41 protein-coding genes (1 of these 41 running past the window's edge) are annotated in these 47,627 nt (G+C 39.0%); 29 read left to right on the forward strand and 12 right to left on the reverse strand.

Annotated features, from left to right (window positions below):
• From J4N46_RS05755 to J4N46_RS05820, 14 genes are all read left to right on the forward strand, one after another.
• Positions 1-1,144: the 3' portion of a hypothetical protein gene (locus J4N46_RS05755; RefSeq protein WP_236013757.1), read on the forward strand. The gene continues 14 nt to the left of window position 1, outside the view; the window shows 1,144 of its 1,158 coding nt (coding positions 15-1,158); the start codon falls outside the window, past its left edge; it ends in the stop codon at positions 1,142-1,144.
• A complete protein-coding gene (locus J4N46_RS05760) occupies positions 1,119-2,171 on the forward strand; it encodes a glycosyltransferase family 4 protein (protein WP_208058500.1) in 1,053 nt (350 codons plus the stop codon). Before J4N46_RS05755 ends, J4N46_RS05760 begins: the two co-directional genes overlap by 26 nt.
• Positions 2,161-2,910 carry a glycosyltransferase family 2 protein gene (locus J4N46_RS05765; protein ID WP_208058501.1) on the forward strand — a complete coding sequence of 250 codons (750 nt, stop codon included), beginning with the start codon at positions 2,161-2,163 and terminating at the stop codon, positions 2,908-2,910. The genes J4N46_RS05760 and J4N46_RS05765 overlap by 11 nt, the downstream gene beginning before the upstream one ends.
• 329 nt (positions 2,911-3,239) lie before the next feature.
• Positions 3,240-4,397, forward strand: a complete 1,158-nt coding sequence (gene gmd / locus J4N46_RS05770; RefSeq protein WP_208058502.1) for a GDP-mannose 4,6-dehydratase — start codon at positions 3,240-3,242, stop codon at positions 4,395-4,397.
• Positions 4,397-5,473, forward strand: coding sequence for a GDP-L-fucose synthase family protein (locus J4N46_RS05775; protein ID WP_208058503.1), 1,077 nt, complete (start codon positions 4,397-4,399; stop codon positions 5,471-5,473). Before gmd ends, J4N46_RS05775 begins: the two co-directional genes overlap by 1 nt.
• 129 nt (positions 5,474-5,602) lie before the next feature.
• Positions 5,603-6,811, forward strand: a complete 1,209-nt coding sequence (locus J4N46_RS05780) for a UDP-N-acetylglucosamine 4,6-dehydratase (RefSeq protein WP_208058504.1) — start codon at positions 5,603-5,605, stop codon at positions 6,809-6,811.
• 97 nt (positions 6,812-6,908) lie between these two features.
• Positions 6,909-7,358 (forward strand): DUF6934 family protein, encoded by a 450-nt coding sequence (locus J4N46_RS05785; RefSeq protein ID WP_009416954.1) that lies wholly within the window; start codon positions 6,909-6,911, stop codon positions 7,356-7,358.
• Between the two features lie 2 nt (positions 7,359-7,360).
• Complete coding sequence (locus J4N46_RS05790) at positions 7,361-7,558, forward strand: hypothetical protein (RefSeq protein WP_009416955.1); 198 nt, start codon at positions 7,361-7,363, stop codon at positions 7,556-7,558.
• A gap of 8 nt (positions 7,559-7,566) precedes the next feature.
• The gene (locus J4N46_RS05795; protein ID WP_208058505.1) at positions 7,567-8,712 is read left to right on the forward strand and encodes a LegC family aminotransferase; all 1,146 of its coding nucleotides are present in this window, start codon (positions 7,567-7,569) and stop codon (positions 8,710-8,712) included.
• A 67-nt stretch (positions 8,713-8,779) separates the two neighbouring features.
• Complete coding sequence (locus J4N46_RS05800) at positions 8,780-9,187, forward strand: hypothetical protein (protein ID WP_208058506.1); 408 nt, start codon at positions 8,780-8,782, stop codon at positions 9,185-9,187.
• A 58-nt stretch (positions 9,188-9,245) separates the two neighbouring features.
• Positions 9,246-10,214, forward strand: a complete 969-nt coding sequence (locus J4N46_RS05805; protein ID WP_208058507.1) for a glycoside hydrolase family 130 protein — start codon at positions 9,246-9,248, stop codon at positions 10,212-10,214.
• 409 nt (positions 10,215-10,623) lie between these two features.
• A complete protein-coding gene (locus tag J4N46_RS05810) occupies positions 10,624-11,601 on the forward strand; it encodes a pyruvate dehydrogenase complex E1 component subunit beta (RefSeq protein WP_208058508.1) in 978 nt (325 codons plus the stop codon).
• A 325-nt stretch (positions 11,602-11,926) separates the two neighbouring features.
• The gene (locus J4N46_RS05815; protein WP_208058509.1) at positions 11,927-12,541 is read left to right on the forward strand and encodes a 4'-phosphopantetheinyl transferase family protein; all 615 of its coding nucleotides are present in this window, start codon (positions 11,927-11,929) and stop codon (positions 12,539-12,541) included.
• 187 nt (positions 12,542-12,728) lie between these two features.
• Complete coding sequence (locus tag J4N46_RS05820) at positions 12,729-15,017, forward strand: TonB-dependent receptor (RefSeq protein WP_208058510.1); 2,289 nt, start codon at positions 12,729-12,731, stop codon at positions 15,015-15,017.
• A gap of 6 nt (positions 15,018-15,023) precedes the next feature.
• Here the strand turns inward: J4N46_RS05820 and J4N46_RS05825 are convergent, their stop codons facing one another.
• Positions 15,024-16,268, reverse strand: coding sequence for a 3-deoxy-D-manno-octulosonic acid transferase (locus J4N46_RS05825; RefSeq protein ID WP_208058511.1), 1,245 nt, complete (start codon positions 16,266-16,268; stop codon positions 15,024-15,026).
• Positions 16,269-16,488: 220 nt separating this feature from the next.
• On the opposite strand from J4N46_RS05825, the gene J4N46_RS05830 reads away from it, so the two are divergent.
• On the forward strand, positions 16,489-17,613 hold the full coding sequence (locus J4N46_RS05830; RefSeq protein ID WP_208058512.1) for a DegT/DnrJ/EryC1/StrS family aminotransferase: 1,125 nt from the start codon (positions 16,489-16,491) through the stop codon (positions 17,611-17,613).
• A 647-nt stretch (positions 17,614-18,260) separates the two neighbouring features.
• Here the strand turns inward: J4N46_RS05830 and J4N46_RS05835 are convergent.
• The 10 genes from J4N46_RS05835 to J4N46_RS05880 form a co-directional block, all read right to left on the reverse strand.
• Positions 18,261-19,874, reverse strand: coding sequence for an L-lactate permease (locus tag J4N46_RS05835; protein ID WP_208058513.1), 1,614 nt, complete (start codon positions 19,872-19,874; stop codon positions 18,261-18,263).
• Positions 19,875-19,971: 97 nt separating this feature from the next.
• Positions 19,972-20,853 carry a hypothetical protein gene (locus J4N46_RS05840; protein WP_208058514.1) on the reverse strand — a complete coding sequence of 294 codons (882 nt, stop codon included), beginning with the start codon at positions 20,851-20,853 and terminating at the stop codon, positions 19,972-19,974.
• Positions 20,854-20,877: 24 nt separating this feature from the next.
• Positions 20,878-23,142: an NADP-dependent malic enzyme gene (locus tag J4N46_RS05845; RefSeq protein WP_208058515.1), complete on the reverse strand. Its 2,265-nt coding sequence runs from the start codon at positions 23,140-23,142 to the stop codon at positions 20,878-20,880.
• Positions 23,143-23,296: 154 nt separating this feature from the next.
• Positions 23,297-24,805, reverse strand: coding sequence for a GH3 auxin-responsive promoter family protein (locus J4N46_RS05850; protein WP_208058516.1), 1,509 nt, complete (start codon positions 24,803-24,805; stop codon positions 23,297-23,299).
• 124 nt (positions 24,806-24,929) lie between these two features.
• Positions 24,930-25,736, reverse strand: coding sequence for a DUF5689 domain-containing protein (locus J4N46_RS05855; protein ID WP_208058517.1), 807 nt, complete (start codon positions 25,734-25,736; stop codon positions 24,930-24,932).
• Between the two features lie 11 nt (positions 25,737-25,747).
• On the reverse strand, positions 25,748-28,465 hold the full coding sequence (locus J4N46_RS05860; protein WP_208058518.1) for a carboxypeptidase-like regulatory domain-containing protein: 2,718 nt from the start codon (positions 28,463-28,465) through the stop codon (positions 25,748-25,750).
• A 179-nt stretch (positions 28,466-28,644) separates the two neighbouring features.
• A complete protein-coding gene (locus J4N46_RS05865; RefSeq protein ID WP_208058519.1) occupies positions 28,645-30,015 on the reverse strand; it encodes a DUF4302 domain-containing protein in 1,371 nt (456 codons plus the stop codon).
• A gap of 38 nt (positions 30,016-30,053) precedes the next feature.
• Entirely contained in the window at positions 30,054-30,899 is an 846-nt protein-coding gene (locus J4N46_RS05870; RefSeq protein ID WP_208058520.1) for a zinc-binding metallopeptidase, read from the reverse strand.
• 15 nt (positions 30,900-30,914) lie between these two features.
• Positions 30,915-32,423: a RagB/SusD family nutrient uptake outer membrane protein gene (locus J4N46_RS05875; protein ID WP_208058521.1), complete on the reverse strand. Its 1,509-nt coding sequence runs from the start codon at positions 32,421-32,423 to the stop codon at positions 30,915-30,917.
• Between the two features lie 13 nt (positions 32,424-32,436).
• Complete coding sequence (locus J4N46_RS05880) at positions 32,437-35,808, reverse strand: SusC/RagA family TonB-linked outer membrane protein (protein WP_208058522.1); 3,372 nt, start codon at positions 35,806-35,808, stop codon at positions 32,437-32,439.
• Positions 35,809-36,432: 624 nt separating this feature from the next.
• Between J4N46_RS05880 and rnpA the strand changes: the two genes are divergently transcribed.
• From rnpA to tsf, 13 genes are all read left to right on the forward strand, one after another.
• Positions 36,433-36,807, forward strand: a complete 375-nt coding sequence (gene rnpA, locus J4N46_RS05885) for a ribonuclease P protein component (RefSeq protein WP_208058523.1) — start codon at positions 36,433-36,435, stop codon at positions 36,805-36,807.
• Entirely contained in the window at positions 36,804-37,877 is a 1,074-nt protein-coding gene (locus J4N46_RS05890) for a Fic family protein (RefSeq protein WP_208058524.1), read from the forward strand. The genes rnpA and J4N46_RS05890 overlap by 4 nt, the downstream gene beginning before the upstream one ends.
• A gap of 140 nt (positions 37,878-38,017) precedes the next feature.
• On the forward strand, positions 38,018-38,581 hold the full coding sequence (purN, locus tag J4N46_RS05895) for a phosphoribosylglycinamide formyltransferase (RefSeq protein WP_208058525.1): 564 nt from the start codon (positions 38,018-38,020) through the stop codon (positions 38,579-38,581).
• A 54-nt stretch (positions 38,582-38,635) separates the two neighbouring features.
• Positions 38,636-38,950 carry a DUF6922 domain-containing protein gene (locus J4N46_RS05900; RefSeq protein WP_208058526.1) on the forward strand — a complete coding sequence of 105 codons (315 nt, stop codon included), beginning with the start codon at positions 38,636-38,638 and terminating at the stop codon, positions 38,948-38,950.
• 95 nt (positions 38,951-39,045) lie between these two features.
• Complete coding sequence (locus J4N46_RS05905) at positions 39,046-39,462, forward strand: hypothetical protein (protein WP_236013765.1); 417 nt, start codon at positions 39,046-39,048, stop codon at positions 39,460-39,462.
• Positions 39,459-39,710: a hypothetical protein gene (locus J4N46_RS05910; protein WP_107782578.1), complete on the forward strand. Its 252-nt coding sequence runs from the start codon at positions 39,459-39,461 to the stop codon at positions 39,708-39,710. The genes J4N46_RS05905 and J4N46_RS05910 overlap by 4 nt, the downstream gene beginning before the upstream one ends.
• Before the next feature lies 1 nt (position 39,711).
• Positions 39,712-40,437: an SMI1/KNR4 family protein gene (locus tag J4N46_RS05915; RefSeq protein WP_208058527.1), complete on the forward strand. Its 726-nt coding sequence runs from the start codon at positions 39,712-39,714 to the stop codon at positions 40,435-40,437.
• A 467-nt stretch (positions 40,438-40,904) separates the two neighbouring features.
• On the forward strand, positions 40,905-41,498 hold the full coding sequence (locus tag J4N46_RS05920) for an HmuY family protein (RefSeq protein WP_009751356.1): 594 nt from the start codon (positions 40,905-40,907) through the stop codon (positions 41,496-41,498).
• Positions 41,485-42,222: a hypothetical protein gene (locus J4N46_RS05925; RefSeq protein WP_208058528.1), complete on the forward strand. Its 738-nt coding sequence runs from the start codon at positions 41,485-41,487 to the stop codon at positions 42,220-42,222. The genes J4N46_RS05920 and J4N46_RS05925 overlap by 14 nt, the downstream gene beginning before the upstream one ends.
• Positions 42,223-42,386: 164 nt before the next feature.
• On the forward strand, positions 42,387-42,842 hold the full coding sequence (gene rplM / locus J4N46_RS05930; RefSeq protein ID WP_034556855.1) for a 50S ribosomal protein L13: 456 nt from the start codon (positions 42,387-42,389) through the stop codon (positions 42,840-42,842).
• The gene (gene rpsI, locus J4N46_RS05935) at positions 42,842-43,228 is read left to right on the forward strand and encodes a 30S ribosomal protein S9 (RefSeq protein WP_208058529.1); all 387 of its coding nucleotides are present in this window, start codon (positions 42,842-42,844) and stop codon (positions 43,226-43,228) included. Before rplM ends, rpsI begins: the two co-directional genes overlap by 1 nt.
• A gap of 145 nt (positions 43,229-43,373) precedes the next feature.
• A complete protein-coding gene (rpsB, locus tag J4N46_RS05940; protein WP_009415308.1) occupies positions 43,374-44,099 on the forward strand; it encodes a 30S ribosomal protein S2 in 726 nt (241 codons plus the stop codon).
• 91 nt (positions 44,100-44,190) lie between these two features.
• Positions 44,191-45,153 (forward strand): translation elongation factor Ts, encoded by a 963-nt coding sequence (tsf, locus tag J4N46_RS05945; RefSeq protein WP_208058530.1) that lies wholly within the window; start codon positions 44,191-44,193, stop codon positions 45,151-45,153.
• A gap of 92 nt (positions 45,154-45,245) precedes the next feature.
• Here tsf and J4N46_RS05950 read toward each other — a convergent pair whose 3' ends face one another.
• Positions 45,246-45,776 carry a hypothetical protein gene (locus J4N46_RS05950; RefSeq protein ID WP_208058531.1) on the reverse strand — a complete coding sequence of 177 codons (531 nt, stop codon included), beginning with the start codon at positions 45,774-45,776 and terminating at the stop codon, positions 45,246-45,248.
• Positions 45,777-45,995: 219 nt separating this feature from the next.
• Between J4N46_RS05950 and gdhA the strand changes: the two genes are divergently transcribed.
• Complete coding sequence (gdhA, locus tag J4N46_RS05955) at positions 45,996-47,336, forward strand: NADP-specific glutamate dehydrogenase (protein ID WP_208058532.1); 1,341 nt, start codon at positions 45,996-45,998, stop codon at positions 47,334-47,336.
• Positions 47,337-47,627 lie beyond the last annotated feature (291 nt).

Here is a 47,627-nt window from a genome sequence, read left to right on the forward strand (position 1 = left end):
GATGTTTTTGTTTTTTCTTACTTATATAGTAAATGTCATCCCATTTTTTTTCATGGGAGAATATATATTTGCTTATCATCCTACAAAAGGTTTTTATGAAACACTACAAATACATACTATTTTTTTATGTACTTTAGACACTTTTTTGCAACCTATAAAAAAGAACATATATATCAATGAAAAAATACCTCAAGCAAAGAATGTACTTTTATATTTATTTTTAACTGCATTTTTTGTGTTTTTTCTTCTATTTGCAATAAGAGGAGATACAATTTTAGACACAGGAGGATATGGGCAGCAAGGAAATACAACAAGTCTAGGAGGGGTAGGGGAATATTTTCTTTTACTTATTCCTTTATTATATATATATAGTGGAAAAAGCTATATAATGAAAAAAATACTTCATATTCTAATGCTCTTGATGAGTGTAAAGTTATTGTTATATGGAGGACGTATTGGAGTATTGATGATGGGGTTGTTATACTTTACATTGTATTATGATACTCAAAAAAATCATATATCATTATTTAAGATTTTTTGTTATGTAACTCCCATATTATATATTTTTGTATTAATGGGAGCTATCAGAGGGAATATTACTTTGGCATCAACTTCTTCTTGGTATGAACTTTTTCTTTTGCCTTTTAGAGGAGATTTTTTAAAAACTTTTAAAGAATTTTTTGGGAACCAGAATGATATTTTTTACTCTTCTACCATACTTAATCAAACAGCTCTGTCAGACACCTTAAATGTATATACACGTTTAGAAATATTTTTCTATAATATACTTTCTTTATTTCTACCCTATTCTTGGCTTCCTGAAAAAGCATCTGTAATAACTTATATTCAGAAAAATATTGCACATACAGGAGGAGGGGCTCTTATTAGTGCTTATTCATACTTTTACCTTTCTTATCCAGGAGTGATTCTTATAGGTTATTATATAGCTTCTCTAATAAATAAATTACAAAAAAGTAAAAATATTTATTTTATATTGTATAGTATTGTAGTCTTAGCGACCTATCCACGCTGGTTTGGGTATAATGCAATTGGATTATTTAAAATATCATTTTATATAATTCCTTTATATTTAGCAACAACATTACTTCTGAAAAAAAATGAAAAACATACTATTCGTGGGTGAATTGCCTCCTAAAACTATTCACGGAGTAAGTAACTCTAGTGCTATGAATATTAAAATACTTTCACAGTGTTTTAATCTATTTCCTATTGAAGAATACATTCCTTTGTCTAATCACAATCAATTTACTCTATCAAAAATAAAGCAAATATACTATATTGTAAGACAAATTAGAAAAAAGGTTAGGCAAACAAGTTTTGATTTTTTTTATGCTAATATGGCAATATCATATTTGGGGATGCTTAAGAATATTCTTTACTTAATGGCTTTTAAACAAAAAAGTAAGGGTAAGGCGATTTTTCATATTCATCGCGGCGACTTTGAATCTTTTTATAATCATTCTATTATTTCTAAATTGCTTATTAATTTTTTTGTAAAAAGAGCAGATAAACTTATTTTTTTGAGTGAAACTTTAGTTCCTAAACATTTAGAAGGGAATACAAAGGTATGTTGTTTAGCCAATACTATTATTCCTGAGAGGGAATATCTTATAAGAGAAAATAATAAGAACAACTTACTATATTTATCAAACTATATAGCTGAAAAAGGAATTATAGATTTGTTAAATGTTTTCAAAACGATAGAAGATAATAATTTGACACTAAATTGCTATGGGAGCTTTACTGATAAAAAGTTAGAAAAACAAATAAGAACTTATCAAAGTAATTCAGTACGTATAAATAGTGTTTTAATAGAAGAAAAGTTTAATACAATTCATAATGCCGATGCTCTTGTGTTACCTTCTTATAATGAAGGACAACCCTTAATTATCTTAGAAGCTATGATGTGTGGTACTATAGTAATAGCTTCTGACGTTGGTGATATTAGAAATATGTTAGGAGATGATTACCCGTTTTTGTTTCAAGCTAAGGATTTGGAAGGGCTAAAAAAAACAATTTATTTATATCTAAAAACAGATAAAGAAACATTAACAAATCTATCAGAACACTTACAAAAACGATATTTTAAGTTTTATTCAAATAAAATCCATAAAGAAAGAATATTAAAGATATTTGATTATGAAAGTTAGTATTGTTACACCTACCTATAATAGTGCAAAAACAATTGTTGATACAATTTTATCAGTCAATAAACAAGATTACGCTAATATAGAACATATTATCATAGATGGAGGGTCTAAAGATAATACACTTGAGCTTATAAGAAACACTCCCAATAGAGTAAAAAAAATAATTTCAGAGCCTGATAAAGGGATTTATGATGCAATGAATAAAGGAGTTGCGCTTGCTACAGGTGATATTGTTGGCATTCTCAATTCAGATGATTTTTATAATTCAAATGATGTAATAGCGAAAGTCGTAAAAACTTTTCAAGAAGGAGAATATGAAGGAGTGTATGGAGATTTAGAATATGTAGACGCAAGGAACACCAATAGAGTTCTTCGTTATTGGGAATCTAAAGCTTATAAAGAAGGTTTGTTTAAAAAAGGGTGGCACCCTGCCCATCCAACTTTTTTTGTGAAAAAAGAAGTATATGATAAGTATGGCAACTTTAATCTGAAGTATAAAATAGGAGCAGATTATGAAATAATGCTACGTTTTATAGAAAAAAATAGAATTAAAGTCGCATATATACCTGAAACCTTGGTAAAAATGCGAGTAGGAGGAGCTAGTAACCAAAGTATAAAAAACATTATTAAAGCTAATATAGAATGCTATAATGCCTGGAAAGATAATGGTTTATCTATTTTGCCATTTGTATTTATCTTAAAACCACTCTCAAAAACTCTACAATATTTAAGAAAATGAATACTTATCTTAGTAATAAACTAAAAATTTTATCACTAATAGCAATGGTATTAGTGGTGTTTATTCATTCCTACATTGAAACTACTACAAATAATACTCTAATGTCTGAATCCATAGCTTTTTTGCAGTATTTCATTAGTCAAGGGGAGGCTCGTGTACCAATCCCCATTTTTTTAATGTCATTATTACAATAATTTTATGTATTATTATAGCTAAAGGACTGCAAAAATATATGCCTAACTTGTATAGTATCATTATCAGAGGAAGATAAATGAAAATGTATCAAGGAAAATAAAATAAATTTTGTACCTTTGCAAAAAATATTGGAAATGAATAAAAAAGCACTTATCACAGGAATTACAGGGCAAGACGGAGCGTATCTCGCAGAGTACCTGCTTAAAAAAGGTTATGAAGTACATGGTATGAAACGCCGTTCGTCTTTGTTTAATACTGATCGTATTGATCACCTTTACCAAGACCCTCATCTTGAAAATAGAAATCTTATACTTCATTACGGCGACCTGACCGATAGTATGAATATCACGCGTCTTATCCAAGAGGTACAACCCGATGAAATCTATAACCTTGCAGCGATGAGCCACGTACACGTGAGTTTCCAAACTCCAGAATATGTGGGTAATGCAGATGGCTTGGGCACCCTTCGTATCCTTGAAGCGGTACGCTTGTTGGGACTTACTGAAAAAACTCGCATCTACCAAGCTTCTACTTCTGAGCTTTACGGTTTGGTACAGCAAGTCCCTCAGAGCGAAAAAACACCTTTCTACCCTCGCTCACCCTATGCAGTTGCAAAACTCTATGCCTATTGGATTACCGTGAATTATCGTGAAGCTTATAAAATGCACGCTTCTAATGGTATATTGTTTAACCACGAATCGCCTATACGAGGGGAAACTTTCGTAACTCGTAAGGTAACCCGTGCGCTTAGTAGAGTCGCCCTAGGTATGCAAGAAAAATTTTATATGGGCAACCTTAGTTCGCAACGCGACTGGGGGCACGCTAAAGACTATATCAAGGCGATGTACCTCATCTTGCAGCAAGATACTCCAAGCGACTATGTAATTGCTACTGGTATTACCACAGCTATTCGTGATTTTATTAGCTTAGCAGCACAAGAAATAGGACTTACCATAGAATTTAAAGGCGAAGGAGTTAATGAAAAAGGCTATATAACAGCTGTAAACAAAGCTGTTTTTAGTGAAAAAGTAGGTGAAAAGTACCTTGCACATATAGAAGATAAAATAGCTAAAAATGAAGCTGTAGTACTAGTTGACCCTCAGTATTTCCGACCAACAGAGGTAGATTTGCTTATTGGAGACCCTACAAAATCACAGACAGTTTTAGGATGGAAACCACAATATGACCTTAAAGGATTGATAGAAGATATGATGCGTTCGGACATTAAACTTTTCAAACGCGATGCTTACCTCAAAGAAGGTGGTTTTACAATAATGAATTACTTTGAATAATGGATAAAAACGCTAAAATATACATTGCAGGACATAATGGCTTAGTAGGTTCAGCAATTTGGAAAAATCTTACAGAGAAAGGCTACACTAATCTTGTAGGCAGAAACAGTACAGAATTAGACTTGCGCGATAACCAAGCTGTGATTGATTTTTTTGCACAAGAACAACCAGAATATGTATTCTTAGCAGCAGCTAAAGTGGGAGGTATTATGGCTAATAATACGTATCGTGCCGACTTTATCTACGACAACTTGATGATTCAGAATAACGTAATTCACGCAGCGTTTCAATATAAGGTAAAAAAATTACTTTTCTTGGGCAGTACTTGTATTTATCCTAAAGAGGCTCCGCAGCCAATGTCAGAGAATTGTTTGCTTACTTCGCCCTTAGAATATACAAACGAACCGTATGCTATTGCTAAAATAGCGGGAATCAAACTTTGCGAAAGTTACAATTTGCAGTATGGCACCAATTTCATAGCAGTAATGCCAACCAATCTTTATGGGCCTAATGATAATTTTCACCTTGAAAATTCGCACGTATTACCTGCTATGGTTCGCAAAATACATTTATCAAACTTATTGCGACATAATGATTGGGAAGGCGTACGAAAAGACCTTGATAAACGACCTGTAGAAGGCGTTTTAGGGCAAAATACAGACAATGAAATAGCCGCTATATTAGCTAAATATGGCATTACAGCGCAAAAAGTAACTTTGTGGGGTACAGGAACTCCCTATCGTGAGTTTTTATGGAGTGAAGATATGGCAGATGCGTGTGTTTTTGTGATGGAGCGTGTCGATTTCAAAGATACTTATCCCGTAGGAGCTAAAGAGGTTCGCAATACTCATATCAATATAGGAACAGGTAAGGAAGTTACAATTAAAGAGCTTGCCTACTATATAAAGCAAACCATTGGTTATGAAGGCGAAATAGAATTTGACACCACCAAACCCGATGGTACAATGCGTAAACTTACCGACCCAAGCAAGCTACACAATTTAGGTTGGAAACATAAGATTGAACTGCAAGAGGGAATTAAACTGATGTATCAAAATTATTTACAAACCATTTAATTTTTTTCCTCAATCTCACCCAAAACTTTGCCAATGCTTACCACAGTATTGGCAAAGTTTTTTTATGCTTATACACAGCAAATTACCTATAATTGATAATTATTTACTACCTTTGCAAAAAATATCCAGATGATACACCTCCACGAGTTTATAGATAAATACGTTACCAAGCGTCCTGAAAGTATGTTTAGGGCAGATTTGCACGCCCATCAATCAGCATTAGCAAAAGCCATCGAAGGCAAAAGCGTATTAGTTATTGGTGGAGCAGGTTCTATTGGCAGTTCGTTTATAAAAGCTCTTTTGCCTTTCAGTCCTAAATCATTAGTAGTCGTAGATATCAATGAAAACGCACTTACCGAGCTTACGCGCGAGTTGCGTAGCACTTCAGCCTTTACCGTGCCTACCGACTATGTAACTTACCCGATGAGCTATGCCGATGAAGTTTTTGTAAAGATGTTCAAGGCACGCGCAGGTTTTGATATTGTAGCCAATTTTTCGGCACATAAGCACGTACGAAGCGAAAAAGATAAATATTCAGTAGAAGCATTGCTCAAAAACAACGTAGTAAATGCCAAAAAACTATTAGATTTATTGTGCGATTACCCCCCACAACACTTCTTTTGCGTCTCTACCGACAAGGCTGCCAACCCCGTAAATATAATGGGCGGCAGCAAAAAAATTATGGAAGATATGATAATGGCTTATGCCAAACACTTCCCTGTAACTACCGCTCGCTTTGCCAATGTAGCCTTTTCCAACGGTTCGCTGCCCGCAGGATTCTTAGAGCGCATTGCCAAAAACCAACCCCTATCAGCTCCTTGCGATGTAACCCGCTATTTTGTGTCGCCCGAAGAAAGCGGACAAATATGCCTAATGGCTTGTATATTAGGCAGTAGCGGACAGATATACTTCCCAAAGCTAAAGAAAGAACAAGTACTTACCTTCTCAGAAATAGCCACCCAGTTGCTCAAAGAATTAGGTTATACGCCACTTGAGTGCCAAAGCGAAGCCGAAGCAATCGCCAAAGCCGAAAGCAGAAAAGAAACCGACAAATGGTACCCCGTTTATTTCTCAAAAAGCGACACCACAGGCGAAAAACCCTATGAAGAGTTTTATACTGAAGGCGAAAAGGTAGATTTAAACAACTATACATCTTTAGGCGTTATCAGTTTGCAATCGTTTAAAGAAGTTTCTGAAATAGAAAGTTTTATAAATAAGTTAACCCAACTATTCAACAACCCTGCTACCGAGAAGAGCGATATTACCGCACTGATGAAAGAATTTTTGGTAAATTTCGACCATCACGAAACAGGACGCTATTTAGATAGTAAGATGTAAAAGCCGAGCGAAGGTTGAGCGAAGAAAACTCACCAATTGCCGAATATGTAACAAAAATTATCTGAACTACAGATAATACTTAAAGAGATTAATCAATATGGAACTACCACGTTATGAAATACTTCCTAATAAGGAAGTGAATAGTTTTACTTTCATTAGTGAAGGGAAAAAAGGAAAGATACAAAAGGGAATATTTTATGAGCAAACAACCATAAAGGGTGTTTTCAATTTAGTATTGGGTGATAGAGACCCACTAACAGGTAAGTTAGATGATAAAGTAGTTACCGATAATGGTGATACCGAAAAAGTATTAGCTACTGTTGCTGCTACAGTTTATTCATTTACAGATAGTAATCCTACAGCTTATATATTTGCAAGAGGCAGCACACATTCACGAAATAGACTATATCGGAGAGGGATTACTAAGTACTTATCGCAAGCTCTTGAAGATTTTATAATCTATGGAATGTTACCAAATGAAGAATTTGAAATTTTTACCCCAACTACTGATTATATAGGATTTTTAATTCAACGAAAAATGAAATAGTTATGAATAAAGAAGAACAAAAAGCATTTGAAAAAAAAATGTGGGATAAATACCAAATAAAACTAAAGTTTAGAGAGGACGAAGATGATTTTATCTCTAATTACAGAAATAGTGAGGAGTTTAAGCAAAAAATGAATGAAGTAAATAAACTCCTTAGCAGAGTTCGTTTTCCTGAGAAACTTTCTAACCAAATAAACTAATAACCACAATGAATATACCTGAAACCATAGCCTTTATACGAGATCTTTACGGCGAAAAAGATGCATTTATACCTCTACACGCACCCACTTTTGCAGGTAACGAAAAAAAATATTTAGAAGAATGCATCGATACAACTTTCGTATCGAGTGTAGGTAAATTTGTCGACCTCTTCGAGCAAAAAGTGGCAGAATATACAGCTGCCAAACACGCCGTAGTGTGTGTAAATGGTACCAATGCACTCCATATTGCCTTGAAAATTAGTGGGGTAGAGGAGGGGGATATGGTAATTACCCAACCTCTTACTTTTATTGCAACTACCAATGCTATCGTCTATGCAGGTGCAGTTCCCGCCTTTGTAGATGTTGATAAAGATACTATGGGGCTTTCGCCTACATCATTGGAACGATTTTTGCAGGACAATGCCCAGCTACGCAACGGAGCGTGTTATCACAAACAAACAGGTAGGCGTATCAAAGCCTGCTTGCCAATGCACACCTTCGGACACGCCTGCCGTATAGAAGAAATTATAGCCATTTGTGAACACTATCACATCGCTGTAGTGGAAGACGCTGCCGAGGCAATGGGTAGCTACTACAAGGGCAAACACTTAGGCACCTTTGCCCCCATAGGAGCTATTTCCTTCAACGGTAATAAAACCATTACCACAGGTGGTGGCGGAATGATACTCACCAATGATGAAACCATAGCACATAGGGCAAAGCACCTTACCACACAAGCCAAACTGCCCCACGCTTGGGAGTTTGTGCACGATGAAATAGGCTATAATTACCGAATGCCTAATATTAATGCCGCTTTAGGAGTCGCTCAATTAGAACAGTTAGACGGCTTTTTAGCCAATAAGCGGGCTACAGCCGAAGCCTATAAAGCCTATTTTGAAAAACAAGGCATTGCGTTTTTTGCCGAACGAGAAAACGAAAAATGCAACTACTGGCTTAATGCTATTATTTTAAAAGATAAAGAAGAGCGCAACGCCTTTCTTACTGAGGCAAATGCACAAGGAGTAATGAGTCGCCCCATATGGCAACTGATGAACCGTTTGCCAATGTTTGTAAATTGTGAGCGGGGCAACCTTAGCAACGCCGAATGGCTTGAAGCAAGAGTTGTAAATATCCCAAGCGGAGTAAGAAAATAAACCAAGTAAAAAAGAGAATGTAATAAATAAAAAAGAGAATGTAAAAGAGAAACTAAATAATAATTTTATGAGAAAAAAACTTTTTTTTTGTTTGTTGTCTTTTAGCACATTGAGCGTCTTTTCGCAGGAACGCCTTGATCTTATCAACAAACATTTTACAGGAGCTATCAATAAAATTGTAGTTGGCGACAGCATCAGCAGTATGCAGTCTATGAAAATCCGTTTTTTGAAAGACAAGGCTATTATTGAAGAAGAAAGACTATCAGTTGCTAAAAAACCACGTCTTATCTACAAGGTAGAAGTAGCTTGGCGCATCAACAAGCGCAACAACCAAGTTATCTTCTCAGCTGCTAACAACAACTATTCGTATCAGGATTACAATTTCTATTTTAGAGATCAGTTCTTGAGAGGTGTTTACAATAAAGAAGATGATAAAATAGTAGTGTTAGACATTAACTTTGCAGAGACAAACTAACACAACAAAAACAAATGATTATAAATAGTTGAAAAACAAAAATCAAAACAAAAAAATAATGAGTAATAAAATTCCTTGGCAAGATCGCCCAGCGGGGTGCAATGATGTGCTATGGCGTTATAGCGAAAACCCTATTATTGGAAGATACGACATTCCAAGTTCAAACAGTATCTTCAATTCAGCAGTGGTACCCTTTGGCGATGGCTATGCAGGTGTATTTCGCTGCGATAATAAAGCTGTGCAAATGAACATATTTGCAGGCTTTAGCAAAGATGGATTGCATTGGGAAATCAACCACGACCCAATAGTGATGAAAGCGGGTAACACAAGCTTTATCCCTTCCGACTATAAGTACGACCCTCGCGTTACTTTTATTGAAGACAGATATTGGGTAACGTGGTGCAATGGCTATTGCGGGCCTACTATCGGCATTGCCTACACCTATGATTTTAAAGAGTTTTTCCAATGCGAAAACGCCTTCCTTCCGTTCAATCGTAATGGAGTGCTTTTCCCTGAAAAAATAAACGGCAAATACGCAATGCTTAGTCGCCCAAGCGATAATGGGCATACCCCTTTTGGTGATATTTTTGTGAGCTATAGTCCTGATATGAAATACTGGGGCGAACATCGTTGTGTGATGAAAGTATCTCCTTTTATGGATAGTGCTTGGCAATGTACTAAAATTGGTGCAGGAGCAGTGCCTATCAAAACAGCTGAAGGCTGGTTATTGTTTTATCACGGTGTAATCAATACCTGCAACGGCTTCCGTTACTCTATGGGGGCAGCTTTGCTCGATTTAGAAGACCCAAGCCGAGTGATCGCGCGCACACAACCTTATCTTTTAGCGCCTGCTACCTTGTACGAAACTACTGGCGATGTGCCTAATGTAGTATTCCCTTGTGCAGCTTTGCACAGTACTGAAGAGGATAAGGTAGCTGTATATTATGGTGCTGCCGATACTGTAGTAGGGGTTGCCTTTGGACATATCAGCGAGATAGTGAAATTTACAAAAGAAAATTCACTGTAGTTTAAAAGGATAGCAAAATAAGAAAAATTGCGTGATTTTCCGTAAATCACGCAATTTTTCTTATTTTTGCATTTCAAAACCCTATAACAATGATAGAAACACCGACCTAAAGCAATTAGTTGATTTAGGATTTTTAGAAGTAATACCCGTCAATAAGAAGAAACAAAGCTATATAAAGTCGGCTTCGTTTTACAACTTGCTGCAGAGAAGGTAGTTATTTCATATTGGGCTCTATACCTGTATTTTATAAATGAGCAACAAAATTCCATATTTATAAAATATTATAAAACAATACATTAGAAAAAAAACACGAAATAAAAATCGCAAAAATGTAGGATATTCAATTATTATTATTACTTTTGCGTTTGAAAAAGAAAAATTTAATCATACAATTTTTATCTTAATATAAATGAGAACAATACAGTTTAGAGAAGCCGTATGCGAGGCAATGAGCGAAGAGATGCGTCGCGATGAATCGGTTTATTTAATAGGTGAAGAAGTAGCCGAATACAACGGTGCTTACAAAGCCTCTAAAGGAATGCTCGATGAGTTTGGACCAAAACGCATTATCGATACCCCTATTGCCGAAAGCGGTTTTGCAGGTATCTCGGTAGGAGCAGCAATGAATGGTAACCGTCCTATAGTTGAATTTATGACGTTCAACTTTTCATTGGTAGCTATAGACCAAATTATCAACAATGCTGCCAAAATGCGCCAAATGTCTGGCGGACAATTTACTGTGCCTATCGTTTTTAGAGGCCCTACCGCATCAGCAGGACAATTAGCCGCAACTCACTCTCAAGCGTTTGAAAATTGGTATGCCAACTGCCCTGGTTTGAAAGTAGTGGTACCTTCTACTCCTTACGATGCTAAAGGATTGCTAAAATCGGCAATACGCGATAACGACCCTGTTATCTTTATGGAATCAGAACACATGTATGGCGATAAAGGCGAAGTGCCTGAAGAAGAATATACTATTCCATTAGGTGTTGCTGATATTAAACGTGCAGGTAATGATGTTACAATAGTATCTTTTGGTAAAATCATCAAAGAGGCTCACAAAGCTGCTGAACAATTAGCAAAAGAAGGTATTGAGTGTGAAATCATCGATTTGCGTACTGTGCGCCCGTTAGATTTTGAAACTATATTCAATTCTGTAAAGAAAACCAATCGTTTGGTTATTTTAGAAGAAGCTTGGCCTTTCAGTAGTGTATCTTCAGAAATCACATACCAAGTGCAAGAGCATATTTTTGATTACTTAGATGCACCTGTACAACGTATCACCACTACCGATACACCAGCTCCTTTCTCTTCAGAATTATTGAAAGAGTTTTTACCTAATGCTGAAGATGTGGTAAAAGCAGTAAAAAAAGTGCTTTATAAATAAGATAGTTATAATTCATTTCATTGAAGCATCCTTGCTAATTTTAGTAAGGGTGCTTTTTTATTCCCTGAAAACTACAGATAATTAAGCATAAAATGCTTAAAGTACTGTTAAAATTAATCTATAGCTGTGTTAAATTTTAAATTGCTTATATTGACGGATTTTAACTATATAAACAGATGTTACTCTTAATTTATACACAAAAATTAAGAATAAACTCAAGAAAATTAACAAACCAATTATGTTAAAGAAAAAAAGTCTTTTTTTCATACTTTGGATTTTATCAAAAAATAATTACCTTTGCTGCAGAATAGATGAAAGAAATAATATGCCATTAGTAAGAACATTCGAGATCGATCCTCACACAGTCTTATATGTATGGACTGTAGAGGAAGCCCTTGCGAAATTACAACAAGGGGTCTCACTATCGCCTGAACAGCAAAACCTGTTTGAGGCTATTCACAACGAGGCGGCTAAGAAAAATTTTTTAGCAGCTCGTTTGCTCCTGAAAGAGTTAGGCTACGATGCCACCGCTCTTTATTACGATTCTTATGGCAAACCATTACTCAAGAGTGGCTATCAAATATCAATAAGTCATTCGTTTAACAAAGTATCTATCATTATAAGCACCAAGCACAAGGTAGGTGTTGATATAGAAAAAAAGCGAGAAAAAATTGTCCGCATTGCAAGTAAATTTACGCAATGGAACTACAGCAAAGCTGCTTTTTCCGAAGATACTATTGTTCAAAAACTCACAATGATATGGTGTGCTAAAGAAGTCGGGTTTAAAATCCATAATACACCTTCCCTTACACTCAATGATGTAAAAGTACGTGACTTTTTCCCTACCGATAAATGTACGGAAATAAAAATAGACAATACCTTTTACACCGTTTATTTCAAAAACTTGGAAGAGTATGTATTAGGATATTGTTATGAGTAATTTAATTTTGTTTTCATTAATCACAGCTTAGAAGGCTACAGCTTTCTAAGCTTTTTTTGTGCCCTAAAATACATCGCATTTAGATAAGCAAAATGTTAAAATTTTTATTATATTGCATATATTTTTTTGATGTGTCTAAAAATGTTGTATATTTGCACCGAATTAATTAATTAAATGAATAACCATAATGAAAACATTCTTTACTGCTATTTGTTTAGCAATCAGTGCCATAGCACTTGCTCAAGAAGGTACTTTCAAGGGGCATATCACTTCTGATGACCTTCCTTTAGAGGCCGTATCAGTGCAATTAGAAAGCAATAACATTAAAAAATGGACAACCTCCAACCGAAAAGGTGAGTTTTCCTTGTCCCTCCCTGCGGGTGAATATCGCCTAAAAGTACTTTCATTAGGCTATATACCCTATAACGATAAGGTAACCATTACCGCAGGCGAAACTACCGAGCAAAATATCGCTCTAAAAGAAGATGTACTCGGTATAGACGAAGTTGTTATTACCGCCACCAAAACCAAAGAAAACCGCAAAGATGCCCCTGTGCTGGTAAGCATAACCTCACAAAAAGAGCTTACTATTGTAAAAGCTCACAGCCTTATCGATGCGTTAGTATTTCAACCCGGCTTGCGTACCGAAGTAAACTGCCAAAACTGTGGTACTACACAAGTGCGCATCAATGGTATGGAAGGCTCCTACTCACAAATCCTCATCGATAGCCGCCCCATATTTGGTTCGCTCAATGGCGTTTATGGCTTAGACCAAATCCCTGCTAATATGATTGAGCGTATTGAAGTAATTCGCGGTGGTGGTTCAGCACTCTTCGGCTCTAATGCTATCGCAGGTACTATCAACGTTATTACCAAAGACCCTATCAAAAACGAAGCACAAGCAGGTATCGTAAGCAACCTCATTGGTGGTAAATCTGCCGACATCATAAGCACCTTCAACGGCTCTATTGTAAGCGACAATTATATGCGAGGCATTTCTTTCCACGCCTTCAACCGCAATCGCCAAAGTTACGATGCCAACGGCGATGATTTTAGCGAAATTACACGCCTACAAAACCTAAATGCAGGGGCTAAACTTTTCAACCACTTCACCGACCGTCATAAATTTACTGCCGAACTCAATATGAGCGATGAAGACAGACGCGGAGGGAATAAATTAGACCTTCCAGAACACCTTGCCGACGTTGCCGAAAGCATCCGTACCAAAGTAATAGGAGGTAATGCCAATTACGACTATTTCTCAGCAGCCTACAACCACAAACTATCAGCCTACGCTAGTGCCGAACGCACACGTGCCGATAACTACTACGGCAGCTTCGATGGTACCGATATAGAAAAATCAACAGGTAATTATGGTCTTACCAAAGAACATATCTGGGTACTCGGCGGGCAACACACCTACTACCTGCCCACCGCTAAAGGACAGTTGCAACTCACTTCAGGAGCCGAGTTCAACCACGATGTCCTTTCAGAAACACGACAAAACCCCAATATTTTCGCTATAAATCAAAAATCGAACACCTTTGGATTGTTTAGCCAAGCCGACTGGAAAATATCACCTAAATTCAAAGTTTTAGGAGGCTTGCGTTTAGACCACGTCAATGCTTCTCTACTTAAAGAAAGCATCACCGTGCTAAACCCTCGTGCAAGTGCTCTTTATAATATCAACGAAAACTTTATTCTACGCGGAAGTTACGCACGCGGTTTCCGAGCTCCAATGTTTTATTCAGAAGATGTTCACGCCGAGCTTATTGAAGGGGATATACGCCGCGTAAAATTAGCCGAAGACCTCAAAAAAGAAACTTCCGATAGCTATACAGCCTCTTTCGAGTATAATCATACCCACGACACTCACCAGCTTATCGCTATGATTGAAGGATTTTACACCGCCCTACACGACCGATTCGATTATGAAGAAATAGGCAAAGAAAACGGCTTCCGTGTAAGACAAAAAATCAATACCGATGGAGCGGTCGTAAAAGGGGTAAATATAGAAGTGAAATATAGCCCTAATCCCAAATGGCAATGCCAACTTGCAGCTACTATGCAAAGTGCTAAATACAACAGCCCTCAAACTCCCGAAGATGGTATAACTTCCGATGAAATATTGCGTACCCCCAACCTATACGGAAACCTAATGGCTACCTATCGCCCTGTGCCACAGTGGAATATCAACCTCGTTACCGTATACACAGGCAGTATGAAAGTACCTCATAGAACAGGTTATATCACCGAAAACCGATTGGAAACTACTAAAGGAATGGTTGATTTTGGGCTCAATACTTCTTATGAGTTCAAATGGAAGAAATTCTTCCCGTTAGAAGTGAGCTGCGGTGTTAAAAATATGTTCAACCAATACCAAAACGACTTTGATAAAGGTGCCGACCGCGATTCCGATTACATCTACGGACCTTCACTACCACGAACTATCTTTGTAGGACTCAAGATAAAATAATTTTTTTCATCGTGCTACTGCAGCCATAAAAGCCGCAGTAGCACCTTTTTTTTGCCCTATATATTTGCGATTGATAGCCCCTATAACCTCACGCTTTTCAGCATTGGTTACCAGTTCGCCCATAACTTTCTCAAAACCCTCAGCCGAAGCCACCGAAATGACCCCACCTAAGCCAACCAGCTCACGTGCTTCGTTAAACTTCTCGTAATTCTTCCCTATCACTACAGGAATACCAAAAACGGCAGGTTCCAGCACATTGTGCAAGCCCTGCGTACCCATACCGCCGCCCACATAAGCCACATCGGCATAGCTGTATATTTTCGTCAGCAATCCCACCGTATCAACGATAAGCACTTCGGCAGTAGTCAAATCGGCAGTATCCTTTTCGCTGTAAAGCACTACTTTTTTATTGAGTTTGTCCCGTAACGCCCCTATCTCATTAGCGTGAATGTTATGAGGCGCTATGATAAACTTCACATTCTCGCATTGGTTGATAAAATTTGCGTAAATAGCCTCATCTAAAGCCCACGAGCTGCCAAAAACCATACATAATCTATCTCCCTTAAAATGCGCTACAAAATCCAACTGATTATCGCGCTGCAAAATTTCATACACCCGGTCAAAACGCGTGTCGCCACTCACCGTTACATTCTCAAAACCCAAACCGCTGAGCAGCATAGCCGAATCCTCATTCTGTACAAAAAAGTGAGTAAAGCAGCGCAAGCCCTCACGCATCACCCCGCCATACCATTTAAAAAACGCTTGTTCGGAACGAAAAATCCCCGATAGCAGGTAAGTAGGCACGCCAGCGCCCTTTAGCGTATGCAAATAGTGCAACCAAAACTCATATTTCACAAAAATAGCCATCACAGGGCGCACAGTCTCCACAAAACGCTTCGCATTGGCAGTCGTATCAAGCGGTAAATAAACAATCAGGTCGGCATCTTGGCTATTTTTGCGTACTTCATAGCCCGAAGGAGAGAAAAACGTTACCAAAATGCGATAACCTTGCCCCCTAAGTGCCTTAATGACAGGCAACCCCTGTTCAAACTCACCGAGCGAAGCCGTATGCACCCACACATAACGCCCATTAGGCACCAATCCCGAAGCGAGCCTATCCCACACCACCTTACGACCATTCACAAACAAACGAATTTTCTTATTAAAACAGCCCACCAGCGGCAACAATCCCTTTATAAGGTAGATAATAAAGGTATAAAGTTTCAGAATAACAAATGAAAGTAATTTCACAACGATAAAAGAATATAGTTTTTTCAGCCGCAAAGATACGAAATAAAACCCATTGTACACCCCTTGTTTATCTTTTGTTCAAGCGAAGCTTCAGCGAAGGATGAGCGAAGGAAAGTCGGCAAGCTCACACCTAAAAAACTAATCATTAAAGTTTTAATCATTAAACATTATTTTGTATCTTTGCAGCTATAAATTACAAATAGCTAAAAATCATTCTACAATGAAAAAAATACAAATGGTAGACCTACACGGTCAGTATAACCAAATCAAAAACCAAGTACAAGACGCCTTTGCTGAGGTATTAGAAAGCACTGCCTTTATCAACGGGCCTCAAGTACAACAATTCCAAAAAGAGTTAGAGCAATATTTAGGAGTAAAACACGTAATTCCCTGCGCCAATGGTACCGATGCCCTACAAATAGCAATGATGGGACTCGGATTAAAACCTGGTGATGAAGTGATCACTGCCGATTTTACTTTTGCCGCTACTGTAGAAGTAATAGCACTGTTGCAACTCACCCCAGTGCTTGTAGATGTCTATGACGATACTTTCAACATCAATGTAGAAGCCATCGAAAAAGCCATAACACCGCGCACCAAAGCGATTGTACCCGTACATCTTTTTGGGCAGCCAGCCAATATGGAAGCGGTAATGGCATTGGCAAAAAAGCACAACCTATATGTAATTGAAGACAACGCTCAAGCCATAGGTGCCGATTACACTTTTGCCGATGGACGCACCCAAAAAGTAGGTACCATAGGGCACGTGGGGGCAACCTCGTTCTTCCCTTCCAAAAACTTAGGTTGCTATGGCGATGGAGGAGCTATTTTCACCAATGACGATGAGTTGGCTTACACACTGCGAGGCATCGTCAATCACGGAATGTACGTGCGCTACCACCACGATGTAGTAGGAGTCAATTCAAGGTTAGATTCCCTGCAAGCAGCCGTATTGCGTGCCAAGTTGCCTCATCTAAACCAGTACAACCAAGCGCGCCGCAAGGCAGCCCAAAAGTACGATGAGGCGTTAGCTCACAATCCCAATATCGTAACCCCCGTGATAGGCGAAGGCTACGACCACGTTTTTCATCAATACACGCTACGCATTCTCAATGGCAAACGCGATGCTTTGGCACAAGCCTTTACAGAAAACGGAGTGCCTTTCGGTATTTATTACCCCATACCCTTGCACGCCCAAAAAGCCTATGCACGCTCCACCTACAACGAAGCCGATTTTGCCGTTACTAACCAACTCGTGCAAGAAGTAATTTCATTACCAATGCACACCGAGTTAGACGATGAGCAAATAGCATTTATAACTGAGCTTATAAACAAAACAGTATAACCCTAATATAATAATGCAACAAAAAAAGTGCGAGCCTCAAAAGCCCGCACTTTTTATTTTTATAGAAGCACGATTGCACCACCTCCCCCCCTTTGCACCACACACTTTGGCAAACTTTAAGAGTTTGACAAAGTTAATTATTGCACCACCTCTTCCTTTTGGGGCAGGGGGATGTTCATTCACATTGTAAGGGCGATTGGCAAATCGCCCTCACAAAACAAAACCTTTCAGACAATCTCTTTTTATTTTTATAGAAGCACAATTGCGCCACCTCCCCCTTTTGAAGGAAGTCCGCGAGCTGGCGCAGCGGAGTATGTGTTAAGGGGGGATGTTTATTCATATTGTAGGGGCGATTGGCAAATCGCCCCACAAAACAAAACCTCTCGAACAGCCTCTTTTTATTTTTATAGAAGCACGATTGCGTCACCTCCCCCCCTTTGCACCACACACTTTGGCAAACTTTAAGAGTTTGACAAAGTTAATTATTGCGCCACCTCCCCCTTTTGAAGGGGGGCAGGGGGGATGTTTAAGAGTTTGCCAAAGTATGTAATACAAAAAAACCTGTCCGAAAAGTTTCCTCAACCTTTCGGACAGATTTTTTTTACTAATTTCCTAATTCAAAATTCAGAATTCAGAATTCAAAATTCCTAAAATAACAGTGGTATAACAAATAGCGCTACAATAGCCGCTATAATACCATATACAAACATTGGCACGGCAGTAGTCTTGATAATCTTTCCTTCAGCCTTATCAATTCCCAATACCGAGCATACTGCGATAATATTATTGATACAAACCATATTACCCATAGCACCCCCTACCGATTGAAGAGCCAAAATAAGCGGTACCGATAAGCCCGAAGCCATTGCTACCGAGTATTGTACCCCACCAAAGGTAAGGTTCGATACCGTATTAGATCCCGAGAAAAACGCTCCTATAGCCCCTAAATACGAAGCAAATACCGTCCAATATTCACCAGTAGCATTTGCCAATCCGTGTCCGATAATCTGTACCATCGAGTTTTCGCCTCCTATAAGCATCACATTCACCATTATTAAGGCACCCACCAAAGCCAAAAACGGCTTTTGTACCTGTTTAAAAGTAGCCGAAAACAAACTACTCGATTGTTTAAATGACAGTGAAAAAACAGGAATAGCAATAAGCACTGTAATTACAAAAGGAATCAAAGCAGGCACGTATAGCAACTTGTAGCTCGCACTTTCAGTAGTCGTAAAAATATCACTAAGCGAGAAGATAAGTCCCTTGCTTAGGTGAAAATTACCCAAGTCGCCAAGGTTCAGGCTGAAAAGCTCCGATGAATCATTAAGCATCGCTTTAAAAGGCAATTGTTTAATACGAGTGATAGCCAGCATAAGAATGAGCGAAGCCGTAGGGAAAAGAGCTTTTAGCAATAGCGGTGTGCTCACTTTCTCGTGATGCATACTGCCTTCGTGAGTTTCGGTATTCTTCGATAAGCCAATACCAGCACTTGCCAAACCTACCGAGATAAACAACCCTATAGCACCTCCCACCAAAGAAGGAAACTCGTAGTTAAACCACGCTATAGCCACATAAGGAACGGTACAAGATAGAATACTAAGGATTATAAAAAGAAGATTTTGGCGTATTTGTTTCCAGCTTACAATTACTTTGAGTGCCAAAATAGGCACTACAAACGCCGCTATAAAGTGAATAACAGCCGTAATCTGTCCTATTTCAGAAAGTTGTGTATCGTTGATGTCTCCTTTGTTGATAAGCGTCCCAAAACCAAACCAAGTAGGAGTACCTACGGCTCCAAATGATACGGGTACCGAGTTCATTATCAAAGCAAGTATCGCAACCTGCAATGGGCGAAACCCTAACCCTACCAATAAAGGTGCTGCAATAGCAGCAGGAGTACCAAAACCACTCGCTCCTTCAATCATAAAAGCAAATGCCCAGCCTATGATCATCAGTTGGGCTACTGGGTTCGGACTGATATTACCCAGCCAACGGCGCATCACATCCATAGCCCCCGACATTTCCATCATTCGGTTGAATAAAACGGCACCAAAAATTACGGTGATAGGAGTCATTACTGATATTAATGCCGAAACAACATTTGCATTTAGCGTCAATAAATCACCATTAAAATAAAAATACTGAATAGCATAAACCAATGCTGCTATAAGTGGTAATGCTATATATGAAGGCAAGGCGTTGCGCTTTACCATCAAATAAATAAGAAGTACAATAGGTAGTACACTAAGAATTAAAGCCATAGTACATTTTTAATTTTTTCTTTTCAGAGCGCAAAAATAATACTTTTTTAATAAAATGCAATCATAACGAAAGAAAAAATATCAAAAACAAAGAAGTTTATTTTTTCACCATCCTTGCTCCGAAGAAAAAGAGCAGGAGCACAACAATACCCATCATCCACCATAACAATGTGTTAGCTTCTTTTTGGTCGTCATTGGGGGTACTTTTTTTATTACTATCAGGCTTTGTTTTTTGTGTTGAAGTAAGAGTGCCAAAACTTACGTTTGTAAGCTGTTTCGGAATATCTTTTGTAAAATAGGTGATATCATAAGTAGGTGCGTAATCATTAGCTTTGCCAAAAGCCAAGTAATAACGATACCCCTCGCCTGCAAAGCGTGCCGTAAAGGTATAAGGCAGAGCATACACCGCCACGCCCTTTATGGGCAACGGCTGGTTATCGGCGTTAGCAATCTCTATTTGTAGTGTTTTTACAATTTCGGGATTAAAATAAAGGGCATTAGAGGTTCTTGAGCTCAGTACTCCTGTGCCCAAAAGCTGATAATTATCAGCGAGGACTTTCATATAGCGGTAATAGTCGTAATTAGCTTCCACCGCAACCGATATTTTTGCCAAGCGCATTGCTTCAGGAAGCTGTATGCGCAATATCGTTCTTTTTAGAGTATCCTCATTGCGCTCAAAATCTACTTCTTTTCTTACCGAAGTACTATCCACAAAGCCTGTCCGCTTATTGGTAAGGATATAATTGTTGCGGTCTACTATATAAGGTATCTCAATAGTATCAACTGCCGATACCCCATAGATGCGCAAATCGTCATAGTCGCTTTTTAGCTTCCCAAAGACAGCTTCGGGCAGTACTACTTTGTGCCACTGTTGGGCTCCTACGCCTGTTATTTCCTGCTGATAATCATAAGAAAAAAGCTGCCCGTAGGCAGTAGTGCCTACAAGCAGCCATAGTATGTACAATAATAATTTCTTCAAATTCATCAGCGTTAAAGCTAAGGGTTATTTGTTTTGAGCATCAATTACCGCAAGAGTAGCAAGATTTACCATCTCTTCGGCGGTAGAACCCAGCGTACAGATATGTATCGATTTAGAAAGTCCCAATATCACAGGCCCTATAGTATCTAAGTGCTGTGTTTCTTTCACCACTTTATAGGTAATATTGGCAGCTTCCAAGTTCGGGAAGATAAGCACATTTGCCCCTTTGCCATTATTTAGCTTAGAGAAAGGATAATTTTTAGCCAATTTCTCAGGATTGATAGCAAAGTCAGCTTGTATTTCACCATCTACTACCAATTCAGGGTGGTTTTTATGCAAGTAAGCCACTGCTTCACGCACTTTTAGAGTACTTTCCGAAGTCGCCGAACCAAAATTAGAGTATGACAACATCGCTACCGAAGGCTCCTGACCAAATATCTGTACAGATTTTGCGGTAAGCAACGCAATATTAGCCAATTCAGTTGCCGAAGGATTGATGTTGATAGTCGCATCCGAAAGGAATAGAGGACCCTGTTTGGTGAGCATAATGCTCGCAGCCGCTATACGATTTACCCCTGCTTCTTTAGGGATAATTTCTAGTACAGGCTTAATAGCGTTAGGGTAGGAGTGTGAATAACCTGTAATCATACCATCTGCCTGACCTGTATACACCAGCATCGTACCAAAATAATTGCGTTCCAGCATCTGGTGTTCTGCCACTAATTCTGTGATACCTCTTCTTTCGCGCAGTTTTAAGTATTGCTGTGCAAAAGCATCACGGCGTTCTTTTTCGTCATCGCATTTAGGGTCTATAATCTCCACTTCGCCTGTAAAGCCTATTTCTTCTTTTAGAGCAGTAATTACATCTTTGCGCCCTAATAGTATAGGGATAGCAATGCGGTCTTCGTACACTCGTTGCGCAGCTTTTAGCACTTCCAATTGGTCTGCTTCCGCAAAAACAATGCGCTTAGGATTGCGTTTAGCACGATCTTGCAACAAACGTATTTCTTTGCTGCCCACCCCTATGCGTTCCATAAGTTCCACTTTGTAGGCTTCCCAGTCTGTAATAGGTTTTTGGGCTACGCCTGTAGCGATAGCCGCTTGGGCTATTGCAGGGGGTACTTCGTGTATAAGGCGAGGGTCAAAAGGTTTAGGGATAATGTAGTTTTTGCCAAATACGAGGTTTTCACCCCCGTATACTAAGCTCACTTGCTGTGGCACAGGCTTTTTAGCGAGTTCCGCAATAGCTCGTACGGCAGCCAACTTCATCTCCTCGTTTATTTTCGTAGCACGCACATCTAATGCCCCACGGAATATATACGGAAATCCTAATACATTATTCACCTGATTAGGATAATCCGAACGACCTGTAGCCATAATGATATCCTCACGGGTGTTTATTGCTAGGTTGTAATCTATTTCTGGGGTAGGGTTTGCCATTGCAAATACAATAGCATCTTTAGCCATCGAAAGCAACATTGCAGGGGTAAGCACATCACCTTTTGATAAGCCGATGAATACATCAGCCCCTTTCACAGCCTCTTCCAGAGTATGTACATCGCGGTCTGTCGCAAATTCAGCTTTTTGGGCAGTGAGGTTTGCCGCATCTTTCCTGATGACCCCTTTGCTGTCGCACATCACAATATTGCGAGGGTCAGCACCCAAAGCCACGTACAAGCGCGTGCAAGAGATAGCCGCAGCACCCGCACCATTCACCACAATGCTCACCTTGCTAATATCTTTACCCACAATCTCCAGCGCATTAATAAGCGCAGCTGCCGATATGATAGCCGTACCGTGTTGGTCATCGTGCATCACAGGTATATCAAGTTCCTCTTTCAGGCGGCGTTCAATCTCAAAAGCCTCAGGAGCTTTAATATCCTCAAGGTTTATCCCCCCAAACGTAGGTGCAATAGCCTTTACCGTGTCTATAAATTTGTCTACATCGGTAGCATCTACTTCTATATCAAATACATCAATACCTGCAAATATTTTAAATAGCAATCCCTTGCCCTCCATTACAGGTTTTGAAGCGTCAGCCCCTATGTCGCCAAGCCCCAATACAGCAGTACCGTTAGAGATTACTGCCACCAAGTTACTTTTAGCGGTATATTTGTAAGCGTTGCTCTTATCAGCTGCTATGGCAAGGCAAGGCTCTGCCACACCAGGCGAGTATGCCAATGCCAAATCGTGTTGAGTTGCGTGTTTTTTAGTCGGTACAATGGCTATTTTACCAGGTTGTGGAAACTCGTGGTAATGTAAAGCCTCTTCTTTTTTGCGTGTATCCATTTTTTTTCAAAAATTGGTTATAATAATTATTCAGGCGGCAAAGTTACGAAACTATTAACAAATTCAAAATCCAGCCCCCATAATTCAAAATTCAGAACCCATAATTCAAAATTCAAAATTCAAAATTCAGAATCCAGCCCCCATAATTCAAAATTCAAAATTCAGAATTCATAATTAATAATTCATCCAAGTATTCCCTGCTGTTAGATAAGCGTGGCACTTTGTTCTGTCCACCCAGTTTTCCTTTCTCTTTCAGCCATTTGTGAAACAGTTCAGGGCGCGCAATATGCACTTTTAGCATATTCAGCGTCATATTGTTATAACGCTTAGCCTCATAGTCCGAATTTAGCTTTTGTAGTTCGCTATCTAATAGCTCGGCAAACTTGTCGATGTCTTTCGGAGGCTTGCCAAACTCTATTAGCCACTCGTGTCCTCCTTTTTCTTTATCTTGCATAAAAATAGGTGCCACCGTATAGTCGCTAATACTACTTTGGGTAGCAGTACAAGCCTTTTTCAGAGCCTGTTCCGCATTTTCTACGATTAATTCTTCACCAAAAACATTGATAAAATGCTTCGTCCTGCCCGTAATTTTGATGCGATAAGGCGACAGCGAGGTAAAACGCACCGTATCACCTATAATGTAGCGCCACAAGCCCGCATTGGTACTAATCACCATCGCATAGTTTTTGCCCAATTCCACTTCGCTCAGCGGAATAGCTTTTTCTTCCGAAGTGCCAAAAACATCCATCGGTATAAATTCGTAAAAAATACCGTAATCAAGCATCAGCAACATCTCATCCGATTCGTTGCGGTCTTGTATAGCAAAAAAACCTTCGGAAGCATTATAAGTTTCATAGTACCGAAAAGTTTCCGAAGGAATTAGGCTGTGATATTGTTCTTTGTAAGGAATAAAGCTCACCCCGCCGTGAAAATAAACCTCCAAGTTAGGCCACAATTCCAAAAGATGCCTTTTTTGGGTGGTTTCCAATAAGCGGTTTAGCAATACAAGCATCCACGAAGGAACGCCCACAAGGCTCGTTACATTTTCGTCTTTAGCCTCGTTTATAATCGCTTTCATTTTGCTTTCCCACTCACTCATTTGTGATGTTTTGTTGCTTGGCGTACAGCTCCATTCAGCCCAAAAAGGAAGATTTTCTATCAGTATTGCCGATAAATCACCAAAATAAGTACCATTTTGCTCATATAGTTGCTTGCTACCCCCCAATCGCAAACTTTTACCCCTAAACAATCCCGAATCCTCGTTGTTGTTCAAGTACATACAAAGCATATCTTTCCCCGATTTGTAGTGGCAATCACGCAAAGCCTCCTCGCTTACAGGTATAAATTTACTCTTAGCGTTGGTAGTACCGCTACTCTTGGCAAACCATTTTATAGGGCTGTGCCAAAATATGTTGCGTTCACCGCGCCTTGCTCGTTCTATATAAGGCTCAAAGGCTTCATAAGTTGTCAAAGGCACTCGCTGGGCAAATTGTTCGTAATTCTTGATTTCTGAAAAGTGATATTGCTTGCCCAATTCCGTATCTTGGGCAGCACTTATAAGGGAAGATAATACGCGCTCTTGCACTTTTTCGGGTTCTAATACAAACTCTTGTATTTGGCTAATGCGGCGTTTTAAAAACCACGATGTAATGGTATTAAGCATTTAAAATACTAATGATTAGGATTAATGATGAATTATTAATGAAAAATCGCACAAAGATAATAAAAGTTTTTTAATAAGCAAAAAAATAAAACTGCCCAGTGCACATTATTTTATTGCCTTAGTATCAAAATTGTAAATCGCTGTAGTAGCTTATCATTAGCTGGTAGTCTTTGCCGAATTTGCTCAGGATACCCGTTACCCTCACTTTGCCTGCGGGTACTTTTTCGTCTTTAAATAGGGCACTATTGCTGGTGCGCAACAGCAAGCTCTTGCCATTGCTATCTATCAGCTTGTAATTAGTGCCGGCACCGCTCTTTTTGTTACTCACGTAAAACGACTTGCCCACCGCTCTTGCCTCAAATTGCACGTTTTTAATGCTGAATAATTTGCCCACATCAGCATCGCTCACTTCTAGTGAATTTAAAGTTGTAGTTAGTTGGGCTACAGTCTTTTTTTCGCTCAGCGCAAAGAGGTGTTTCTCTACGATGGCTTTGGGCATATAGCCCACACTTTGGTAGCCTTTCTTGCTTTTATAGGTTTCATAACCTATTGTTATAACAGCGTTGTTTAGCTGAAAGCTCAAGTCTTTTAATAATACTCGTACTTTGCTGCCCAGCGGAAATTGAGTGTAAATACCCTCATCGGCAAGGGCTATAACAATGCCTTGTGTATTGTCAGCATTTTGCAAATATAGCTTTTTGGTGATGTTCCTACCCTCATCGCTGGATATTACATAGCCTTCCACCGCTTCATCATCGGTATAAGTAGCTATTGATGAGGAAGTTTTGGCTTTTAGCTGCGCAAAACTGATGATAGAGCCTGTATATTCGGGTACAGGAGCGGTAATATCGGGTATTTGGTAGTCATTGTTCTTTACGCAAGCACTTATCGCTAAGCCGAAAAAGCATATAAGTAAGAATTTTAGTTGCATTATTGTATTGGTTATAAAGTTACTGATAGGTTTGCCATATAAGTACGCCCATAGCCTATAAAATAGCGGTTGCCAAAGGAAGGCGTCCGTTGGGCGTTGTCCTGCACCATCTTTTTGTAGTTGGCAGTACGGGCTTGTTCAAAACCACCTGCTAAAAACGAGCGGTCAAAAAGATTGTTGATGCTAAGCATTAGGTAGGTATACGTTTTCTTAAATCGCCACGATTTGCCCACAAGTGCATTGATTGTCATCACATTGGCTAATGACTCTTGTGCCAATAGCTTTCGGGCTAAAGAGCGGTCTATATTATCAAAAGGACGATGAGTAGCGGGGTCTATAAAAAACTGAGATGTGCGATTCAGTGCCGATAAAGCAACGTAGTTGTTAGTGAGATAGTTGGCGGTAGCACTTATCCACCAATTACTCTTGGGGCTGCGGTATTCGGCACCAAAGGCATAAGCCTGCTGTGCGCCATTAGGCAGGTGGTAGTTCTTTAGCCATACTTTGTCTATCGTCTTATTCACCCCAGCCGATGTAATGTGTAATGAAGGATTGTTGCTGTAGATGTGTTGCCCTATTGCTGCCACTACCGATACTTTTACAGTGGGCAATAGCATCGCTTCGGCACCTATTTCTATCCCTAAGTGTTGTTTTTGTATTCCTTGAATGGTTTGCGCTACAAAGTCGCGGTCTATTTCATCAGTCAGAGCAGCTTCGGTATAGAAAAAGTTGTTTTCCGAAGCGTTTTCTATGGTAGTGAAGTATGCCGTAGCCCGCCCTGTAAGTTTCGGTAAGCGTACCAAATAGCTCACATCGGCAGTATAGGCACTTTCAGATTTTATATGGGGTAATAAGCCGTTAGAGTTTCGCACATTGTTATAGAGGTTGCGAAGAGGTTGGGGGGTACTGAAATAACCCGCGTTTAGCTGCAATAACTGCCTGCCCGTAAAGGCATAAGTAGCCCCCGCTTTTAGGCTTATGCCTTTTTGCGTAATAAGGCTGCCTTTGCCATAGCTATCAGGGTAAGAAGGATTTGCAAAATTACCTTCACGCTGCGTTTGAGTGTCAAAGTAACGCACTGCGGCAAATAGGTCTAATTTGCCCAATTTGCTTTCCCATTGCGCAAAGCCTTCCGCTATATGGCTGCGAAGGTTGTAATCGTAGTTCCATTTTTCGCCCACTCCCTTGCGAAGATTCTTGTCAAGAATATTGTAAGGAGTATGCTCAAAATAATCGTAGTTCATAAAAAATTGCCCGCCCAATAGATCTTCTACCAAAGCGTAGTTACCAGAATGAATATTGCGATACACTATTCCCGACGAAAACTTCGTATGGCTGTTAATAGTTGTGTTGTAACTCACATTTACAGTGAAGGTACGCTCTCTCATTACATCATTACTTACTATAAATGAGCTACGCCCATCGGTAGTATTTTTATTGGCACGATATAGTGCCACCCAGTCCAATTGCGAATGACTCAAAAAGTAATTCTTTTGCTCATTAGCCATTGCCCAATTAGCACCATTAGCGTTGTTGATGTAATAACTCGGTAACAACTTGTAGTAGTTAGGTTCAGGATTGGTGGCATTGGCATAGCTGATGCGTGTATTGCCAATTTCGCCAAACTGATAGCCTAAATCTATATTCAGGCGGGCATCTTCTTTTTCATAGATATATGATAGTACAAAAATAGGTTCCGAAACAATACGATTGCGTGAGTTGCGCATCACACCCCTTTGGGTTCCCCAGTAAGGATTGTATCGGTATCTTACCAAATCAATTACCTCGCGGGTCAGCGGTGATGTTTTACCCCTATTTACAGGCGAAAACAAACCTATAAAGTTAAAACTATGCGCTGCGGTAGGCTGATATTCCACAGCCGCACCAAAAGCATAAGCGTTGTAGTGCGTACCCTCTGCCCAGCTACCGTTGGCTGCCCAGCGGCGTGATGCCGATAAGCTATATGCCCATCCGTTGCGCAGCAAGCCCGAATGGTAGGTAACCATCAGCCGCCCTGCATAGCTGCGGTTGCTTACAGAGGAGGTAAGGCGTATGCCTGCCCTGTTTTGCGAAGCGCGCACACCTATATAGTTACTGCCATTCATACCCCCAAAACTATGGTTTGATTTTTCTAAACCGTTGCACACCTCTTGGTTGCGCGTTAGGTCGTTCAGTCCGCTCCAGTTAGCCCATAGAGGGCGTCCGTTTTCTAAGCGGTTCATAGGGATGCCATTCAGCAACACGTTCACGTCTTTAGCATCGTAACCACGTTGCCTAAAAAAAACCGTACTAAAATCAAAAGCAGCGCGCCTTGTAAATACATCTTGCCAGCTATGTAGCAAAGCCCCTGTAACATCAGCTTGGTCGTTGTCCAATTCGTTTTCGGCAATCATTGTGAGCTGTTCTTCTTGCAGGTCATTGCGCAGCATAGCCACTGTGGGTAGTGTAGTAGTAAGTTCGTCATTTATAGAGTATACTTCTTCGTGTGGAGTATAGCCTTGCAGGGTGAAGAGAAGGAGAAAATCGCCTGTGGGTAGTCGTAAAGAGTAGTTTCCTTTAGCATCAGTAGCAGTTTGTCGCAGAGGGTGTTTTACGGTAATTGTTACTCCTTGCAAAGGGAGTTGTGTTTGTTGGTTAATCACAGTCCCTTCTATCTTCATCATTTTCACCTGCGCCATTGTAGGGAGTGATAGTAGTAGTAATACATAAAGAAAGTTTTTTAGTGGCATAAGTGGTATAATGATTAATGGTTAGATTAATTTTACAAGGCAAAGGTACGAATAATATTCAGCATTTGCAAGAAAAAATGTTTAAAATTCTAACCGCTGGGGTAAAAAAGAAAGAGCTACACGGGAGTGTAGCTCTCCCCCGTCTCTATTATCTGAATATAGAAGATGAAAAAATTATTTTAAAAATCGATTCCGAAGCCAGCTACGGTATATTCGGGGTGGGTAACGCTTTGCAATACGTATATATGGAAAAGCCAGCTGTATGTCACTTTAGTGTTCTTGATTCTGAATCCGCCAGCACCTAAGTCTTTAAATCGGTTTAGTACAGTAAGGGCTGCAGCTTTTATGCGGGCATTAGCTGGAAGATTCCAGCTACTTCCACTTGTAGCTTCAGTAGCTGTACCTGTAAAGTACAATTTATTTCCACGTACTTCGTAAGGGCATATCAAATAGATAAATTCGTTGCGCCCTGAGAATTTATAAGCTACTTGCAAATGTATTTTGTTATTATCTCTGTCTATTTCTCCTATTCCGAAGTTTACGAAATTAGCAGGGTTGCTACCGGCCTCTTTCATCACACGTATATAGTTGTTGTAAAAATAAGGTGCAGTATACTGGTGTTCAAAGAAATATGAGCTGCATATCCAAGCAGATATGGGACCTACAGTAAAATCTTTATAATCATTACCAAAGAAAGAATCGGGCGGATTTACACGATAGTATAGTTTTACAGTTACACCACCATTGGTTGCTTTATAGCTAGGGGGAGTGGTGGAGGTGTCTTTGGTAAGCTTGGTAAATTCTTTCCCTTGGAAGGTAACAGCAGGTTTGAATACCAAACCATCTTCAAGGAGTGATGCACCTGCGGTTATTACTTCTTTTCTAGGGTCGTCTAAGCTGGTAAAGCTTGCCTTGCGATAGCGAGTTGAGCCCATAGTGTAGTTTTCGGTACCTTCAGGTCCCGTTACTTCTACTACATAGTGAAAGCGGTCTTTCATTATATCTACAAAGTTACTCCATTTGTTACCTATATTTGCCCACTCTTCAGGGGTAGCTTTTTCAAAATAAACGAACTGCTCAGTAGCCGAGCGTTGGGTTTTGAATTTTAGCTTATCACCTTCTTTCCCGTAGTAAAGGAATTCAAATTCACCATAAAATCCTTTGCCTCGTTCACCTTTATTAGAGTCGGCAAGAATGTGAAGGTGATTTTTGCTTACGAAAGATAGCATAGTACCTTGTCCTAATAATATTTGGTATTGGCTCGTGGTTACAGAGCTGGTACCATTTTCAAGGTTTATGTCAGACGACATTTGCACAAGCCCGTCATTAGTAAATTTCATTAGGACATTGTATCCCCCAAAGTATTCGGTATTGGTGAAATAGGTAAGTCGCCAGCCGTTGGGGGCAGAGGTGAGCTCGTGGCGCAGTTCGGCTTGTTTGTCTTCAAAACGCTGCGATGCGTTCTTGCCAAACAAGTCCTCTGGCTCGTTCTTTTGGCACGAGGTAAGTGCCAAGCTCGCTAAAAGGGTTATTAATAAAAACTTTCTCATTGTTCTGTCTTTTTTAAGTTATATATGCACTAAAGGGTCTATCGCAAAGCAGCTATCATTTTATCTTCTACTTTAGCTTGTAGCTCATAGATGTCTATATTCCATTTTTTCTTGAAATAGTCTGCTACAAAGGCTTCTTTACGGCGTATAGCAGCTTTACCTGTAGCACTGCTAATAGCATCTACGCGTGCGTCCCAAGCAGCACGTGAGCCGCTTAGCATTCCCGAGGTGATTTCAGCAAAGTCTTCTTTGTCATTAAGCATAGAGTAGGGGGTGATAAATCCCGCTTCGTTAGCTTCGGCAGTAGATACGTTGTACCAAGTACTAATGTATCCATCTGGGGTAATCTTTGCAAAATCAGGGTCGTAAGGTTTCTTTTGATTGATAATGTGGCAATACTCGTGCTGAATAGTGTGAAAGTATTCACGAGTAGCACGCTGATTGCGTTTGTCAAGCAAATCTACCTCAAAAAGCGTAATTTTAAGTCCGCTATCTGCTATCCCCAAGGTACGTGTACCACTGCTGTTGTAGTTATGCCCCCCAATGAGTGCTATCTGGCGGGGTGCTATTTCTTTCACAAAGTTAGGACCTGCAATCTCGGTATAGGCATCTATCCACACACTACGTACAATTTCCAACAAAGGGCGTACTTTGCTTTCGGTAGGGGGGTATAAGTAACGGCTGTTGTCAAAGTCAGAATCTACGTATCTGTAAGTTACAGTAATATTGTAAGGGCGTGTGAAAGTAGCGTCAATATATTCGTCAAGAGCAGTACGAGCTACAATACTTTCTTTAAGCACACTTTCAGGGTTAAGTGTTTCTTTATCGTTGCAAGCTGTCAGCACAACGGCTGCAAGGCTCATTATTAGGCTTTTCTTTTTCATAGTGCTTTATATTTATTATCGTGGGTTAGGAGCTACACCTGCGTTAGTAGCATCTATAGGTATTTGCAATTCACGGCGTTTGTCGTCTTTGTTTAGTACATACACATTACCCGCGCTACCTGCTTTGTGTTCTATGGTCATTCCAAGGCGTTTGTTATCAAACCAGCGTAATCCTTCAAATAAAAATACCATACGGCGAATGTCCATCACACATTGTAACAGCTCACGTCTTTCTTCAGTAAGTTGTCTTTCGTAGTAAGGGTGAAAAACGTCTCCTTGGTCGCCATAACCTTCGCGCACTTCCGATTCGGTAACCGCAAAATCATCAGGAATGGTTTGGCGTGTTTTTTTACGCATAAAGGTTATGAAATCGTCTAAGAATTTTTGCTTTTGGTCTGTCATTACATAAGCCTCTAAGCGGTTTAGGAACGCTTCGTCATAAGTAAGTACAGCCACCATATTATATCGTTCGCCTATACCTATAGATACGTTTTCGTATTTAAAGTATTCTTGAAACTTAGGTATATTCCTGTAATCGTCAAGACCGTAGAAAGAATAAGCCCAAGTAGCAGGATAGCCCATTTTTTTTAGTGGCATAGCCGCTGTAATAGCATCCGAAAGTTCTAAGGTAAGCCCGTATTTGTTACTCGCAAATTCGTCGTTGAACGATGACATTACGCTCATTACTAAGGCGTTAGCAGGCTCATCAGCAGCCGAGTATCTAAGTGCTTGCTCGTAGTAGCCTAAGCCGCGTTGTCCTTTTATATCGCGCAATTTAGGAGTAGGATCGCTACCCAAAGCGGCATTAGCGTGAAATATTACCCTGTCCCACTCACCTTTCATTAGGTAAAAACGGCTTGCGAATACGTGTGCCGCTTCGGTAGTGAAGTGGTAGCGAGCTTTTTTGTACTTAGTATTGTCTATCAGTGGCAACCCTTCTTGTAAGTCGCGCTCAATAGCATCGTAATATTCTTTTAATGAGATGCGTTTGTAGCGTTCAAATACGTGAGTTTCAGGAGTAACCACATAAGGCAAGCCAAGGTCGGCAGCAGCGGTACTAGGGTTATATGGCTTGCACCATAAGAAACCCAGCATAAAGTGGTTGTAAGCACGTGCCACAAGGGCTTCACCCTTTAGGTAGTCAGTATTTCTGCCTCCACCCAGTTTTTTCACTTCTTCCAAAGCCTGATTGGCACTTGCTATCGCTGCCCAAGTCTTATTCCAAAAGAACGAAGGTGTGTCATACAAATTTACATCGTTATTGCTGCGCCAAAAGTACATATCAGCATTCACTTTAGAGTTAGAACCTAAGTTTACCTTATCACCAGCGTTGTCGCTCATCGCTTCGCAAATACCCATATAGAGACCTTCTGGATAGGCAGAAACTAAGAGTTCTTGCACATCCTCTGCCGAATCCAATTCGGCACGAGGATTAGGCGACTCGTCCAAAAACTTGTCGCAAGAGCTCAGCGTTACAGTCATTGCCGCTGCAGCTATATATGTATATAAATAATTTCTTTTCATTGTCGTTCAGTTTTTAGATGCCAAGATTGATAGTAAAGGTATATTGTGCTGTGATAGGGTAAGCTACCCCGCCTGAACGGAAGAACTCTGGATCTTGACCGTTTAAGTTTTTATCAGCATAGATAAGGAACGGATTGGCACTTTGCAAGCGCAAAGTTAGATTGCTTATCTTTAGGTCGTCAAGCACATCTTTAGGGAAGTTGTAGCTTAAGCCTATACTCTTCATACGTACAAACGATCCATCTACTATGCGAGCATCAGAATAGTTATAAGTGTTGTATACTCGTTGCAAGGTAAATGAGCGCATTTCATATACAGTTCTTCGTGAGGGTATAGAAGGTATCTGCGTAGTAGCTTCATCTCCTGGGTTCACCCAACGATTCTTCATTTCTCTTGGGAATACACTCAAATCACTATATCCTACTGAATATTCAGGCGATTTACGTATTTTGTTACCTGCTTGCCAAGTGATGAGGAAACTAAGTTCCCAGTTTTTATACTTAAAGGTGTTAGAAAAACCTCCTGTGATGTTAGGTTCTACCCCTCCTTCTTTCTTCAAGTATTCCAAGATACCTTCAGTTTCTTGAAAATCTATACCACTATAGTCGCGAGAACCATCTTTAAGGTTGAATAGCGGTAACCCTTTACCACTAAGCCCTGCAAACTGATAGGAATAAATCGTATTGCGTTGTCCGCCTACTACGTTACCACCCACTTCGCGTATTAGGTTGAAGGCATTAGGTGTATAAGTAAGCTTAGTGATCTCTTGGTCAAAGTATGCAAAGTTGAAACCTGTATTCCAGCTAAAGTTAGGGTTCGTTTCATCTTTTACAATGTTACGAGTTTCTATAGCCACTTCCACCCCTTTGGTAACCATCGAAGCGTTGTTAGCCAATTTGATGTGCTCACCACCTATACCCGAAGTACGAACATAGTCTATCAAATCTTTTGAGTTCTTTTGGTACAAGTCAGCCGATAAGTTCGCACGGTTTTTAAACAAGCCAAGTTCAAACCCAAAATTTGTTTCATATACCTTTTCCCAAGTAAGGTCTGAATTTTGTAGCGCACGTATGTAAATCATACTTTCGCGGTCTTCAGGCAAATAGCGGTTAGTGATATCATTGCCATAGATAGCCACTGCATTACTTGCGTTTGCCAAGCCTGCTATCAAGCCGTAGCTCGCACGTAGCGCAAGGTTAGATATGTATTTGTTTCCGTCTAAGAATTTTTCTTTGTTCGCATTCCAGCGTCCACTCACGTTCCAAGTAGGCAACCAGCGTGATGAACGAGCTTTACCCAATTGGTTACTACCTTCATAGTTAAGCGTTCCCGATAGCACATAGCGGTCGTCATAAGTATAAGCCGCTTGTGAGAAGAAAGCTATACCGCGTTCTTTGTAAAAACTCTTGCCAAAATAAGGCGCATTCTCTTGTATAGTCTTTTGTACAGCACGATAGTCGGTAAAAGCAGTACCTCCTTTTTTAAACTGGTAACCATAACCGTAGAAGAATGAGTTATCACGATCAGTATGACGGAACTCCTGTCCTAAGAACAAGCGTACATCGTGTACCTTATTAAACAAATTTTTATACTCAAGAGCATTGCGCAAGTAGTAGCTTTGCAAGTTGTTTTCAGTAAGTTTAAAGATACCTCCATTGGCAAGTACTACTTCAGGCAAATTATCAGGGTTTTTAGGATCTTTAAACAAGAAAGGGTTTGCGTTAGCCACTATAGTAGTTTCATTAGCACGATAAGCCCCCACTATGTTTGATTTTTCAGTCATAGTGTGTTCATTGCTACTCTTTACGTGGCGCAATGACCCCAAAAAGTTATATTTTAGCCCTTTAGCCAATTTTATTTCCATATCACCTTGCAACTTATACTCCAGCATATTCACATCCATATAGTTGTTAGCCAGCTCGTGCAAGATGTTCATAGGTGCATAGTTATAACGATAGTACTCCAAGTTACCATTCTCGTCATAAGGGCGAAGCGTACGGCTGGTATTAAGCGCATAGCTAAATGGGTTGATGTCAAAATCACGCTCATAACCACCATTTACAGGGTTTGAAGTACGGTTGTAAGTACCAGGTGCTTTTTGCGCACGCAATGACCCCTGTGCCAAGATGCCCAATTTCACCTTGCTTGATAAGTCGTAAGACGATTTAATGTTACCTGTTACACGATGCACACGATCAGCTATACTCCATCCTGGGTCTACGTAAAAACCTAACGAACCATAAGTACTAGAGTTTTCACTACCCCCTGAAAGGCTCACAGTATGGTTTTGTGTAAGCGAAGGGCGGAACAAAGTTTTAAACCAGTCAGTATTAGCATATTCGTATTTGCGTAAGAAAGCAAGTTTAGCGCGTTCTGTATTTTCAAGCCCAAATCTACCAGTATTAGGGTCGTAGCTATCTATAGCGCGATACATCATATTATATACCCCACCATAACGAGCTTGAGTGTGTGATGATAGTGCAAAATACCCTTTTTGCTCCAACTCACGGTATACCGACATTGTTTCTTGAGAGTTCATTATATCAAATTGGCTGTAAGTAGGCACCATTCGTACCGACTCTTCCAATTGGTAGTTCAATTTAGTAGGCACATTGCGTTTGCCTCCTTTAGTAGTGATGATTACCGCACCGTTTAGCGCACGAGCACCATATAGTGATAGTGCCGAAGCATCTTTCAAGATTTCGATGCTTTCAATATCATTAGCATTAAGCCCTGATATCGCCGAACTCACCAAAGTAGAAGCGTCACCCGAAGCCAATTGCTCAAAGCTCAAGTTTACCACCTCTTCTTGTACAGCACCATCCACTACCCATAGCGGTTTGGTATCACCAAAGATAGATGAACCACCACGTATGGTGATTTTAGGCGAAGTACCAAATGTACCCGAAATGTTCTGTACATTCACCCCTGCAGCACGTCCTTCAATCATACGACCTACGTCCACCAAACCATCAATCTTAATTTCGTCAGCTTTCAAGGTTTGTACAGCCCCAGTAAGCTTTTGCTTGTCAATAGTTTGATAACCTGTAGCTACTACATCTACCCCATCAATTTGAGTTACATCATCTTTCAGGGTAACATTAATAACCGTTTGGTTACCAATTTTTTTCTCCACCGAGCGCATACCCAATAGCGAGAACACAAGCACAACGTCCTTGTCATCCGGTACCTTTATGGTATACTTCCCATTAAAGTCGGTAGCTACACCGTGATTCAAGGAGCCTTTTACCACGACAGTGGCAACAGCAAGGGGGTCACCAGTATCATCTTTTACCTCCCCTGTTATGGTACGATAATTCTGCGCATAAGCTCCTCCTACCAGCAGCAGAGACCATAACAAACAATACATAACTTTTTGTTTCATCGCTATTATTATTTATCTATTAACTGCCGCAAAGATTTAAAAAATAATTTATAAAAGCAAATAATTATTACTTTTTTTTCAATCACTACCGCAAAATAGCCAAAAAAACATTTTTGTATATAGATTTTGATAATAATGCAATGAAAAATATAAATAGTTGAAATTTATATAATATATTTCCTTTTAAATATCTATTTTTATCAATCAATATCTTAAAAATGTTATTATATTTTCAATAAAAACAGTTGCAAGGCAGTGTATAATCATAAGATACTTATAATCATACGATTAGCATAAATATAAACACGTAGATGTTCCTTTTGTGGCACACTTCTACCCTTCTAAAATTTAACATTCATTAACAGCCCTAAATACCCCTAAAAACACCTCAATTCAAAAGAGCGCCTATCACCTCAAAAACTATGCCAATACTATAAAATGTATATAAAATAATGAGCCGTTAGCCCATTGTTCAAAACATACCTTCCCCTTACCTTCCCCTTACCTTGAGCGAACATTGAGCGAAGGTTCAGCGAAGGATAAGTGAAGGAAAGTCGGCAACACAAATTTGCTAATTTGCTAATTACTTCTTACCTTTGCGCATTATTTTATAGTTCAAAGACCTTGTTTACATTCTCTAAAAACGAAAAGCTATGCAAGCGTGACCATATACAGCAGCTATTTTCAGCCCCCGATAGCCACACCATCTATCCCCTCAAGCTGCTTTATACCCCCATACACACGCTACAAGCACCTTATCAACTACTGGTAAGCGTGCCAAAACGCACATTCAAAAAAGCAGTACATCGCAACCGCCTAAAACGCCTCATTCGTGAAGCCTACAGGTTGCAAAAACACCACCTACCACACCCCACCACACCCTATGCCTTAGCAATCATATATATAGGTAAAGAACTCACCACCTACCAACACATCTACCACACCCTCACCCAACTGATTGAAAAACTAAACCCTAACATCAAAAACGATAAAATATGATAAATAACTTTAGCCTATCACTATTACCACCCCCAGCAGAAGTGGAAACACGCGAAATACTCAAACAACTAAACCTCTCGCATAGGCATTTGGCAGAACTCAAAGGAATTGTTAAAACCATTCCAAATGAGCAAATACTTATTAATACACTTTCACTTCAAGAAGCAAAAAGTAGTAGCGAAATCGAAAATATAGTTACTACTCACGATGACCTCTATAAAGAACATATTATGATAGAAACAAATCCTGCAAGCAAAGAAGTTGTTAATTATGCTAAAGGATTGAAAATGGGATTTGAAATTGTACGTAAAGAAAAACTCTTATTAAACAAACATATATTACTGATACAAGAACAATTAGAAGAAAATAAAGCAGGATTTAGAACGCAAGCAGGCACAAAACTCATCAACAGCAAAAAAGAGGTAGTATATACCCCACCACAAGATAAAAATGAAATCCTAAACCTAATGGCAAACTTAGAGCGATTCATCAACGACCCCAATTTCTCAGACCTCGACCCTCTAACTAAAATGGCAATTATACACTATCAATTTGAAAGTATACACCCTTTTTATGATGGGAACGGACGTACAGGGCGTATTATCAATATCTTGTATTTAGTATTAGAAGGATTGTTAGATCTTCCTGTACTATACCTCAGTAGGTATATTATTCAGTACAAAGACGATTATTACAAGGCATTGCAAGGGGTAAGAACTCACGGCGACTGGCAAACACTGATATTGTACCTACTAAAAGGAGTAGAAGTAACAGCTATTGAAACCATAAGTTTGGTAGAAAATATCAAAACACTAATGCAAAACACCAAACAACGCCTCCGTACAGAACTGCCAAAAATCTATAGCCAAGATCTACTAAACAACCTTTTTAAAAACCCATATACCAAAATAGAGTTTTTAGAAGCAGATTTGAATGTAACAAGACGTACAGCCCAAAATTATTTAGATGCTATTACCGAAATAGGACTTTTAGAAAAACTAAAAATAGGAAAAACAAACTATTATATAAATGAATTTCTAATAAAAGTGCTTATAGGAGAAAAAGTATAACGTGGAAAAAAAACGCTCTTTTTTTCTATACGCTATGCAACGTGGAAAAAAAAGACGTTTTTTTTCCACATTCGTAAATTATAAAGAAAAAACATACAAATTCCGAACTTACCTAATATAAAACTAAACCCTAACATAAGATGCAAAAATTAGTAATCTTCGCCTCAGGTTCAGGTTCCAATGCCGAGCGCATCGCTACCTATTTTGCCGAAAAAGGCACAGCACAAGTGCAAGCTATCCTTTGCAACAACCCACAAGCAGGCGTACTAGCACGCGCCAAACGCCTCGCTATTCCCTCAATAGTATTCGATAGGCAAGCATTCTATCATTCTGATATTGTACTCAATATCCTCAAAAGTTTGCAGCCTGATCTTATAGTATTGGCGGGCTTCCTCTGGAAAGTACCCCCCTACCTTACTGAGACATTCCCTGATAAGATTATCAACATACACCCTTCACTATTACCAAAATACGGAGGCAAAGGAATGTATGGCGCACACGTACACCAAGCAGTTATTGATAATCGCGAAACAGAAAGCGGCATCACTATCCACTATGTAAATGAGCATTACGACGAAGGAAATATCATTTTTCAAGCTAAAACAGAGGTACTCCCCACCGATACCCCCGACACTTTAGCAGAAAAAATACACCAATTAGAGTACCAACATTTTCCTGAAGTAATAAGCAAATTAGTAAATTAGCAAATGAGAAAATCAGCCAATTTGCTAATTTTCAAATTTGCTAATTAAAAAGTTATGTTTTTTGAAGATTGGAAAAATAAAGAGAAGATGGAAATATCCCCCTCGTTATTGTGGGACTATGACCTCGACACCTTCGATTGGGAGAAAGGTAAAAAAATAGTGGTGCAAAGAGTTATAGAACGAGGTTGGGATACTGACTTTTATGCAGCTATCCAGAAGTATAATGGGCTTGAAAATTTTATAGAAATTATCAAGCAGGTTCCTTTTTTGAATGAAATAGATATGAATTTTGTATCTAAAATCTTTGATATAGATTTAAACGAATTGCAATGTTACAAGAACAAACAATCCCGAAAGAGACTAGAATAAATTAGCTAATTTGTCGATTTGACAATTAGTTGATAAGAAATGTTTTTTGAAGATTGGAGAAATAAAGAGAAGATGGAAATATTCAACGTTACGATTTGATAAAAGATAAAATAGAGATACTTTTCAATACTGCCCCTTATAGGTCTGTAGTAAAAGACAGTAAAGGCAATATTTATATGAATTTATGTAATAACGAAAGAGAACTTCTATCCATTATCCGTAAAATAGCACCCGATGGCACTTATAAAGATTATGATTTAAGTCCTTTCAATATAAAATTTGACAATCTTAAGCTTTCTAAAGATGAAAAACATCTCTTTTTAATGGATTGTTACGAAAAAACAAATACTTTTTGTGAGTTTTCATTAGAGAACAATGAGATAGCAAGCAAATTCACATTCCCAGAAAACGAAAGACTCTTAATGTTCTTTGAGCAACAACAGCTTATACTCACTAAAGAAAAAGATAGCTTTCAAATGAATTTTATTGGTAGAAAAATAATTAAAGAATGAAATTATTCAAGCAAAAAACGTGGCAGTTTGAAACCTCGGGAGTAGAAGGCGAGGTAAAACTCTTTGGCGTAAATATATTTGATTACAAATGGCAAGAAACGGGAGAATATGTAAAAGTAACAGACCCTCTCTACCACGCCGAAAAATCTTTTACCCTTTATGAAGTAGTGATAAACGGCGAGACACACAGCTTTGTAGCAGGAGAGTTTAGCAATATGATATGGGGCTTTTATTTATTGAAATATTAATATGGAAAACATTAAAAAACTATACAATCTCACACCAAAGAACTGCAAGGGCTTCTCGCAAGCACAGTTGTTAAAAGCCGAAAAACGCTTACACATCACTTTGCCTGAGGAGTTCCGAGCGTATTATTTACAGTTAGGGGCAACCAAAAGTATAAACCAATCCTATAACTCGTTGGCAACACCTCTGCAAATGTATTTTGCAGGCGATTACTTATGCTTTTGTGAAGAAAACCAAGGAGTAGTGATGTGGGCTATCCGCAAAGAAGATTTAACCAACCCCAACCCTCCCGTTTGGGGTAATTACGGCTCCGAAACCGACCCCAATTGGATACAAGAAACTCAAAGTCTCTCCGACTTTTGGCTGTACATAGCTATTTACAACGGTGTGATGGGAGGCTTGCGTTACAATGCTAATGCAATGGGCGGTTGGAAAATGGAAGACTTTGAAGTACCCACAGGAGCAGTTGCCCATATAGAAAAACAATATACCGAACTCACCTCTCTCAGTTGGGAAGGACAACGCACCTTTACCGATACCGATTTTCAAATAGTCATTACCCTTGCCATACATCAAGACTCAAACCGAGCCACTGCTATTTTTACAGGTAGCACTCAACAAAAGTTATTTGATACTCTTTTAGACGCTATGGAAAACTTTGGCTTAGAATGGGATTACACTTCCTATGATGATGACGATGATTTTCAAGAAGTCTCAGAAGCTGAATAAATGAATTAAAAGCCAAAGGCTTATGCAAGTTCCACTAATAACTGCATTTTTGGCAACAATTATCCTCAATAGGGGGCTTCACCGATACTTGTTTAAAAGATGGTGGACTTTACCACGCAAATAGCTTTATAAGCCCTCTAAATATTAACAATATGACCTAAACGGTAAAAAAATATATCAAAAAAACTCTATCAGTTGGAGAAAAAGGCGATTTGTCGATTTGCCGATTTGTCGATGAGAAGATTAAAAAAAAGAATAAAAAACACTGTTTTAAGACGCTGTTGAAGGCTGATAAAACAGTGTTTTTTTGTGTTAGTAGTGATGAAATCTTCTGTTGATGAGGGTTTTAATTTCTTTTCAAACATTGTTTTAAAATATATGTAAAAATAAATTTATTAATAATTAAAATTATATTTTAGGTTTATATAAAAATATTTTATACCTTTGCCCACTCAAATAACAAAACTATGAATTACAAAGTATTTATTTTATCAGTAGTGGGCAGTCTGAGTTTGATTGCTTGTAAAAAAGAAAAAGATGAGGCAGAACCCTTGTCTGTTACTAATGATGTAAAGATGCTAAATGCTACATCGTATGAAAAATGGGTGTATTACTCGCTTGAAAAAGGTGCTATTGTAGAGGTGAGTTCGCCTGAAACTGACCTTACGTGGGATATAGCTTTCCAACGTTGGTATGTGAAAACCAATAGCGGTACCTCCGGCAAAGGAAAGGGGGGTGCTATTAACACTAAAAAAACAGATTGGAACAAGGTAATTATAGCCCCTCCGACAGGCTATAAAGTAGATGCGATAGGAACGCTAAACGGTTGGGACGTAGTAAAAAACGTCGAAACTAAAAAAGAAGGTACTTTTTCTCAAGAGGCTTCGCTTTATGTAACCTATATCAGTGGAGGGAAATACAAAAATAGAAATGAGGTTTACTTGCTGAAAACAGCTAAAGGTAAGTTTGTGAAAATACAGTTTTATGACTATGTGAATGAAAAACTAAAAGGAGGCTATCCTAGTTTTAGATATAAATTAAGTGATAATGAAAATTTTTAATGCAAAAATGAGGTATTTATGGATATTGCTAGCTCTGCTGGCTCAGCAGGCGATGGGACACGCTATTTGGATTGAAACCAACACAGAGGCAAAGATAGGCGATTGGCACGAGGTGCGCATTTTCTTCGGTGAACCGAATGAAACCAATAAGCCTACCCCTACTGCTAAATGGTACTCAGACTTGAATACGCTTTCACTTTCACTCATCTCTCCTTCGGGGAAAGAGACTGTTTTGGAAAAGAAGCAGTCAGAATGGTGTTATTACGCCCATTTTAAGGTAGAAGAAGAGGGCATTTACAAATTGAATATTAATCATTTGGTGGCTAAAGTATACAAACGGATGCGCTTGAGGTATCAGTCCGTTGCTTTTGTGAGTACAAAACCGCTGACTGAAACGGTTGTCTTGGGTGATAAATCGTTTTTTAGATTGGGGGTGGCTCCCGCTAAAGGAGACGAGCAGGAGTATAGAGCCTTCTACAAAAAAAGAGGACTAAAGAAAGAGAAAGTTACCTTTGATTTTTCAGTAAATAAAAGTATTACCGGTATTACTGACAAGGAAGGTGTTTTGACCTTTCAGACAGAAATGCCTAATAAATATATACTGAACCTTGCTAAGCAAAAGAAAAATAGAGGTAAGCACAATGGTAAAAAACATCTTTTTGATTATATTTGGCTGACTTACTTATGCGCTAATAAAGAAATTATAGAGCAAAATAAGTTTTGATTTGCTAATTAGCTAATTTGCCAATTTGGCGATTTTGAAATTTGTTAATTAATTTTTTTTGCTGTTTCAAAAAAAAGTTGTACTTTTGCGCCCTAAAAATAGGAGTGCCCCATCATAAGCACTCCAAAATAAAGGAATGTTTAATTTATAAAAATTGCAACGAAGTGGACACACTAAGCTACAAAACAGTTTCAGCCAACAAAGCTACTGTTACTAAACAGTGGGTAATTGTTGATGCTGACGGACAAACTTTAGGTCGTCTTGCCTCTAAAGTGGCTAAATTGCTACGTGGTAAGTACAAGCCTAACTTTACACCCCACGTAGATTGTGGCGATAACGTAATCGTTATCAATGCCGAAAAAATTAACCTTACAGGTAACAAATGGGAAGACAAAACTTATCTTCGCCACACAGGTTACCCAGGAGGACAACGCACTGTGGGAGTGAAACAACTATTGGCAAAACACCCAGAACGCATCATCGAAAAAGCTGTAAAAGGGATGCTTCCTAAAACTAGATTGGGTGCAGCAGTTTTACGTAATTTGAAAGTGTATGTAGGTACTGAGCATAAACACGAAGCACAACAACCTACTGCCATTAACTTAAACGATCTCAAATAATGGAAGTAATTCACACTATCGGTAGACGAAAAACCGCCGTAGCGCGTATCTACCTAAAACCTGGTAATGGTTCTATCAGCGTAAATAAACGCGACCTTAATAACTATTTTACTACCGCTACTTTGCAATACAAAGTAAAACAACCTCTTGCACTACTTGGCGCTGAGGCTGCTTACGATGTGAAAGTAAACGTATATGGTGGAGGTATCACAGGGCAAGCTGAAGCTATCCGTTTGGCTATCGCTCGCGCTCTTTGCCAAGTAGATGTAGAAAACAGAGCTGTATTGAAACCCGAAGGGTTCCTTACTCGCGACCCTCGTATGGTAGAACGTAAAAAATTCGGTCAGAAAAAAGCACGTAAGAGATTCCAATTCTCTAAACGTTAGAATAATTATGAATTTTGAGTTCTTAATTCAAAATTTAAAATTCAAAATTAAATTTGCTCCTTAGTTTAGCATCCAAATAGCTCAGGCGGCAAAAGCCTCTCCAAGCTATTGCTAACTTTTTAGGAACGTAAACTATTTAAAAAAAATGGCAAATAACATAGAAATTAAAGAATTATTAGATGCAGGTGTACACTTCGGTCACCTTACCCGTAAGTGGAACCCTAATATGGCACCTTACATCTATATGGAACGCAACGGTATCCACGTAATCAACTTGTACAAAACCGCTGCAAAAATTGAAGAGGCTACCGAAGCCCTCAAAAAAATCGTAGCTTCAGGCAAAAAAGTACTATTCGTAGCGACTAAAAAACAAGCTAAAGATGTAGTTGCCGAAAAAGCTAAATCAGTAAAAATGCCTTATATTACAGAACGTTGGCCTGGTGGTATGCTTACCAACTTCGTTACTATCCGTAAGGCAGTTAAAAAAATGTCATCTATTGACAAAATGAAGAAAGACGGTACTTTCGATACCCTTTCAAAACGTGAAAAACTACACGTAGAACGTATGCGCGAAAAACTTGAGAAAAACTTAGGTTCTATCGCCGATATGCAACGTTTGCCAGCTGCTCTTTTTGTAGTAGATACACTTCGTGAGCACATCGCTGTAAAAGAAGCTCAAAAATTAAACATTCCTATTTTCGCTATGGTTGATACAAACTCTGACCCTCGCGAAGTTGACTTCCCTATCCCTGCTAACGATGACGCTTCAAAATCAATCGAAAAAGTACTTTCATACTTCACCGAAGCTATCAATGAAGGTCTTGCAAGCAGAACAGCTGAAGCTAACAAAGAAAATAACTCTAATGAATAATTAATACAATGATTAATGATTAATGTAAAAGTTGAATAATACAATTCATCAGCATTAATCATTAATCATTAAACACTAAACATTAATAAAAATGGCAAATATTACCGCCGCAGAAGTAAATAAATTAAGACAAGCCACAGGTGCTGGTATGATGGACTGTAAAGCAGCCCTTATAGAAGCAGAAGGCGATTTTGATAAAGCAATTGAAGTATTGCGCAAAAAAGGTCAGAAAGTAGCAGCTAAACGTGCCGACCGCGACTCTAGCGAAGGGGCTGTTATAGCTAAAGTAAATGGTAATAATACTGTAGGTGCTATCATTTCTCTTAACTGCGAAACCGACTTCGTAGCTAAAAACGCTGACTTCGTAGCATTTGCTAAAGATTTGGCTGAACTTGCGCTTGGCGTAAACAGCAAAGAAGATTTATTAGCTGCAAATTACAAAGGATTATCAGTAGCCGAAAAACTTACTGAACAAACAGGGGTTATTGGTGAGAAAATTGAAATCGGTGCTTTTGAAAAATTAGAAGCTCCTTTTGTGGCTTCTTATATACATAATGGTAACAAAATTGCTGCTATTGTAGGACTTTCATCTGCTATAGCTGATGCTGCTGAAGTAGGTAAAAACTTAGCAATGCAGGTTGCTGCTATGGGTGCTGAAAAACTTTCTTACAAAGAATTTTCAGCTGAATACATCGCTAAAGAAACTGAAGCGCGTATCGCTATCATTGAAAAAGAAAACGAAGAACTACACCGTTTGGGCAAACCGCTAAAACACGTACCTCAATACGTATCACAAGCTCAGCTTACTCCTGAAGTATTGGCTAAAGCTGAAGCAGATGCTAAAGCTGAACTAAAAGCTGAAGGCAAACCAGAACAAATTTGGGATAAAATCCTTCCTGGTAAAGTTCAACGTTTCATCAGCGACAACACTACCCTCGACCAAGAAAAAGCACTGCTTGACCAAGTGTATATCTATGACGAAAGCAAAAAAGTGTCAGATTTTGTAAAATCTAAAAATGTAGAAGTTGTAGCTTTCAAGCGTGTAGCATTATAGTATAATACTATTTTAAATAGGTGTTATAATTTTTTCATAACTATAACTATTTTGAGGCTGTCCTTTTGGGGGCAGCCTCTTTGGTTTATACATTATTCTATTTCTAAAGGTTCAAAAGTGGGTGGTAAAGCCTCGTTGTAGTATTTGAGAATGTTTTTAAAGGAAGTAGGGTGGGTGAGGGTTTCTATAAACTCACTAAAGTTATTTCCTACAAAATAGATACCTATAGGAAAACACGCCAAATAAATAGGGCATTCACCATCGGCAGTGGGGTGTTCGCTATCCCAAAATACTACTTCACCATTTTCGCCAAATAAAAAAGGCTCGGCATTGGCAATAAGCCTATAATTTACAGGATCGTGTAGTAGCTTAGGAGGGGCGGGATTTGTTAGGTAGGATTGAAAAATACTCTTTAAATACGCATTTTGCTCTTCCAAAGTATTAGTATAATTACTTTCGCCCATAGGGATATAAGTAAAAAAAAGTTCAAGGAGGCGCCCGTAGCCTAATTCAAATGAAAATTGCTGATACGAGGGTGGAATGAGAAAATCGCCCAGCCTTACAATACGCTGCTTATTCAGCGTGAGTACGGGTGTTTTTACGTCTAAAATTTCTGAATACACTGTCTTATTTTTTGTGGCAAAATTACGAAAAGTTTTTCATATATGCTGTTATAGCAGTTTTTTATTTTCGTGCTTTTACCCTTATATTCTTATACTTACGTTAATATTTTGCTTTTTTTGTATTTTTTATTTGTAGGATATAAAAATATTGATTACCTTTGTGCTTCAATAACGAATTGAGGTTAATAATCAAACATTTTTATAAACATTTTTATTACTATGGATGTAAATAAAATTATGAGCTCTTTAGAGGCTAAACACCCTGGAGAGAAAGAGTATTTGCAGGCAGTGCACGAGGTACTTGAATCTGTGCAAGAGGTTTACAACCAACACCCAGAATTTGCCAAAGCTAAAATTATTGAACGTATTGTTGAGCCTGATCGTATCTTCACTTTCCGTGTAGATTGGGTGGATGATAAAGGCGAAGTACAAACCAACTTGGGCTACCGTGTACAATTTAATGCTGCTATAGGCCCTTACAAAGGAGGTATTCGTTTTCACAAAGCGGTAAACCCTTCAATGCTTAAGTTCTTAGGCTTTGAACAAACTTTCAAAAATGCGCTTACTACCCTACCTATGGGGGGGGCTAAAGGAGGTTCAGACTTTGACCCTACCGGTAAATCGGATGCTGAAATTATGCGTTTTTGCCAAGCGTTTATGCTTGAACTTTGGCAACATATAGGTCCTGATACTGATGTACCTGCAGGAGATGTGGGTGTAGGCGGTCGCGAAATAGGCTATATGTACGGAATGTACAAAAAATTGGCTCGCGAGTACAATACAGGGGTACTTACAGGAAAGGGTATTAACTGGGGTGGTTCTCTTATCCGCCCTGAAGCTACAGGTTATGGGGCACTTTACTTCGTAGACCATATGCTTAAAAAACTTGGCAAAGACCTTAAAGGACAACGTGTGGTAGTATCTGGCTTTGGTAATGTAGCTTGGGGTGCATCGCAAAAAGCTACTCAATTAGGGGCTAAAGTGATTGGTTTATCAGGGCCTGATGGTTGTGTAGAAGTGCCAGGAGGTATGACTCACGAAATGATTGATTACTTATTGGAGCTTCGCGCTTCTAACCGCAATATCGTGGCTCCTTTTGCTGAAAAATTTGCTAAAGAAAGTAAATTTACCGCTGGCAAAAAAGCGTGGGTAATCCCTTGTGATATTGCGTTGCCTTGTGCTTTCCAAAATGAATTGAACGAAGAAGATGCTAAAATGCTTATAGCTAACGGTGTGAAATTGGTAGCTGAAGTATCGAATATGGGTTGTACTCCGGAAGCCATCAAGGCTTTCCAAGATGCTAAATTACCATTTGCCCCAGGTAAAGCGGTGAATGCAGGAGGGGTAGCTACTTCTGGTCTTGAAATGACCCAAAATGCGGCACACCTTGCGTGGAGAGCTGAAGAAGTAGATGCTAAATTACACCATATTATGGAGTCTATCCATAACGCTTGTTTAAAATACGGACAAGAAGAAGGTTATATTAACTACGTGAAAGGTGCTAACATAGCGGGCTTTATGAAAGTAGCGCACGCTATGCTTGACCAAGGTGTGGTATAATTACAAAAGACAAACAATAAATATAAAGAGCTGCTTCTGCAAAATGAAGCGGCTCTTTTTGGTTTTAGCACTCCCACTTGTTTCACCAATTTGCTTCCCATTCGGCTTGCCTTCCACAAAATCCTCCAAAAAACTTTCATTTATTTACTATTGATAATCAGTATTTTACAAATAATGAGTAAAAAAACTTAAAAAAAACTTGGTAAAAAATTTGGAGAATTAAAAAAACGCCGTACCTTTGCACCCGCAAATGAGACGATAGGCGCTCAGGAGCGAATAAGAAACAACACG

Source organism: Capnocytophaga bilenii (assembly GCF_017565765.1).
In the GTDB taxonomy this organism is placed as follows: domain Bacteria; phylum Bacteroidota; class Bacteroidia; order Flavobacteriales; family Flavobacteriaceae; genus Capnocytophaga; species Capnocytophaga bilenii.

Coding starts and splice junctions, on each gene's coding strand:
- J4N46_RS05760 (WP_208058500.1), top strand. CDS start 1,119: ATGAAAAACATACTATTCGTGGGTGAATTGCCTCCTAAAACTATTCAC.
- J4N46_RS05765 (WP_208058501.1), top strand. CDS start 2,161: ATGAAAGTTAGTATTGTTACACCTACCTATAATAGTGCAAAAACAATT.
- gmd (WP_208058502.1), top strand. CDS start 3,240: ATGAATAAAAAAGCACTTATCACAGGAATTACAGGGCAAGACGGAGCG.
- J4N46_RS05775 (WP_208058503.1), top strand. CDS start 4,397: ATGGATAAAAACGCTAAAATATACATTGCAGGACATAATGGCTTAGTA.
- J4N46_RS05780 (WP_208058504.1), top strand. CDS start 5,603: ATGATACACCTCCACGAGTTTATAGATAAATACGTTACCAAGCGTCCT.
- J4N46_RS05785 (WP_009416954.1), top strand. CDS start 6,909: ATGGAACTACCACGTTATGAAATACTTCCTAATAAGGAAGTGAATAGT.
- J4N46_RS05790 (WP_009416955.1), top strand. CDS start 7,361: ATGAATAAAGAAGAACAAAAAGCATTTGAAAAAAAAATGTGGGATAAA.
- J4N46_RS05795 (WP_208058505.1), top strand. CDS start 7,567: ATGAATATACCTGAAACCATAGCCTTTATACGAGATCTTTACGGCGAA.
- J4N46_RS05800 (WP_208058506.1), top strand. CDS start 8,780: ATGAGAAAAAAACTTTTTTTTTGTTTGTTGTCTTTTAGCACATTGAGC.
- J4N46_RS05805 (WP_208058507.1), top strand. CDS start 9,246: ATGAGTAATAAAATTCCTTGGCAAGATCGCCCAGCGGGGTGCAATGAT.
- J4N46_RS05810 (WP_208058508.1), top strand. CDS start 10,624: ATGAGAACAATACAGTTTAGAGAAGCCGTATGCGAGGCAATGAGCGAA.
- J4N46_RS05815 (WP_208058509.1), top strand. CDS start 11,927: ATGCCATTAGTAAGAACATTCGAGATCGATCCTCACACAGTCTTATAT.
- J4N46_RS05820 (WP_208058510.1), top strand. CDS start 12,729: ATGAAAACATTCTTTACTGCTATTTGTTTAGCAATCAGTGCCATAGCA.
- J4N46_RS05830 (WP_208058512.1), top strand. CDS start 16,489: ATGAAAAAAATACAAATGGTAGACCTACACGGTCAGTATAACCAAATC.
- J4N46_RS05835 (WP_208058513.1), bottom strand. CDS start 19,874: ATGGCTTTAATTCTTAGTGTACTACCTATTGTACTTCTTATTTATTTG.
- J4N46_RS05845 (WP_208058515.1), bottom strand. CDS start 23,142: ATGGATACACGCAAAAAAGAAGAGGCTTTACATTACCACGAGTTTCCA.
- J4N46_RS05850 (WP_208058516.1), bottom strand. CDS start 24,805: ATGCTTAATACCATTACATCGTGGTTTTTAAAACGCCGCATTAGCCAA.
- J4N46_RS05855 (WP_208058517.1), bottom strand. CDS start 25,736: ATGCAACTAAAATTCTTACTTATATGCTTTTTCGGCTTAGCGATAAGT.
- J4N46_RS05860 (WP_208058518.1), bottom strand. CDS start 28,465: ATGCCACTAAAAAACTTTCTTTATGTATTACTACTACTATCACTCCCT.
- J4N46_RS05865 (WP_208058519.1), bottom strand. CDS start 30,015: ATGAGAAAGTTTTTATTAATAACCCTTTTAGCGAGCTTGGCACTTACC.
- J4N46_RS05870 (WP_208058520.1), bottom strand. CDS start 30,899: ATGAAAAAGAAAAGCCTAATAATGAGCCTTGCAGCCGTTGTGCTGACA.
- J4N46_RS05875 (WP_208058521.1), bottom strand. CDS start 32,423: ATGAAAAGAAATTATTTATATACATATATAGCTGCAGCGGCAATGACT.
- J4N46_RS05880 (WP_208058522.1), bottom strand. CDS start 35,808: ATGAAACAAAAAGTTATGTATTGTTTGTTATGGTCTCTGCTGCTGGTA.
- J4N46_RS05890 (WP_208058524.1), top strand. CDS start 36,804: ATGATAAATAACTTTAGCCTATCACTATTACCACCCCCAGCAGAAGTG.
- purN (WP_208058525.1), top strand. CDS start 38,018: ATGCAAAAATTAGTAATCTTCGCCTCAGGTTCAGGTTCCAATGCCGAG.
- J4N46_RS05900 (WP_208058526.1), top strand. CDS start 38,636: ATGTTTTTTGAAGATTGGAAAAATAAAGAGAAGATGGAAATATCCCCC.
- J4N46_RS05910 (WP_107782578.1), top strand. CDS start 39,459: ATGAAATTATTCAAGCAAAAAACGTGGCAGTTTGAAACCTCGGGAGTA.
- J4N46_RS05915 (WP_208058527.1), top strand. CDS start 39,712: ATGGAAAACATTAAAAAACTATACAATCTCACACCAAAGAACTGCAAG.
- J4N46_RS05920 (WP_009751356.1), top strand. CDS start 40,905: ATGAATTACAAAGTATTTATTTTATCAGTAGTGGGCAGTCTGAGTTTG.
- J4N46_RS05925 (WP_208058528.1), top strand. CDS start 41,485: ATGAAAATTTTTAATGCAAAAATGAGGTATTTATGGATATTGCTAGCT.
- rpsI (WP_208058529.1), top strand. CDS start 42,842: ATGGAAGTAATTCACACTATCGGTAGACGAAAAACCGCCGTAGCGCGT.
- rpsB (WP_009415308.1), top strand. CDS start 43,374: ATGGCAAATAACATAGAAATTAAAGAATTATTAGATGCAGGTGTACAC.
- tsf (WP_208058530.1), top strand. CDS start 44,191: ATGGCAAATATTACCGCCGCAGAAGTAAATAAATTAAGACAAGCCACA.
- gdhA (WP_208058532.1), top strand. CDS start 45,996: ATGGATGTAAATAAAATTATGAGCTCTTTAGAGGCTAAACACCCTGGA.